The 54,866-nt window shown below is 53.7% G+C and carries 62 protein-coding genes and 2 pseudogenes (1 of these 64 running past the window's edge); 22 read left to right on the top strand and 42 right to left on the bottom strand.

The features are described 5' to 3' along the window. The 3 genes from crl to gpt all read right to left on the bottom strand — a co-directional run. A protein-coding gene (gene crl, locus FEK42_RS19110) for a sigma factor-binding protein Crl (RefSeq protein ID WP_130209675.1) crosses the window boundary here: on the bottom strand, positions 1-38 show its beginning. Its footprint begins 364 nt before the window's first position; only the first 38 of its 402 coding nucleotides appear in the window; the start codon lies at positions 36-38; the stop codon falls past the left edge of the window. 57 nt (positions 39-95) lie between these two features. After that, entirely contained in the window at positions 96-1,340 is a 1,245-nt protein-coding gene (frsA, locus tag FEK42_RS19105) for an esterase FrsA (RefSeq protein ID WP_130209677.1), read from the bottom strand. A gap of 92 nt (positions 1,341-1,432) precedes the next feature. Beyond that, a complete protein-coding gene (gene gpt, locus FEK42_RS19100; RefSeq protein ID WP_001291990.1) occupies positions 1,433-1,891 on the bottom strand; it encodes a xanthine phosphoribosyltransferase in 459 nt (152 codons plus the stop codon). 260 nt (positions 1,892-2,151) lie between these two features. Here gpt and pepD point away from each other — a divergent pair, with 260 nt between their 5' ends. The 3 genes from pepD to FEK42_RS19090 all read left to right on the top strand — a co-directional run bounded on the left by pepD (position 2,152) and on the right by FEK42_RS19090 (position 4,450). Continuing rightward, entirely contained in the window at positions 2,152-3,609 is a 1,458-nt protein-coding gene (gene pepD / locus FEK42_RS19095) for a cytosol nonspecific dipeptidase (RefSeq protein WP_135409524.1), read from the top strand. A gap of 170 nt (positions 3,610-3,779) precedes the next feature. Beyond that, complete coding sequence (locus tag FEK42_RS22805; protein WP_167852511.1) at positions 3,780-3,938, top strand: hypothetical protein; 159 nt, start codon at positions 3,780-3,782, stop codon at positions 3,936-3,938. Positions 3,939-4,207: 269 nt separating this feature from the next. Next, on the top strand, positions 4,208-4,450 hold the full coding sequence (locus FEK42_RS19090) for a hypothetical protein (RefSeq protein WP_131161617.1): 243 nt from the start codon (positions 4,208-4,210) through the stop codon (positions 4,448-4,450). Between the two features lie 14 nt (positions 4,451-4,464). On the opposite strand, the pseudogene FEK42_RS19085 reads toward FEK42_RS19090, so the two are convergent. The 13 genes and pseudogenes from FEK42_RS19085 to lafA form a co-directional block, all read right to left on the bottom strand. After that, positions 4,465-4,722: pseudogene (locus tag FEK42_RS19085) on the bottom strand (metal-dependent hydrolase); the annotation flags it as partial. 61 nt (positions 4,723-4,783) lie between these two features. Further along, positions 4,784-5,197, bottom strand: coding sequence for a peptide chain release factor H (gene prfH / locus FEK42_RS19080; protein WP_276320328.1), 414 nt, complete (start codon positions 5,195-5,197; stop codon positions 4,784-4,786). Between the two features lie 12 nt (positions 5,198-5,209). Further along, positions 5,210-5,662: a GNAT family N-acetyltransferase gene (locus FEK42_RS19075; protein ID WP_135491985.1), complete on the bottom strand. Its 453-nt coding sequence runs from the start codon at positions 5,660-5,662 to the stop codon at positions 5,210-5,212. Then, the gene (gene dinB, locus FEK42_RS19070; RefSeq protein ID WP_130209685.1) at positions 5,659-6,714 is read right to left on the bottom strand and encodes a DNA polymerase IV; all 1,056 of its coding nucleotides are present in this window, start codon (positions 6,712-6,714) and stop codon (positions 5,659-5,661) included. Before dinB ends, FEK42_RS19075 begins: the two co-directional genes overlap by 4 nt. A gap of 70 nt (positions 6,715-6,784) precedes the next feature. Then, positions 6,785-7,708, bottom strand: coding sequence for a putative lateral flagellar export/assembly protein LafU (gene lafU / locus FEK42_RS19065; RefSeq protein ID WP_138211924.1), 924 nt, complete (start codon positions 7,706-7,708; stop codon positions 6,785-6,787). A gap of 2 nt (positions 7,709-7,710) precedes the next feature. Continuing rightward, entirely contained in the window at positions 7,711-8,574 is an 864-nt protein-coding gene (gene motA, locus FEK42_RS19060; protein WP_131161619.1) for a flagellar motor stator protein MotA, read from the bottom strand. A 12-nt stretch (positions 8,575-8,586) separates the two neighbouring features. Next, positions 8,587-9,303: a FliA/WhiG family RNA polymerase sigma factor gene (locus FEK42_RS19055; protein ID WP_130218408.1), complete on the bottom strand. Its 717-nt coding sequence runs from the start codon at positions 9,301-9,303 to the stop codon at positions 8,587-8,589. A gap of 19 nt (positions 9,304-9,322) precedes the next feature. Further along, positions 9,323-9,790 (bottom strand): flagellar basal body-associated FliL family protein, encoded by a 468-nt coding sequence (locus FEK42_RS19050; protein ID WP_135491981.1) that lies wholly within the window; start codon positions 9,788-9,790, stop codon positions 9,323-9,325. 7 nt (positions 9,791-9,797) lie between these two features. Beyond that, positions 9,798-10,847 (bottom strand): flagellar hook-length control protein FliK, encoded by a 1,050-nt coding sequence (locus FEK42_RS19045; protein ID WP_135491980.1) that lies wholly within the window; start codon positions 10,845-10,847, stop codon positions 9,798-9,800. Further along, a complete protein-coding gene (locus FEK42_RS19040) occupies positions 10,844-11,155 on the bottom strand; it encodes a flagellar protein FliT (protein WP_135409518.1) in 312 nt (103 codons plus the stop codon). Before FEK42_RS19040 ends, FEK42_RS19045 begins: the two co-directional genes overlap by 4 nt. Positions 11,156-11,159: 4 nt before the next feature. Further along, entirely contained in the window at positions 11,160-11,552 is a 393-nt protein-coding gene (fliS, locus tag FEK42_RS19035) for a flagellar export chaperone FliS (RefSeq protein ID WP_135491979.1), read from the bottom strand. A gap of 22 nt (positions 11,553-11,574) precedes the next feature. Continuing rightward, entirely contained in the window at positions 11,575-12,891 is a 1,317-nt protein-coding gene (fliD, locus tag FEK42_RS19030; RefSeq protein ID WP_135491978.1) for a flagellar filament capping protein FliD, read from the bottom strand. A gap of 289 nt (positions 12,892-13,180) precedes the next feature. Next, positions 13,181-14,095, bottom strand: a complete 915-nt coding sequence (lafA, locus tag FEK42_RS19020) for a lateral flagellin LafA (RefSeq protein WP_000949083.1) — start codon at positions 14,093-14,095, stop codon at positions 13,181-13,183. A 481-nt stretch (positions 14,096-14,576) separates the two neighbouring features. On the opposite strand from lafA, the gene FEK42_RS19015 reads away from it, so the two are divergent. Then, positions 14,577-15,419: a winged helix-turn-helix domain-containing protein gene (locus FEK42_RS19015; RefSeq protein WP_135491976.1), complete on the top strand. Its 843-nt coding sequence runs from the start codon at positions 14,577-14,579 to the stop codon at positions 15,417-15,419. A 54-nt stretch (positions 15,420-15,473) separates the two neighbouring features. On the opposite strand, the gene FEK42_RS19010 is transcribed toward FEK42_RS19015, so the two are convergent. The 12 genes from FEK42_RS19010 to FEK42_RS18955 form a co-directional block, all read right to left on the bottom strand. Then, entirely contained in the window at positions 15,474-16,451 is a 978-nt protein-coding gene (locus FEK42_RS19010) for a flagellar hook-associated protein (protein WP_135491975.1), read from the bottom strand. A gap of 16 nt (positions 16,452-16,467) precedes the next feature. Further along, positions 16,468-17,397 (bottom strand): flagellar hook-associated protein FlgL, encoded by a 930-nt coding sequence (flgL, locus tag FEK42_RS19005; RefSeq protein ID WP_131161627.1) that lies wholly within the window; start codon positions 17,395-17,397, stop codon positions 16,468-16,470. A 14-nt stretch (positions 17,398-17,411) separates the two neighbouring features. Then, entirely contained in the window at positions 17,412-18,788 is a 1,377-nt protein-coding gene (flgK, locus tag FEK42_RS19000) for a flagellar hook-associated protein FlgK (RefSeq protein ID WP_135491974.1), read from the bottom strand. Between the two features lie 185 nt (positions 18,789-18,973). Continuing rightward, on the bottom strand, positions 18,974-19,273 hold the full coding sequence (locus FEK42_RS18995) for a rod-binding protein (protein WP_135491973.1): 300 nt from the start codon (positions 19,271-19,273) through the stop codon (positions 18,974-18,976). Then, positions 19,273-20,373 carry a flagellar basal body P-ring protein FlgI gene (locus tag FEK42_RS18990; protein WP_138211432.1) on the bottom strand — a complete coding sequence of 367 codons (1,101 nt, stop codon included), beginning with the start codon at positions 20,371-20,373 and terminating at the stop codon, positions 19,273-19,275. Before FEK42_RS18990 ends, FEK42_RS18995 begins: the two co-directional genes overlap by 1 nt. A gap of 14 nt (positions 20,374-20,387) precedes the next feature. Continuing rightward, positions 20,388-21,053: a flagellar basal body L-ring protein FlgH gene (flgH, locus tag FEK42_RS18985; RefSeq protein WP_131161630.1), complete on the bottom strand. Its 666-nt coding sequence runs from the start codon at positions 21,051-21,053 to the stop codon at positions 20,388-20,390. An 83-nt stretch (positions 21,054-21,136) separates the two neighbouring features. Then, positions 21,137-21,922 (bottom strand): flagellar basal-body rod protein FlgG, encoded by a 786-nt coding sequence (gene flgG / locus FEK42_RS18980; RefSeq protein ID WP_000990540.1) that lies wholly within the window; start codon positions 21,920-21,922, stop codon positions 21,137-21,139. A 178-nt stretch (positions 21,923-22,100) separates the two neighbouring features. After that, entirely contained in the window at positions 22,101-22,838 is a 738-nt protein-coding gene (locus FEK42_RS18975) for a flagellar basal body rod protein FlgF (RefSeq protein ID WP_135410627.1), read from the bottom strand. Continuing rightward, positions 22,838-24,040 (bottom strand): flagellar hook protein FlgE, encoded by a 1,203-nt coding sequence (flgE, locus tag FEK42_RS18970; RefSeq protein WP_135491972.1) that lies wholly within the window; start codon positions 24,038-24,040, stop codon positions 22,838-22,840. Before flgE ends, FEK42_RS18975 begins: the two co-directional genes overlap by 1 nt. A gap of 144 nt (positions 24,041-24,184) precedes the next feature. Next, entirely contained in the window at positions 24,185-24,898 is a 714-nt protein-coding gene (locus FEK42_RS18965; RefSeq protein ID WP_001093675.1) for a flagellar hook capping FlgD N-terminal domain-containing protein, read from the bottom strand. Continuing rightward, complete coding sequence (gene flgC, locus FEK42_RS18960; RefSeq protein ID WP_000010949.1) at positions 24,898-25,329, bottom strand: flagellar basal body rod protein FlgC; 432 nt, start codon at positions 25,327-25,329, stop codon at positions 24,898-24,900. The genes FEK42_RS18965 and flgC overlap by 1 nt, the downstream gene beginning before the upstream one ends. Positions 25,330-25,331: 2 nt before the next feature. Then, the gene (locus FEK42_RS18955; RefSeq protein ID WP_000512950.1) at positions 25,332-25,667 is read right to left on the bottom strand and encodes a flagellar basal body protein; all 336 of its coding nucleotides are present in this window, start codon (positions 25,665-25,667) and stop codon (positions 25,332-25,334) included. A gap of 81 nt (positions 25,668-25,748) precedes the next feature. On the opposite strand from FEK42_RS18955, the gene flgA reads away from it, so the two are divergent. The 5 genes from flgA to FEK42_RS18930 all read left to right on the top strand — a co-directional run bounded on the left by flgA (position 25,749) and on the right by FEK42_RS18930 (position 30,860). Next, positions 25,749-26,486 carry a flagellar basal body P-ring formation chaperone FlgA gene (gene flgA, locus FEK42_RS18950; protein ID WP_135491971.1) on the top strand — a complete coding sequence of 246 codons (738 nt, stop codon included), beginning with the start codon at positions 25,749-25,751 and terminating at the stop codon, positions 26,484-26,486. 80 nt (positions 26,487-26,566) lie between these two features. Further along, positions 26,567-26,845, top strand: coding sequence for a flagellar biosynthesis anti-sigma factor FlgM (flgM, locus tag FEK42_RS18945; protein ID WP_135491970.1), 279 nt, complete (start codon positions 26,567-26,569; stop codon positions 26,843-26,845). A 12-nt stretch (positions 26,846-26,857) separates the two neighbouring features. After that, complete coding sequence (locus tag FEK42_RS18940; RefSeq protein WP_135491969.1) at positions 26,858-27,286, top strand: flagellar protein FlgN; 429 nt, start codon at positions 26,858-26,860, stop codon at positions 27,284-27,286. Positions 27,287-27,413: 127 nt separating this feature from the next. Then, positions 27,414-28,346, top strand: a complete 933-nt coding sequence (locus FEK42_RS18935) for a lysine-N-methylase (protein ID WP_135491968.1) — start codon at positions 27,414-27,416, stop codon at positions 28,344-28,346. Positions 28,347-28,394: 48 nt separating this feature from the next. After that, on the top strand, positions 28,395-30,860 hold the full coding sequence (locus FEK42_RS18930) for a glycosyltransferase (protein WP_138211922.1): 2,466 nt from the start codon (positions 28,395-28,397) through the stop codon (positions 30,858-30,860). Between the two features lie 144 nt (positions 30,861-31,004). Here the strand turns inward: FEK42_RS18930 and FEK42_RS18925 are convergent, their stop codons facing one another. From FEK42_RS18925 to FEK42_RS18890, 8 genes are read right to left on the bottom strand one after another with little or no spacing between them, the layout of a single operon-like run. Then, positions 31,005-31,409 (bottom strand): adenylyltransferase/cytidyltransferase family protein, encoded by a 405-nt coding sequence (locus tag FEK42_RS18925; protein WP_138211921.1) that lies wholly within the window; start codon positions 31,407-31,409, stop codon positions 31,005-31,007. A gap of 2 nt (positions 31,410-31,411) precedes the next feature. Next, positions 31,412-31,846: a flagellar export protein FliJ gene (fliJ, locus tag FEK42_RS18920; RefSeq protein ID WP_135491967.1), complete on the bottom strand. Its 435-nt coding sequence runs from the start codon at positions 31,844-31,846 to the stop codon at positions 31,412-31,414. Positions 31,847-31,848: 2 nt separating this feature from the next. Continuing rightward, positions 31,849-33,186: a flagellar protein export ATPase FliI gene (gene fliI / locus FEK42_RS18915; protein ID WP_135491966.1), complete on the bottom strand. Its 1,338-nt coding sequence runs from the start codon at positions 33,184-33,186 to the stop codon at positions 31,849-31,851. After that, positions 33,179-33,889: a flagellar assembly protein FliH gene (fliH, locus tag FEK42_RS18910; protein WP_135410636.1), complete on the bottom strand. Its 711-nt coding sequence runs from the start codon at positions 33,887-33,889 to the stop codon at positions 33,179-33,181. Before fliH ends, fliI begins: the two co-directional genes overlap by 8 nt. Before the next feature lie 2 nt (positions 33,890-33,891). Next, the gene (locus tag FEK42_RS18905; protein WP_135491965.1) at positions 33,892-34,902 is read right to left on the bottom strand and encodes a flagellar motor switch protein FliG; all 1,011 of its coding nucleotides are present in this window, start codon (positions 34,900-34,902) and stop codon (positions 33,892-33,894) included. Next, entirely contained in the window at positions 34,880-36,526 is a 1,647-nt protein-coding gene (gene fliF / locus FEK42_RS18900; protein ID WP_135491964.1) for a flagellar basal-body MS-ring/collar protein FliF, read from the bottom strand. Before fliF ends, FEK42_RS18905 begins: the two co-directional genes overlap by 23 nt. A 4-nt stretch (positions 36,527-36,530) precedes the next feature. Next, the gene (locus FEK42_RS18895) at positions 36,531-36,872 is read right to left on the bottom strand and encodes a flagellar hook-basal body complex protein FliE (protein WP_135491963.1); all 342 of its coding nucleotides are present in this window, start codon (positions 36,870-36,872) and stop codon (positions 36,531-36,533) included. A gap of 14 nt (positions 36,873-36,886) precedes the next feature. Further along, positions 36,887-37,873 (bottom strand): sigma-54 dependent transcriptional regulator, encoded by a 987-nt coding sequence (locus FEK42_RS18890; protein WP_135491962.1) that lies wholly within the window; start codon positions 37,871-37,873, stop codon positions 36,887-36,889. 390 nt (positions 37,874-38,263) lie between these two features. On the opposite strand from FEK42_RS18890, the gene FEK42_RS18885 reads away from it, so the two are divergent. The 9 genes from FEK42_RS18885 to FEK42_RS18845 all read left to right on the top strand — a co-directional run bounded on the left by FEK42_RS18885 (position 38,264) and on the right by FEK42_RS18845 (position 45,225). Next, positions 38,264-39,115: a FliM/FliN family flagellar motor switch protein gene (locus FEK42_RS18885; RefSeq protein WP_138211920.1), complete on the top strand. Its 852-nt coding sequence runs from the start codon at positions 38,264-38,266 to the stop codon at positions 39,113-39,115. Then, complete coding sequence (locus tag FEK42_RS18880; RefSeq protein ID WP_135491961.1) at positions 39,108-39,479, top strand: FliM/FliN family flagellar motor switch protein; 372 nt, start codon at positions 39,108-39,110, stop codon at positions 39,477-39,479. The genes FEK42_RS18885 and FEK42_RS18880 overlap by 8 nt, the downstream gene beginning before the upstream one ends. Continuing rightward, entirely contained in the window at positions 39,476-40,228 is a 753-nt protein-coding gene (gene fliP, locus FEK42_RS18875) for a flagellar type III secretion system pore protein FliP (RefSeq protein WP_135491960.1), read from the top strand. The genes FEK42_RS18880 and fliP overlap by 4 nt, the downstream gene beginning before the upstream one ends. A gap of 2 nt (positions 40,229-40,230) precedes the next feature. Next, positions 40,231-40,503: a flagellar biosynthetic protein FliQ gene (locus FEK42_RS18870; RefSeq protein WP_135491959.1), complete on the top strand. Its 273-nt coding sequence runs from the start codon at positions 40,231-40,233 to the stop codon at positions 40,501-40,503. 1 nt (position 40,504) lies between these two features. Beyond that, positions 40,505-41,287, top strand: coding sequence for a flagellar biosynthetic protein FliR (fliR, locus tag FEK42_RS18865; protein WP_001260503.1), 783 nt, complete (start codon positions 40,505-40,507; stop codon positions 41,285-41,287). Continuing rightward, positions 41,277-42,416: a flagellar type III secretion system protein FlhB gene (locus FEK42_RS18860; RefSeq protein ID WP_135491958.1), complete on the top strand. Its 1,140-nt coding sequence runs from the start codon at positions 41,277-41,279 to the stop codon at positions 42,414-42,416. Before fliR ends, FEK42_RS18860 begins: the two co-directional genes overlap by 11 nt. Then, the gene (gene flhA, locus FEK42_RS18855) at positions 42,400-44,493 is read left to right on the top strand and encodes a flagellar biosynthesis protein FlhA (protein ID WP_138211919.1); all 2,094 of its coding nucleotides are present in this window, start codon (positions 42,400-42,402) and stop codon (positions 44,491-44,493) included. The genes FEK42_RS18860 and flhA overlap by 17 nt, the downstream gene beginning before the upstream one ends. Positions 44,494-44,597: 104 nt before the next feature. After that, the gene (locus FEK42_RS18850) at positions 44,598-44,876 is read left to right on the top strand and encodes a type II toxin-antitoxin system HicA family toxin (RefSeq protein WP_130209691.1); all 279 of its coding nucleotides are present in this window, start codon (positions 44,598-44,600) and stop codon (positions 44,874-44,876) included. Further along, a complete protein-coding gene (locus tag FEK42_RS18845; protein ID WP_130209693.1) occupies positions 44,869-45,225 on the top strand; it encodes a type II toxin-antitoxin system HicB family antitoxin in 357 nt (118 codons plus the stop codon). The genes FEK42_RS18850 and FEK42_RS18845 overlap by 8 nt, the downstream gene beginning before the upstream one ends. Positions 45,226-45,281: 56 nt before the next feature. Here FEK42_RS18845 and FEK42_RS18840 read toward each other — a convergent pair whose 3' ends face one another. Beyond that, positions 45,282-46,031, bottom strand: coding sequence for a C40 family peptidase (locus FEK42_RS18840; RefSeq protein ID WP_135491957.1), 750 nt, complete (start codon positions 46,029-46,031; stop codon positions 45,282-45,284). 311 nt (positions 46,032-46,342) lie between these two features. On the opposite strand from FEK42_RS18840, the gene dpaA reads away from it, so the two are divergent. Then, a complete protein-coding gene (gene dpaA, locus FEK42_RS18835; protein ID WP_001225684.1) occupies positions 46,343-47,083 on the top strand; it encodes a peptidoglycan meso-diaminopimelic acid protein amidase in 741 nt (246 codons plus the stop codon). On the opposite strand, the gene FEK42_RS18830 is transcribed toward dpaA, so the two are convergent. Together FEK42_RS18830 and lpcA are read right to left on the bottom strand one after the other, a co-directional pair. Next, positions 47,054-47,821: a class II glutamine amidotransferase gene (locus FEK42_RS18830; protein ID WP_000333380.1), complete on the bottom strand. Its 768-nt coding sequence runs from the start codon at positions 47,819-47,821 to the stop codon at positions 47,054-47,056. The genes dpaA and FEK42_RS18830 overlap by 30 nt on opposite strands. A gap of 205 nt (positions 47,822-48,026) precedes the next feature. Next, positions 48,027-48,605, bottom strand: a complete 579-nt coding sequence (lpcA, locus tag FEK42_RS18825) for a D-sedoheptulose 7-phosphate isomerase (RefSeq protein WP_016159301.1) — start codon at positions 48,603-48,605, stop codon at positions 48,027-48,029. Positions 48,606-48,844: 239 nt separating this feature from the next. On the opposite strand from lpcA, the gene fadE reads away from it, so the two are divergent. Next, positions 48,845-51,289 (top strand): acyl-CoA dehydrogenase FadE, encoded by a 2,445-nt coding sequence (fadE, locus tag FEK42_RS18820; RefSeq protein ID WP_000973094.1) that lies wholly within the window; start codon positions 48,845-48,847, stop codon positions 51,287-51,289. Between the two features lie 42 nt (positions 51,290-51,331). On the opposite strand, the gene ivy is transcribed toward fadE, so the two are convergent. Next, positions 51,332-51,778 (bottom strand): Ivy family C-type lysozyme inhibitor, encoded by a 447-nt coding sequence (gene ivy / locus FEK42_RS18815; protein ID WP_205713114.1) that lies wholly within the window; start codon positions 51,776-51,778, stop codon positions 51,332-51,334. 180 nt (positions 51,779-51,958) lie between these two features. Here ivy and yafV point away from each other — a divergent pair, with 180 nt between their 5' ends. Together yafV and FEK42_RS18805 are read left to right on the top strand one after the other, a co-directional pair. Continuing rightward, positions 51,959-52,729: a 2-oxoglutaramate amidase gene (gene yafV, locus FEK42_RS18810; protein WP_135491955.1), complete on the top strand. Its 771-nt coding sequence runs from the start codon at positions 51,959-51,961 to the stop codon at positions 52,727-52,729. An 86-nt stretch (positions 52,730-52,815) separates the two neighbouring features. Beyond that, positions 52,816-53,076: a SymE family type I addiction module toxin gene (locus FEK42_RS18805; protein ID WP_276606388.1), complete on the top strand. Its 261-nt coding sequence runs from the start codon at positions 52,816-52,818 to the stop codon at positions 53,074-53,076. Positions 53,077-53,153: 77 nt separating this feature from the next. On the opposite strand, the gene FEK42_RS18800 is transcribed toward FEK42_RS18805, so the two are convergent. Together FEK42_RS18800 and FEK42_RS18795 are read right to left on the bottom strand one after the other, a co-directional pair. Next, a complete protein-coding gene (locus FEK42_RS18800) occupies positions 53,154-53,612 on the bottom strand; it encodes a hypothetical protein (protein ID WP_135491953.1) in 459 nt (152 codons plus the stop codon). A 330-nt stretch (positions 53,613-53,942) separates the two neighbouring features. After that, a pseudogene (locus tag FEK42_RS18795) lies at positions 53,943-54,866 on the bottom strand (RHS repeat-associated core domain-containing protein); the annotation flags it as partial.

Genomic DNA, 54,866 nt, shown 5'->3' with positions numbered 1-54,866 from the left:
ATCAATCTGCTTTTCGGGTGTCCACTCGGTAACGTCATTGCGATCTCCTGTTGTGATGCAACTGTTTTACCAAATTGACAAAATTTAGCAAATTTTTAACACAATCGCTTTTCGATCCAGTTGGTGATTTCCTGAAGCGCCTTGTCAAAATTCCGATACACGGGGTTAAGCGGAATCTCTAACAATTTACCATCCGCAGATGACGACGTGATTAAGCGTGAATCCTCTTCCGGGCTGAACGGATCGTTCTTCCAGTACCCTGATAACATTGGCGTTGGGCAACGACGTCCCAGCAATCCTTGCACTTTTAATGAATAGCGATTCAGCTCAACACGCAACGCTTCATCAGAAGCATCATGCATTCCCAGTCGGCTCGCCAGAACGTCAAGATACATTTCCGGCACTTGTTGCTGGCACTTAAAATCACTCAGCAAGGTGTGAACCACCGGGCCAAGACAGGCCACCGCTTTCAAACGTGATGCCTCGAGATAAGCCAGGCGTACAGCAACGTTAGCACCGAAACGAAAACCAAAGGCGGCAACGCGAGTGTGATCTACCCATGGAACGTTAGGCAGCGCCTTTAAGACATGTTGGTGCAGCAGGCTGGAATCCTGGGTGAGTTTCCATTTTGAGGAAAAACCGACTGAAGGCATATCAATAGTCAGCATCGCAATGCCGCGCGGTGCAAAATAGCGCTCATAAAGGGAGTAATAGTCGGTTTGCATCGCATCCAGACCACCACACATTAATACTGTCGGGAATGGACCATCACCTTTTGGCATATGCAAAAAGCCAGTGATGGGCGCGCCCCCCGGAACGGTAAACTCCATTTGCCGCATTGTTCCAGGCAGACGTTGCGCAGCTTCTTCATACGCGCGATTTGACAACGCCTGTACCTGTTCAGCCAGATCATCGCCCTTCAAGTGCGGATAGGCGGCAATATTGTACAACGTAGCTGCGTGCAGCCAGTGACGCCCGCTGAGTTGCGGATCTTCTTCCGCACAGGCTTTCTGTTGCCACACCATCGCCTGGGTGGCCCACTCGTAAATCCAGTTGCCGCCACGGTAGCCAATCACCGTATCGTATAAATCATTGTCGGTGCGTTCAGCATCGCTCATCACAATGCGCGCCTGAACGTCGAGGATTTCACGCGGATCAACACCGCGCCAGATCCACATCAGGCGGTTAATCATGCGATACCAATGAGGAATATTTTTGCCATCGAGGGCCGACTGCACCGACGGTTGCGCACCGTGGTTAAAACGGCGGACTAGCGTCGAGGTTTCAGGATGTTTAAAGCGGGGTTTGAACAGGGTTTCGCTCAGGTTAGCCTGTGTCATGGATGCAACCTCCAGGAATACTTACTGGAAGCTATTGTAACCTGCCTGACGTTAAAAAGAACAACGCCCGGCAGTGCCAGGCGTTGAAAAGATTAGCGACCGGAGATTGGCGGGACGAATACGACGCCCATATCCCACGGTTGCTCAATCCAGGTATCTTGTGGGATATCAACCACATAATCATCAACCAGCGGGCGACCAGCCGGTTTCGCGAAGATAGTCACAAAGTGTGCTTTAGGATACATTTCACGAATCGCAACCGCAGTACCACCGGTATCTACCAGGTCATCAATGACGATAAAGCCTTCACCGTCACCTTCTGCGCGTTTCAGCACTTTCAGTTCGCGCTGGTTGTCGTGATCGTAGCTGGAAATACATACGGTATCGACATGACGAATACCCAGTTCACGCGCCAGTAACGCACCCGGTACCAGACCGCCACGGCTTACGGCAATAATGCCTTTCCATTGTTCAGAAGGCATCAGTCGGCTTGCGAGTTTACGTGCATGGATCTGCAACATGTCCCAGGTGACGATGTATTTTTCGCTCATGTGAAGTGTCCCAGCCTGTTTATCTACGGCTTAAAAAGTGTTCGAGGGGAAAATAGGTTGCGCGAGATTATAGAGATCTGGCGCACTAAAAACCAGTATTTCACATAAGTCCGCGTCTTTTTACGCACTGCTACTACCTGTCGCTAGATAAAGTGGTATTCTCAAACATATCTCGCAAGCCTGACTTGTGCTGACAACATTTTCTGCTAACCCTGTGACCTGCAATACTGTTTTGCGGGTGATCGACAAGGAGACTTAACGTGTCTGAACTGTCTCAATTATCTCCACAGCCGCTGTGGGATATTTTTGCCAAAATCTGTTCTATTCCTCACCCGTCCTATCATGAAGAGCAACTCGCTGAATACATTGTAGGTTGGGCAAAAGAAAAAGGTTTCCACGTCGAACGCGATCAAGTGGGGAATATCCTGATTCGTAAACCTGCCACCGCAGGTATGGAAAACCGTAAACCGGTTGTCCTGCAGGCTCACCTCGATATGGTGCCGCAAAAAAACAACGACACCGTGCACGACTTCACCAAAGATCCTATCCAGCCTTATATTGATGGCGAATGGGTTAAAGCGCGCGGCACCACGCTGGGTGCAGATAACGGCATTGGTATGGCGTCTGCGCTGGCGGTTCTGGCTGACGAAAACGTGGTTCACGGCCCGCTGGAAGTGCTGCTGACTATGACCGAAGAAGCCGGTATGGACGGCGCATTCGGTTTACAAAGCAACTGGTTGCAGGCTGACATTCTGATTAACACCGACTCCGAAGAAGAAGGTGAAATCTACATGGGATGTGCGGGGGGTATCGACTTCACCTCCAACCTGCATTTAGATCGTGAAGCGGTTCCAGCTGGCTTTGAAACCTTCAAGTTAACCTTAAAAGGTCTGAAAGGCGGTCACTCCGGCGGTGAAATCCACGTTGGCCTGGGTAACGCGAACAAACTGCTGGTTCGCTTCCTGGCGGGTCATGCAGAAGAACTGGATCTGCGTCTTATCGATTTCAACGGCGGCACACTGCGTAACGCCATCCCGCGTGAAGCCTTTGCGACCATTGCTGTCGCAGCTGATAAAGTCGACGCACTGAAATCTCTGGTGAATACCTATCAGGACATCCTGAAAAACGAACTGGCAGAAAAAGAGAAGAATCTGGCCTTGTTGCTGGACTCTGTAGCGAACGATAAAGCTGCCCTGATTGCGAAATCTCGCGATACCTTTATTCGTCTGCTGAACGCCACCCCGAACGGTGTGATTCGTAACTCCGATGTAGCCAAAGGCGTGGTTGAAACCTCCCTGAACGTCGGTGTGGTGACCATGACCGACAACAACGTAGAAATTCACTGCCTGATCCGTTCTCTGATCGACAGCGGTAAAGACTACGTGGTGAGCATGCTGGATTCGCTGGGTAAACTGGCAGGCGCGAAAACCGAAGCGAAAGGCGCATATCCTGGCTGGCAGCCGGACGCTAATTCTCCGGTAATGCATCTGGTACGTGAAACCTATCAGCGTCTGTTCAACAAGACGCCGAACATCCAGATTATCCATGCGGGCCTGGAATGTGGTCTGTTCAAAAAACCGTATCCGGAAATGGACATGGTTTCTATCGGGCCAACAATCACCGGTCCACACTCTCCGGATGAGCAAGTCCACATCGAAAGCGTAGGTCACTACTGGCGGCTTCTGACTGAACTGCTGAAAGAAATTCCGGCGAAGTAATAACGATAGCGTCCACGCCTGCGGGCGTGGACCGTTCAAGGATGAACAATGATCCCTAAAAATTACACCGTATCTGGTATCCACCTCTCGAAACCTTTTCCTGTTCAACGCCATATTCCATCGATGAAGCCCGTCGGAAACTAACCAGCGCTATTGATGACGACGATGAAATGAAAGGTAAGATTGGTCATGAGCAATTTACTATCTCGCATACGACCTGGTTTTGGGGAAGAAGCCATACAACGACGTTCCGTGGTTCCTGGCAAGAAACACCTTCGGGGGTATTACTTGAAGGCGTATATACCAACCTGGCGTTTATGTCGTTATAGTTCACAGTAGTTCTGATAATAGGCACATTTTCTGTCATAGCAGGTGTCTTCTCTCTGATATCAGCCTTAATAACATCCCCCCTGCAACAGTCAGCCATCCAGGAAGCTCTGATTTTCATGTTTGCGCCGCCGGGTATGCTCGCACTGGGAACCCTTCTGATGCCCTTCATAACCGCTCATCAGAATCACTTTAATCCAACGTTCGAAAAACTCATTCGGCAGGCATTAAAATAACGACCATTCACCTCAGGAAAGAAGGGCTGAATCGTATGGCGATTTACATTGAAATAACAAAGCATTATGAAACCCATGAAAAGGTCGCATATTTATATAGCTGCGACCATATTTCATGGGGAGAATTTTTGATCAGCAAAGATACTTTCGCGCTGGAATCCGTGAAAGAACTTAAGGGTGAAAAGCAGAATTTTTATATGTTCAGAGCCTGGGGAAAAGTCAGAAGAACATATTTAACCACGGGAGAATTTCCCCAGGAAACATGTTACGCCGCCTGAAGTCAGAAGAATTTTTTATTCTTCGCGATACCTGCCCATACCAATGTCGCCGCCAGCAGAGCAAACCATAATAATGGCCAATGTGTAGGGTAAAGATGATGATGTCGTTGCCCGTTATCAACCAGATAGCACCAGAAAAGAGCAAAATCGGGCGCAACGACCCCAACTAAGCCAATAACCATCGCCCTGCACGCATGACGAACAATCAGCGGTAGGCGTTTCATTAAAGTACAAGTTATTATATAACCAGCCGGAAGATGACCGATAAACATGACTATTCCTTTCGTTTTGCCCGCCGCTTTCATGTAGAAAACGGCGGGAGACATTCCTCAATTACACAGCGATAAAAGCCATCCCTGTAAACGTTCGTCGCGGGTTGCCACGTTCAATCTGGTGATGGAACATTCGCCGCTGCGATTTCAGCGCCGCGCTATTTTCCTGTTGCTGTTGTTCCAGCTTCCAGGCAATCAGCAATCGCGCCAGCCGTTTGTTCGCATGCTGGCTGCGCTCTGACTGAACCTTCACGCTAATTCCAGATGCCAGATGCGTGGCGCGTACCGCCGAGTCGGTTTTATTGACATGTTGACCGCCCGGCCCCGACGAACGCAGCGTCTCATACCGGATCGCATCCGATTGTTCCTGCTCATCAGCGGTAAAACGCCCAATGCCCAGAAACCAGTTTTTACGCCCGTGATGTGGGCGATACGGGCTCGGGCAAATCCACTGAATGGCGGGCATTATTTTCATTGCAAGCTGGATTTAATGTTGCGGTTTATATCGCATATAAAAATTAGTAAACCACGCTCCCCGGCATTCAACTCGCTGCTGCTTAACTGTCTGAAAACCATAACGTTCAAAAAAGGGTTTTGCGGTTATGCTGGCATCCACCGTAAGTTCGGATTCAGACTTAATCAAAGGTTTTAACAAGGCGCTGGCGACACCGCGGCGGGTGTATTCCGGGTCAACAAATAACATATCGATATAATGTTCAATGCGGGAAATAAAACCAACCGGTTGTGCATTAATGACTGCAACCCGCACTTGTGATTGTGCGAGTTTCTCTTTCCAGTGAGATTCGTCAATCTGCGCCCAGGCGGCAATTTGTTGTGGAGAATAATGCTGACTGGCGGTCATCGTAACCGCTCTAATGAAAATAGCGCATAGTTGCTGAAAATCGCCAGGCTGATAGTTTCTTATTTGTATGTTATTCATAATCCCAACACCAGTTGTCTTTCCATTTGCGGGTCAAGCAACGTCACATGCAGCCCCACCAGTCGCACACCGCGCCCGCCGCGACGTTCATCCCAGGTTTTACGCGCGGTGGCGATTAAGTCAGCTTTATTCAGCCGCGGCCAGACGTGCTCCTGAGTTGTTTGCTGAAAATCGTCGAACTTTAATTTCACCCCCTGGCGAGCAATCAGTAAATCAGGTTTTACCTTTGCCAGACGGCGTTCAAGTTCCGGATACAGCCGCTCGATAATCGCTTCACATTCAGACCAGTGATGAATATCTTCCGCCATCGTGCGTTCCACGCCGACGGATTTTCGCAACCGTTCGCTGTTAACGTCGCGCTCGTCAATCCCCTGACTACGCTCCCACAAAATGCGGCCAAATTTGCCAAAGCGTTTAAGCAACGTCACCAAATCACACTTTTGCACATCACCGCAGGTTCGTAGCCCCATCGCTTCCAGCTTTGCTGCCGAGACTTTGCCAACACCGGGAATTTTTGCCAACGGTAAGGTTTGTAAAAATGCCGAAACTTCTGCCGGAGTAATCACAAACTGGCCGTTGGGTTTATTCATGTCGGAGGCGATTTTGGCGAGAAACTTAACTGGCGCAACGCCCGCAGACGCCGTCAGGTGCAGCTCGTTGAAAATCGTCTGGCGGATTTCCTGGGCGATGAGGGTCGCAGAACCGTGGCAATGGACACTATCGGTGACGTCGAGATAGGCTTCATCCAGCGACAGTGGTTCAATGCGCGAAGTGTAACGCGAGAAAATTTCGCGGATATGATTCGAGGCTTCTTTGTAGGCGTCAAAGCGCCCCGGAAGCAAGGTGAGATGCGGGCATAATTTGAGCGCCATCCCTGTCGGCATAGCGCTGCGTACGCCGAATTTACGCGCGGGATAATTGGCGGTGCTGATCACCCCCCGACGTTCGCGGCTGCCGCCAATAGCAATAGGGATATCGCGCAGGGCGGGATTGTCGCGCATCTCCACCGCTGCGAAAAAGCAGTCCATATCCACATGAATGATTTTACGCATTGCTCACCTCTCAACACTGGTAAAGTATACAGTGATTTTAAGGTTTGAGAAATGCGTAAAGATTCAGCATTTAACGCGTTCGCTGCGAAAGCACCTGCTGCTTATCCAGCTTTTGCACCAGCGGCTGCACCACTTTATCCCCATGCTGACCAAAGTATTGATACAGCGTATCGGACGCGCTTTTAGTCAGCACCATAATCTCGATGCGCCGATTACCCGCGCTTTGCGGATTTTTGGCGTCCAGCAGCATCTGGTCCGCCATTGCGCTCACCTGCATCACTTTATCTTCCGGCATTCCGGCCTCTTCCAGCACCCGACGAGCCGAAAGCGCGCGATCGCCCGAAAGGTTCCAGTTGTTGTAGATATTGTTTTTGTAGGCCATCGCATCGGTATGCCCGGTAATAATAATTTTGTTATCGAGCGAGTCGAACACTGGCGCGAGTTCCACCAGCAGCGTTTTAAAGAACGGCATAATCTTCGCGCTGCCACGTTCAAACATATTGCGGTTCTGGTCGTCTTTAATCAGCACGCGTAATCCCTGGGGAACAATCTCCATCTCCAGATTCGCTTCCATATGCGCATCACGGGCGATGGTGTTAATACTGGTTGCCAGCTCGCCAAGCTCAGTGGCGGATTTCTTCTTCAGCAGCGCCGTTTTCTCGTTAACGTCGCGCACTTTTTTCTCCGTCTCTTCCGGCACCGCCACGGTGGCAGGTTTTGGCGGATGAGACGGGCTAATTTTATTTAACGGCGACAGCCCGCCGCCATTGAAAATCGACTGCCCGTGCAGCGCGGCGATAATGCTTTCACGCTCGGATTTACTGACGCTGTTGACAATCCACAGCGTCATAAATAGCGCCATCATTGCCAAAGTAAAGTCGGCGAACGCCACCTTCCACGCCCCGCCGTGGTGCCCGGCATGATTCTTTTTGATCTGCCGCCGAACGATGGTGGTTTTTGCCCCACGATCGCGGCGGTTGCCCGTCTTTCTCATGCTTATTCTTGCTCCAGCATCGCATTCACCCACGCGTCGAGGTTGGCGAAGGTCGGTTTGGACGCCAGATGCAGCAGCTTACGCCCGGCGTCCACCGCCAGCAGCGTCGGTTTTCCGCCTGCCTGCGCCACCAGCACGGTACGCACGCATTCCAGCAAAGAATGTTCCGCCCGCGCCTGTTGTTCCATCGCGTTGGCAAGCGGGTCCATCAGGCAGTAGCAGATAAACACGCCTAAAAACGTCCCCACCAGCGCCGCCGCCACTTTCAGGCCGATCAGGGCGATAGATCCGTCAATTGACTGCATGGTAATGATGATGCCCAGCACCGCCGCGCAAATGCCAAATCCCGGCATCGCTTCGGCGGTACGTTGCAGTGAGCGTGATGGCGTTAACAGCGCCTCTTCAGCGGTGTCCAGCTCCTGATCGAGAATGCCTTCCAGTTCGTGGGCGTCAATTTTACCCATCGCCATCAGGCGAAAGTTATCGGCAATAAAGGTCACCAGCCGTTTCTGAGTTAACACCAGCGGGTATTTCTGGAAAACGGTGCTCTCTTCCGGCTGCTCAATATGCTGATCCAACATCCGCAGGCCACCGTTTTGTACCATTTCGAGCAACTCATACAGGCACATTAATAGCTGGCGCTGAAACTCCGGTCCGAGCTGTTTTTTACTGATTACGCCTTTAATTTGATGGGCGATCTCTTTCAGCACATGCTTCGGGTTACCAATAATCATCGCCCCGAAACCAGCACCTAAAATAATAACTATCTCTGCAGGCTGCCAGATAGCAATTAATTGGCCGCCCGCTTCAAAATACCCGCCGAATACACAACCGAGCACCACCAGTAAACCTAATATTTTTTGCATGATTTTTTCACTTTAATTCGGATAGACAAAATCACGAATTTTCTGCGCGATCTGTTTATTCAATTGACAAATTCGGGCCTCGGTTAGCCCTAATACCAGCGCAATCTCTTTGAGATTCATCTCATGCTGGTAATACATAGAGAGGATCAGTTGCTCTTTTTCGCTTAATTGTGAAAGCGCCTGTTGCAACATTTGCTGGGTGACAAACTGATCTTCCAGCTCCCTGCCAGCAAGCGGAATGCCAGGCCCTTCACCGTTCAGTAATTCGTCGAGACTGGCGAGCGTTTCCGCCCCTTCCAGTTGCTGGTATTCGAGGTAATCTCCATGCGAGATCCCTTCCACGGCCAGTTCTGACCACTCCGGCTCGTGTCCCAGTTTTTTACGCGTTTCGCGAATCAGGTCTTTCATCTGATGATATTTCTGTCGCAGCTGGCGCGGTCGCCAGTCGAGAGCGCGCAACTCATCAAGGATCGCGCCGCGAATACGGTGCACAGCATAGCCCGCAAAACCTTCGTCCGGCAGCCCGTAGCGGCGAATGGCGTTAAGCAGCCCTATTAACGCCGTTTGTTCCATATCCTGACGATCAATAATGCAATTACACTGCGGCGCAAGATGCCGCACCACTTTACGCACCAGCGGTAAATAAGCCTGTAAATAGTGGCTCTCCTGCTGCGGGGTTAATACCGGCGCAGCAGCAAATTCTTCTGACTCGAATACGTCCTGTAGCATGTTTATATCCGCCTGGTGATTATTGGAAGACCACTTTTTTCACCAGCAAATCCTTATACGGTGCGCTCATTTTGCGACGCTGAAGATCTTTCTTTAACGCGTCAGAAATCAGTTTGCGGATGGCAGATATTTTCATGCCGCGCAAATCTTCAAATTTCATTTCCGTCAGGCATTCAACCGCAATACTTTGATACAGCGGCTCCTGATGTTTTATTTTTTCCGCTTCTTTATCACTGGCGACCACCATCACTAATTCCGCTGACAAATAATGGTCCGCGCCGTTGTTGTCATGCAGCGTGACAATGGTTTCCGGTAGCGTCACAAATACGCTTTTACTCTCATCCAGGGTTGCCACCGTTTCCGTCTGCGCGGCGGCCGTCGGTTTTCCTTTTCCGGCATAATGATGCCAGACACCCCATCCAGCTCCGGCCCCCACCACCAACGCCAGAACGGCGCTGACCACGCCCGCCACCACGATTTTCTTCATATTGCCTTTACACTTTGATCAAAACGGATTCGTTCTGTTGAAATTGAGGCGCATCATCAAGCTGTAAGGCGGCACTCACCTCTTCCTGCTGATGGCCCGACTGTTGTTGTTGCTGCGACTGCCCTTCGGAGGAAACCTGTACGTTCACCTCCATAAAATTTTGCGCCGTCAGATGCTGGCGGAGATCGTCGCTAAACTGCTGTAACGCGCGGCAAACTTCACTTTGGTTCGCGCCGATGTGCACCATCAGTTTACCGTTGTCGAGTTGTACGGCGATCTCGAGCTTGCCAAGCGACGGTGGATCGAGACGGATGGTGGAGATCTGCTGTTGTTTGTTGAGCTGAAAGTGGATCTGATCTTTCAACAGCGTCGTCAGTTTTTCGCCCAGTTCATCCATCGAAAGCGTGACAGGTTTGGCGACAATCTCCTGATGATCGCTGACCAGCTCCGGCGTCTTAACCTGCAACACCGCACGCGCAATAACCGGTTCGCTGTCCGGCACTTTTTCCGTTTTACGCTCGACCTGCGGTCGCGCGGTCACACGGGTTAGTTCAGGTTTCGGGCGAGCTGGCTGTGCCGATACGCGCGGCTGCGTCGGCGCAATGGCATGTAAATCTTCACTGGCGTAAGTCGCTAGTCTGGCCTGCTGTTCGGGTTTCGCCTGCGGCAACTGACTGATCAGTTCCTGCAGCTGCGGCGGCAACGGCGTGAGTTCCTGCTGTTGCGGCGCGTTTTGCACCACCGCTTTCGTCAATTGCTGGATAACCGGCGATGTTGCGACGTTTCGCGGCTGCGGCGTGTCCTGATGCGGTGCGGCAGGTTGCGGAAGTAACAGCGCCATTAGCGCCTGCATCGCCACCGGATCATTCTCCTGCGGGCGCGTCGCCTGTTGCTGACTGGTTTTAGCGCTATGAACGCGCTCCGCCACCGCCGCGACCGCCATTTTCGGCAGGGTAAACGCGGGCGCGTTTTCACCGCTCACCGGCGGTAAAATATTCGCTTTCAGCGACGCCGTTTCCGCAAGCGTTCCGAGCGTGGCAAGCAATGCCGGATTCATGACTTCTCCGAAAGTAAATTAACAATTGAGTAGGCCAGTACGCCTTCCTGATGCCGCTGATGCTGTTCCATACGCGCCTTCAACACTTCTGCGCGCTGCTCGCGCCGTTTAATCAGGGCATTAAACGCGCCGTACAGTTGCGCCTTCACCACACATAACTGCGCCGCGTCGGTTTCCACCGCCGCGTAATCGTGAAACTGGCGCATCAACTGCTGATGCAGTGCCGGAAGGCGTCGCCAGCGTTGCTTGTCGAGGGCTTCATTCATCGCCTCAACCAGCGCGAAAAGTTGCCTGCGTTGTTTTTCCATCGTCTTAACCCTGCTTGCCCGAAAGCCCTTCCCAGCCTTCGCGCAGGTTGCTTAAGATCAGCATCACTTCATCGATTTTCTCTGCCGACAGTTCGCCGCTGGCTTCATACAAGCGATACACACAGTGGTCATAGAGGCGCGAAAGGTTGACCACCAGCTCGCCGCCAGTTTCAAACTCAAGCGAACTGGTGAGCGCATTGAGAATGTCGATGCATTTATTGATGCTCTGGGCTTTCTTCTCGAAACGCCGCCCTTCAATATGGCTTTTGGCGCGTTCCAGCTCGTCCATCAGGCCAGAAAACAGCACCAGCACCAGTTCAAGCGGAGATGCCGCCGCAGTACGCGCCGCGAGATCGATCTCTTTGTATTGCGAATAGCCGTCCTGTACCTGGTACATCTTTAGGGATATTCCTTCTGAGTTACGCGAATGCCGCCATGCTGGCTTTCATGGTGTATACCTCGACCAACGTGTTGGTGTACTCCTCGAGATAACGGTCGTAGTTGGCGTTATAGGTATCGGTAAGCTGGTCGCCTTCGTCCTGAATTTTGCTCATCTGATCGTCAATGTTCTGCTGGCGCAGGGTGATGATGCCGTTGCTGGAGTCCGTGTAGGTGTTAATCAGGTCGTCCATCTGCGCCACCATGCTGTTATCACCAACGAAAATAGACGTCAGGCCGTCAGGATTTTTCTTCATTTCATCGTTGAACTGGTCAGAATCAATTTGTAAGTGGCCGTGAGAATCGAGGGTGATGCCATAGTCAACAATCGACACGCCGTTGTAGCTGGCATGGGCGATGTCATCGAGCTGGTTCGCCAGTGAACTGAGTCCGGCGTCGCCCGCAAATACCCCGGCGCTGGTACTGTCATCACCGTGAGTGGTCAGCGAATCAACCGTATCAATCAAGGTGTTATAGGCATCGACAAAGGTCTGTACTTTCTCCTGGCTGGCGCTGGAATCTTCGCTGATGTTAAAGGTAGTGAGATCGCTGTCAGAATCGCTGACTTCGGTGAAAGTCATGGTGACGCCGGGGATCACATCATCAAACGTATTGCTGCTGTTGGTGATCTCAGGCCCCGTGGCGCTGCCGAGATGAATAATCGCGTCCTGAGCTGAGGAAACATCCGTGGCAACGGGCGCGCTGGCGCTATCGTTGCTGGCGTCATGCCCCGTTACGCTCACCGAAAACGCGCTCTGTGCCCCTGTGCTATTGGAGGTGAGCATAATGGTGGTGGTGCCATCGGTTTTTACCAGTGCTGCCGACACGCCCGGATTGTCGTCGGAGTTGTTAATCGCGCTCACCAGTTCGCTGGCGTCGATAAAACCGTCGCCGTCACCGCTCTGGTCCGCCGCCGCCAGGTCGATATCCATGGTGCTGTCGCCCATGGTCAGTTCAAAAGTGCCCGTCGCAGAAAAGGTGTCATCGCCCATACTGAACGTGGTCTGCTGCCCCTGCGCCAGTTGCTCAACGAAAAATGAGTAGCTTCCCGCCTGTGCCTGCGAGTTAGCGGAAACAGTTGCCGAGTCATTATTGCTGGTGGCGGCAAAAGTCACCGGGCCGTCGGTATCGCTGTTCAGCGCGTCGACGGCGCTCTGGAAATCGCTCAACGCCGAGCTGAGCGAGTCCAGGCCGCTGCTTTCAGCATCCAGCTCCGTTTGCTTCTCCTGCAAATTTGCTGCCTGAGTGGCGACATCTGCATAAGCGATTTCTTGCGCAATGGTTCTTGGGTTGATCATTGATGACTCCGGATAACGATGTCAGGTTATTGGCAAAAGGCGTGCCAATATTTTTTATGTGAATAATCAATAGATTGAAAAACAGGCGGAAATAGCGTTTCCGGTCTGGCGGAAGAGTGTCTGCCGCAGAAAGCACAACACCGCCCGCAGGCGGTGTTGAGACTGATGACAAACGCAACACTGCCTGATGCGCTGCGCTTATCAGGCCTACAAGGTTTCTGCAAAATATTGAATTTGCAATATTTTGTAGGCCGGATAAGGCGTTCACGCCGCATCCGGCAATCCCGCACTACTGCAGCAGGCTGGAAACCATGCTGGACATGCTGTTGGACTGTTTCAGCATGGTGATACCAGTCTGCATCAGCACCTGCTGTTTGGTCATGTTGGACGCTTCCGTCGCGTAGTCGGTATCCATGATGTTACCGATAGCGACTTCGGTGTTGTCCTGCATGCTGGTCAGGTTGTTGGCGGTATCGTTCAGACGGTTGATAGAGGCACCCAGCTTGGACTGGATCTGCGAAACATCATCCATCGCAGTAGAAATGCTGGTGATCATCTGGTTAGCCGAGCCAGACGCAGTCAGTTCAGTACCGCCAGACACGCCTGCGGTGCCAGTGGTGTCAGCCTGATCCGCGCTAAAAGAGTTGCTGATTGCAGAAAGGTCAGTCACCAGCGTGTTCAGTTGGCTTGAAATATTCACGGTCATGGTGTCGGAAGATTCCGCGCCCACCTGGAAAGTTACTGCGCTCTGGAACAGACCGTCAGTACCGGTGTTGCTGGTACCGGAAACACCGAACAGGTTGGTGCCGCCGTAAGTGGTGTTTTGCAGCATGTCAGACATCTGCTGACCCAGTTCGTCGTATTCGTCCTGCATCGCCTGCAGATCGTCGTCGCTGTAGGTGCCGTTCGCTGCCTGAGTTGACAGGTCTTTCATACGACCCAGCACGTCAGACATTTCGTCGAACATGCTGTCGGCGGTTTGCAGCATCGCGGTGGCATCATTGATATTGCTCAGCGCCACACCCATACCGCTGGACTGTGCTGTCAGACGGTTAGCAATTTGTTTGCCCGCTGCGTCATCGGCAGAAGAGTTAATCCGGTTACCTGTCGCCAGGCGTTCCATAGATGTAGACAGAGAAGAGCTGCTTTTGCTGATTGCATTAACGGCGGCCATTGAGGCGTTATTGGTGTTAATAGATAACATGATACTGCTCCTTGGGATTAATCGTTTTCGTTTCGATATCCTGTAAAAACGACACCTCAGGAGCAAACTTAAAATCGATTTAAAAAATTTTCACGATGCTTTATCTGATGCCACTTTTAGCTAAAAAAAGCAGAAGTTAAATTCAGATAAAAAGATTATTAGCAATATCTGCCACATGGCCAGGTGTCAAAATATGTCGTTATCAATTGCTTGATATGATTAAGATTACTTTCAGTAAAATCGTTTTTTTCTCAATGTACTGATGCCAAAACTTACATTGCGTTGCAAATAGTACACATTTTACTATTGTGACGGACCCGCCATTTCGTTACATTCCACCACATAGTGATTAGGAATAATCCTATTACCATAAAATATTAATTATCACGTAAACAAATCATCTTCTCAGGGACGCATAAAACACTGTTCTATGCAGTGTGCTATCAGGAAACATTTATCCCTTGCTAAGGTAAACTCAACCATGAGTATTATTATCAACAACTGGCGAATGGACTCGTCGCTTAATGCCTTAATACATTGTGAAACGGGTGAAACACGTCGTCTCGGCGAATACCATTTTATTTTGCTGGAAACATTAGCAAAAAATGCCGAGACGGTTTTATCGCGATCTTATTTATGTGCCGAAGTATGGAAGAACCGTATTGTCGGCGGAAACAGCCTGCCGACGGCGATCCATGCGTTACGCGTTGCTATCGACGATGATGGCAAACAACAGAACATTATTAAAACAATTCCGAAAAAAGGTTACCTGTGCAATAAAGAGTATGTGTCTTTGCCGGACTCATCGCCTGCGGAAAAACTGATTATTACCGACCAGATACAGGAAACAGTACCAGAAGAGATATCTTCTACAACACCGCCGGTGCCTGTTAGAAAAAAACATAAAGGACTGATGGGGTTAGCGTTGACCGCGGCTGTTATATTTATTGGCTCGACCGTGGGGTATTCACACTTGAAAAGTACACCTGACGCCCCGCAACTGGTAAAAGAGTCAATTAACAGTCCAAGAATAAAAATATTTCATCTTAGTTCTGGAAAAGAAAATAATTCCGCACCGTTACTGTCACAAACCCTCGCACCAGGGAAAAACAAACTCGATAATTTATTGTCAGCGCATAATATGACAATGACAACCTATTATAAATATGTTCGTAACCGACTGGAGAGTGATATTGTTCTGCGCAACCAGTGCAACGGTAGCTGGCAATTAACTTTTAATGTGGATAGCTGGCAGAATAGCGATATTAATAGCGCGATGTATCAGAATTTAGAGAAGTTGTTAAATACTGTGCAGAAGTGCTGATGAGTGCCAATATATGCCGGATACGACGCTAAAGGCGTCTTATCCGGCTGATAATTACCCCAATAAACTCCTCACCGTCTGGCTGGAAATTCGCGCCTGACCGTTCACCGCCTGCAATAAAATCTGATAATTATGATTGGCGCTATCGAGTACGCCGCCGAGGTTTTCCGACGCCTGCACCGCGTTTTCCGTTTGCGGGAAGCGCGACATGCCGTCGATCAACTGCCGCGCCTTTTCCTGCTGTACCGCCATCTGCGCACGCTGCTGATTAATGCTTTCTAACGTCTGAGAAATCCCCGCTCCGCCCTGTTGCAGGCTTTGCACTAAGCGGTCCGCCTGCGACGGTTCGGCAAAGGTTTTAAGTGGCATAAACGCTGATTTATCACCATCGGTGCGCACGCTTAAGGTGCTTTCAATGTTGGGCCACTGTTTTTCAGTGGTGGAGAAACTTATACCATCGGCGTTTTGATGCATCTGCACGCCCACGCGGCGCAGGGCGTTGGTCAGCCGCGTCTGGTACTGCCCGACGTTGTCATCCTCAGACAGCATTACCGCTGAAAGCTGAGTCTGCCGCCCGTCAGAGACGCTGAACATACGCGTTCCCGGCGTGGGATTGTTTACCAGATTCGCCAGATCCGGCGAGTGAAAGCTCACCCGCGCTTCGCCCTGCAACACTGGCTGCAGCTGGCGGTCCACCGCACCGCCAGAAAGAGTCGTGCGCTTGTCCAGCATCTGCATCAGCGCCGAACTCTGCGCCTGCCCGCCTTTGCGCTGGCTGTGTCGATAATCGAGCAACTGCTGCTCCAGTTGCCCGAGATAATGATCCGCCTGCTGCAACGTGGTGAGCTGGTCATTAAGCTGCACGCTGTAACGCTGCGGGCGAGTGGTAATCAGCGGCGAGGCCGGATATTCACTCGCCGTCGCCGGGAGTTTTTGCCGCACCGCCTGAGTGGGCGCAACGGTTGACGACGATACCGCAGCGCTGTGCGCGCCGCCGGTGGCGAGTGACGAAGAAGTAAGTCCGACCTGCATACTGTTCCTGAAAGAGTTAGAGAACGCTGAACAAATTCAACTCACTCACTTTCGAGTAAGTCTTGAGGGTAGCTTCCATTGCCACTTCCAGTCCGGTAAAGGTGATTGACGCCGGGCCGTAATCGAGATCCTGCAATGAACCAATCAGCTCATCATTAGAGGTAGAGATATCGGTCTGTGCATCGCTCAGCATCGACATGGTGTTCTGCGTCTCGCCGAGCGACGCAATCGAGGCATTGAGGTCGTCCGAGGCGGTGTCCACCACATCGACGGCGTTCTGAATATCGCTCTGCACCTGCGGATCGGCCGGGTCAACGTCCGGGTTTTGCAGCTCCTGGGAGAGCGAATTAAGCGTGTTGAGCACGTCTAAATTGCTGCCGAAGAAATCGCTCGCCGCCACGTTGGTATCCACTTCCACGCCGTTCGACACCGTGGTCTGGCGGTGGTCGCTGTTACCCTGATAGCTGTAGCTGTCGGTAACGCCGTCGCCGTCATCGTCCACTGCCACAATCGGCGGCTGATCGTTGATAGTGCCGCCAAACACGTAGTGCCCGTCTTCGTCCTGATAGTTCAGCGCCGCGACCATCGATTCGGTGAGCGACTCAATATCCTGGCCGAGGCTTGCGAGCGAATCAGCAGTATTGGTGCCGTTCGCCGCTTCCAGCAGGTCGTCACGCACCGCCAGCAGGCTGTTGTTGACGCCATCGAGAATCGACTCCTGCTGGCTTAACCCCGCCGACGCGGAGTCGATATTGCTCTGATACTGCTCAATCGCCGACTGCTGGCGGTTCAACTGGGTGATGCGCGTGGCGGCGATGGGATCGTCCGACGGCTGCAAAATCTGCTTGCCGGTTGCCATCTGCTCGACCACATGCGCCAGATCGCCGGAGAGATCATTAAAACTTTGCGTCATCGAGACGTAGGTTTGTTGGGTGGTTACTCGCATTTTCGCGCTCCCGCTTAGCTGCACATTTCCAGCACCGAATCGAAAATCTCGGCCCCGGCGGAAATGACTTTCAGATTGGCTTCATAAATTTGTTGATAGGTGATGAGGTTCACCGCTTCTTCGTCCATGCTGACGCCGCTGACGCTACTCTGCTGATTTTGCGCTTCTGAATAGACATTGGACGCGGCATCGACTTCCGTCTGGTTTTGCTGACTGTAAATGCCGATATTGCTGATGATTGACGAGCACGCCTGCCCTACCGTCACGCTGCCGAGGTTGGCGATCTCCAGCGGTTCGGTGGAGATATTGATCAGCGCCTGCAGGTTGTCGCTGTTCCCGCTTTCGTCCGGCGAACTGGAGAACGCCAGCTCATCGGCGGTGATATCCGGGTTAACGGTCAGCGGGCCATCGGCATTACTGGCATCGTAAATAAACAGCGGCTCGCCGGGGTTACCGTTGAGATCGTAGCCCTGCGCCAGCTGGTTGTTGACCGCATCGGCAAACTGCGACGCCATGCTGTTGATGGTGTCGGTCAGCGGCGTCAGTACATCGTTTTGATAATCAAACAGTGCGCCTAATGAACCGCCGGTGTCGGTGGTCATCGTCGAGGTCGTTCCGGCGAAGGTCAGCGACATGGTCGGCGTGCCATCGGCGTTGGTTTCCAGCGCGATGGTCGAGCTTTGTTGCCCGCTCACCAGCGGCTGACCGTTTTGCAGGGTAACGTTGTAGTTGCCCTGGTCGTCGATATTGACCTGCACATCCATCATCCCGCTGAGTTCTTCCACCATCTGATCGCGAGCGTCGTAAAGCGCGGAGGCGTTATCACCGTTGGCTTCGGCCTGGGCGATTTGCTGGTTATAGCTGGCGATGCCGCTGGTGAGCGTGTTGATTTGCGACACCATCGCCTGCTGCTGGCTGATGATTTCCGTACTTTGCGAGTCGACGTAATCGAGCGTGTTATCAATACGCAACGACAGCGCCCCGGCTTCGCTGATCACCTGCTCGCGCAGGGCCGAGTCATCAGGACTGGTGGTCGCTTCGTTAAGGGCGGCGAAAAAGTTATCGAACCCGCCGCTCAGGCTGCTGTTATCGTCGCTCAATACGGCTTCCAGCTGGCTGAGATACCCCTGCTGGGTGCTGTAATAGCCGTAATCGCTGGCGGCATACCACACCTGATTCACCTGATACTGGTTAGAGACGCGGCGAATGCTGTCGACCTGCACGCCGTTACCAGCGCTGTTTGGCGAACCGCCGCTGGCACCGATGGTGCTGATCTCCGCCACCTGACGGGTGTAGCCCGTGGTCATGGCGTTGGCGGTGTTTTGCGCCGTGACGTTCAGCTCCACCTGCGCGGTTGATGCGCCGCTGTAGCCGATGTTAATCATGTCCATGTTGGATCCTTACCGGTAAATCGTGCCGGTTAAAAGCGGCGTGAAGATGGGGATTCTTAAGTTCCGTAAACCGGGTGCCAAATGCCGGATGCGGCGTACATACGGGCGCAAACATAAAAATATGCGCGGACTCGTAGGCCTGATAAGACGCGACAGCGTCGCATCAGGCACCGAACGCCGGAGCCTCATTTATGCTTCGGCGACAGCTGCTTCACAATCATCGCCGCAATGCCAATCCCATGCTGCTGCGCCAGGGTGTTACACAACTCATCGTCATAAAACCCCTGCATCATGCGCACCGAATCGCTGTTAAACGGGTTATCTTTCGAATCAAACAACTCGTTGGTTTTACGTATCTCTTTCAGCATGTTGCGTAAAAAAATCGCCTCAAACTGCTCCGCGGCCTGCTTGATATCATTGGCCTGAACCTTCGGCCCCATTAACGCATCGCTGCCGTCAATCCCACCGCTGGCGTTCACTTTCATCAGATCACCTCCAGGTCGGCATCCAGCGCGCCCGCCTCATGCAGCGCCTGCAAAATCGACATAATGTCATCCGGCGTCGCGCCTAAACTGTTCAACGCATTAACCAGCGTTTTCAGGCTGCTCGACTCCGGCAAACTCACCACGCCAGGGCGCGCATGATTCACCGCGATATTGCTCTGCGGCGTTACCGCCGTGCGCCCGCCCGCAAAGGCATTCGGCTGGCTGACGTTGCTGGTTTCGTTAATCGAGACGGTCAAACTGCCGTGCGACACCGCCGCCGCATGCAGCGCGATGCCATCGCCCATCACCACCGTGCCGGTGCGCGAGTTAAACACCACGCGGGCGCGGATTTTCTCTGCCTGCACCTGCACATCGTCCAGTTGCGACATAAACGCCACCCGCGCGCCGGGGCTGGTGGGCGCGCGCACGGTAACGTTGGTGGAACTCTGCGCCGTGGCGATGCCGCCAAACGAGGCGTTGATCGCCGCCGCAATATTGTTGGCATCTTTAAACGACGGACGTTTCAGGTTGAGGGTGATGGTGTCGCCCATCTGAAAATCGCTGGGGATCTCGCGCTCCACCGTCGCGCCGTTGGGAATTAACCCAGCGGTCGGCGTGTTAACCGTCACGCTGGAACCGCTGGCCCCGGTGGCATTCATCCCGCCCACCACCACGCTGCCCTGCGCCAGGGCATAAACTTCGCCATCTGCACCGTGCAACTGCGTCAACAACAAAGTGCCGCCACGAATACTTTTGGCATCGCCAATCGACGAAACGGTGACATCAATGGTCTGCCCGCGCGAGTACATCGGCGGCAATGTGGCGCTCACCGCCACCGCCGCGACGTTTTTCACCTTCGGGTCGATTTTATTCGGCAGCTGCACGCCAAACTGGCGCAGCATATTGGTAATGGTCTGGTTGGTGAATTTGACCTGGTTTTTATCGCCCGTGCCGTCGAGGCCGACCACCAGGCTGTAGCCGACCAGTTGGTTTTCGCGCACGCCCTGTACGTTGACTAGCGACTCCAGCGATTGCGCCAGCGCCACGCCGGGCAGCGTCAGGCTTACGGCTACGACCACCGTTTTTATCCAGTTTTGCATTGCACTCTCCGGCATTAAATCGGGAACAGAGGATGGTTAAACAGCCGCGTCAGCCAGCCTGCGGCGTTGGCGTCGCTTAACGCGCCGCGTCCGGCATAGGAGATGCGGGCATCGGCAATCCGCTGGGAGGAAACCGAGTTGTCGTTCTGGATGTCGTCGGCGCGCACCAGGCCGCTTAAACGGATGTACTCATCGCCCTGGTTGAGGGTCAGCCATTTCTCGCCGCGAATTTCCAGGATGCCGTTGGGCTGCACACCATGTACAGAAACAGTGATCTCCCCGCGCAAGCTGTTCTGCTGCTGGGAAGTGGCGCTGCCGTCAAAGTCGCGGTTGGCGTCGATAGAGCCGGAAAGCTTATCTTTGGTGTGTCCAAAAATCGTCGGCGCGCCGATATCGACGGTGTTGCTTTTGCCGAAGTTGGTTTTCGCCTGTTTGCTCGACTGGGTGGATTCTTCGAGGATCACCGTCAGGATATCGCCCACGCGGTAAGCCCGCCGGTCGGCGGTGAGCGACCAGTTGTAGCCGGTTTCAAACACGCCCCCGGCACGTCCGTCTGCCGGAGGCGGCGCTTCGGTGGTTGGTGGCGCAAAGTATGCGTCGTCTTTTTTGACCAGAATGGCCTGCGATTCACACCCGCTAAGCAGGGGAAGCAGTGCCACCAGCCAGAGATAATTTTTCACGTTCTGCCTGTTTTAAATACAGTGAGTTATGTGCTCTTGTAGGTCGGATAAGACGCGTCAGCGTCGCATCCGACATTTCGGCCTTACAGCGTCTGGCTGATGTACTGCAACATATCGTCCGCTGCCGACACCATTTTGGCGTTCATCTCGTAAGCGCGTTGCACCGTAATCATCGCCACCATTTCGTTGACGATATCCACGTTCGATCCTTCCAGCGCGTTGTCCTGCAAGGTGCCAAGCCCATCTTCGCCCGGTACGCCTTCGGTCGGCTGACCGCTGGCGGCAGTTTCCAGATAGAGGTTGTCACCCTCGGCGGAAAGCCCCGCCGGGTTAGCGAAGTTAACCAGCGTCAGTTGCCCTAACTCGGTCACGTCGCTGTCACCAGGAAGAATCGCCGTCACCGTACCATCTTCGCCAAACGCAACATTGGTCGCCCCCGCCGGAACATCGATTTCCGGCTGCAACGGCAAGCCCTGCGAGTTGGTCAGTACGCCATCGGCGTTCACCTGCAAATTGCCGTCGCGGGTATAAGCGATATCGCCATTGGCCTTTTGCACCTGCAAAAATCCCTGCCCCATAATGGCGACATTCATGGCGTTATCGGTGGTTTCGACGTTGCCTTCGGTAAAGGTTTTCTGAGTGCCGACAATGCGCACGCCGCTACCGAATTGCAGCCCGGTCGGCATGATGTTGTTCTGGTCGAGCATCGCGCCCGGTGCTTCCTGGGTCTGGTAAAACAGATCCTGAAACATCACCCGGTCGCGCTTAAAGCCGGTGGTGTTAACGTTGGCGATGTTGTTGGCAATCGCGCTCATTTCAGCATCCTGCGCCGAGAGGCCGGTTTTGCTGATCCATAATGCTGCGTTCATGGTGGTAAATTCCGTGTTATTTTTGGGCCGCGGTTGCCGGATGCGGCGTAAACGCCTTATCCGGCCTACGGTTTGGGCACAGGCTTGTAGGCCTGATAAGACGCAAAGCGTCGCATCAGGCACCGCCGCATAACTGCCGGATGCGGCGTAAACGCCTTATCCGGCCTACGATGTGCGGTTACGAGCCGCGCAATAAGCGGTTGCCCGCGTCGCTGATATCTTCGGCGGTTTTCATCATTTTGATCTGCGCTTCAAACTGGCGGTTCATGGCGATGGACGACATCATTTCGCTCACCGCCGAGACGTTGCTGCCCTCCAGAAAGCCGCCGCTGACCTTGATATTTTCATCGCGCTGGGCCGGAACGCCGTCTGCCGTTATCAGCATCCCTTCGCCGTTTTTCGCCAGGTCAGCAACCGGAATATCCACCAGCTTCAGGCGATCGATATCCATCGTCGCGGTCACGTCGCCGTCATCGGGCGTCACCGAGAGCGTGCCGTCGCTGCCAAACGAGGCGATGGCGTTCGGCGGCAGAATGATCGGCCCGTTATCCCCCAGTACCCGATTGCCGTCGATGGTCAGCTGCCCCTGGTCGTCCTGCTGAATGTTGCCGTTGCGGGTATAGACTTCGTTGCCGTTTTTATCCTGCACCGCAATGTAACCCGCGCCCTGAATCGCCACGTCCAGCGGGCGTTCAGTTTTCTCCGCCACGCCCGTGCTATCGTTCACGCCGCTGGCCCCTTCCTGCGCCATATAGCGCGTGTCGAAGCCGCCGCCTTTCACCTTGTCGTTGGTCGCCATCGCCATGTCGGCGCGAAAACCGTTGGTGTTGACGTTCGCCAGGTTGTTGGCGCTAATCTGCTGCTCGTACAGAGTCTGAGAAGCACCGCTCAGGGCGGTATAAATCAAGCGATCCATTACATTGCCTGGAACAGCGCGTCATCGAGCTGCGTGCTGGTGGCGATAACTTTGGTGTTGGCCTGATAGTTACGCTGGGCGGTCATCAGGTTGACCAGTTCGCTGGTGATATCGACGTTGGAGCTTTCAAGCGCACCTGACGTGAGCGTGCCGCAAGTGCCGGAGCCGGGAACGCCAATCAGCGGCGTACCAGATTCCCCGGTTTGTACCCACGCGGTGCCGCTCACCGCTTGCAGGCCGTCATCGTTGGGGAACGTCGCCAGCACCACCTGGCCCTGCAACATGCGTTCGCCGTTGCTGTAGGTGGCGTAAACTTTGCCATCGTCATCAACCTGCACACCGTTCTGAGTCGCGGAGGCGTAGCCGTTGGCGGCGTTGGTGGTGACAGAAAATTCAGAGCCGTATTGCGTACAGGTGGAGTAATCAACGGTTAAGTCGATGGGCGCGGCGGCGTCGGTCTGAAACTCAATGGTCTGCGGCGAGGTTGGCGAGGTCAGCTTCCCGGTGTTCGGGTCGAAGGTTAAGGTGGTCGCCGGAACACCAGTCTGCTGCTGACCGTCGAAGGTGTACTGCACTTCCCAGGTGTTATCGCTGGTTTTGGTGAAGTACTGGCATACCGAGTGTTCGTTGCCTAATGAGTCATATACCGTGGTGGTGTAACTGTCGGTATAGGAGCTGCTGTTGGTCGCGTCGAACGGTACGGTTGTACGGTCTATAGCCGCGTCGCTGGCATCGAAGTTGGCGGTAAAAGTCAGGCTGCTGCTGGCCTGCGCCGGAATATTGCCGGTTTTGATCTGGATATCTGTGACTGTACCGGTTTGCAGGGTGCCGCTGTCATCGACCGGATAGCCCTGCAAATAAGCGCCTGAGGCGTTAACGATATAGCCGTTTTTGTCGGTTTCAAACGATCCGGCGCGGGTATAAGAAATGTTGCCCGCGCTGTCGCAGGTAACAAAAAAGCCGTCGTCGTTAATCGCCAGATCCAGCGCGTTGCCGGTCGATACCAGAGAACCGCCGCGAGAGATACTTTGCGCGGTACCCGCCACGCTGACGCCCATCGCCTGACTTCCGGCATACATGGCGGAAAACTGGGTGGTCATCGACTTATAGCCCACCGTTCCGGCGTTGGCGATGTTGTTACTGATCCCGTCCAGCTGTTCGTTAACGGCATTCAGCCCCGTTGCGGCAATTTCATAACTCATTGTTTCGTCCTGTTAATTCAAATTTTTGACAGCGTGCCCGTTGTTTTGCCGGATGCGGCGTGAACGCCTTATCCGGCCTACAAAACCATGCAGATTCATGTAGGCCTGATAAGCGAAGCGCATCAGGCAATTTGGCACCGGACATCACGCCACATCACTGTCGGCATCGGGTACGCCAAACTGGCTAATCATGGTGAACGGTACTTCGCCCACGCCTGCAACGTTGAGCACCGGAGAGCTGCCGTCGAGCGGGATGCGCACATCTTCCACTTCGCCGGAGACTTCAATCGGCACCTCCTCTTCCCCGGTGTTAGTGACCACCGAAACGTCGTAATCCCCCGGCGGGATACCGTAATCGGCAGGGTTCACCGAGAAATCGACCTGCCCTGGCCCGACGGACGAACTCCCTTGCGGGATCAGCGAGACGGTGTAGTCATCGCCTGCGGCATCGGTAAAGTGGAGATCGGCGGTAGTACAGGCGTCGTCAAGCGTGGCGCGACCGTTAATGGTCTGGTCGCTCACCTGCAGGGCGGTGGTCTGCACCATAATGTCGTCGCCCACCAGGTTACCGAGCGCCATCACCTGAATGTTGCTCATCAGCACCGCGTTGGTGTTGGCCTGCACGCTCATCTCTTCCATCATCGCCACCTGCGCCATCGACGAAAGCTGGTCGATATATTCGGTGGCGTCGGTCGGGTCGGTCGGGTCCTGGTTTTGGATCTCGGCGACAAACAGCGTCAGGAAAGTATCGACGGGCGAGCTATCGCTGCTGCTTTGCGTGTCGCTGGCCGCCACATTGTTGCTTTCCGCCGTGGCGGTCGGCTGCGGCGATTGCGCATTCAGCGCCAGGGTATTCATCAGGCTTCTCCCAGTTTCAGCAGGCTTTGCTGCATACTTTTCACGTTGTTGAGCACATCGACGTTGGTTTCGAAATCGCGCGAGGCCGACATCATGTCCGCCATCTGTTCCACCACGTTGACGTCGGGATACCAGACATCACCGTTGGCATCCGCCAGCGGAGAATGCGGTTCATAGCGTTTCACCGCCCCGCCGGTTTGCAGCACGTCCTGCACCTGCACGCTGGCGCCGTCGATCGCATGACGATGCGTTCCCGCCAGCAAGCTGTGGTGATACACCGCCGCAAACACCGGGCTGCGCGCTTTATACGCCTGCGCCTCACTGCTGGCGGGCGCATTGGCATTCGCCAGGTTACTGGCAACGGTATTCAGACGTAGCGTTTGCGCCGTCATCGCCGAGCCGGAAATCTGATAGATATCAGTAAAAGACATGCTTATTTCCCTTCAATGGCCTCTCTGATGCCGCTGATTTGCAGATTCAGAAAGGTCAGACTGCTTTGATAATCCATACTATTTTGTGAAAACCGCGCCTGTTCGCTGTTCAGTTCCACGGTGTTGCCATCTTCCGACGGCTGCATTGGCACGCGATACTGGACATCCACCGCCGCGTTATTTGCCCGTTGCATCTCCCTGGCAAAATCAATATCTTTAGCCTTGAAATTTGGCGTATCGACATTCGCCAGATTCGCAGTCAGTAGCTCGGTCCTCTCAAGACGTAACTTCACTGCCTGCGGATGCACTCCCAATGCCTGCTGAAAACTGATCCCCATTTCTTGCGTCACTCCTGCTTCAATCCGCATACGCTAGGCAATTACCGTGCCATTTTTTAAGTCACTGAAGAGAAAGGGTTTATGAGTTTTCAATTTTGCGGGCGGAAGATGTTCTTCCTCCTGGCGCTGGCCTTACCGGGCTACGCCGCCGTCCATCCCGTGCAACACAGCGCGCGGGAACAAGTCAACGCCCAGGTGCTGAATGCCGCGAGCCAGGAAATTGAATCGCTGGCGCAGCAGCGGCATTGGCATGACTATCGCTACACTTTTAACGTCTACATTCCCTCGCAGATTGCGACCGCCGCGCCCTGTGCTACAGCACCCGCCGTAACACTGACGTCGCCTGCGGAAATCGCCCTCAACCGGATGAACTTCACCGCCAGTTGCCCGCAAAGCTGGCAGATGAACGTGGCGGTGCGCCCGGATGTTCTGGTGCCGGTGGTAATGGCGAAGTCACTGGTTGCCCGCGATACGCCGCTCACGGCGAATGATGTGGAGTTGAAGCCCTACAACGTCAGCGCCCAGCGCCGCGATGTGTTGATGGATCTCGATGATGCGATTGGTTTAAGCAGTAAGCACGCGCTGCAACCGGGCAGGCCGCTCACCAAAGAAGAGCTGGTTTCGCCTGTGCTGGTCGAACGCGATCAGCCGGTGATGATTGTTTACCAGAACGCGGGGATCACCGCCTCGATGCCCGGCGTGGCGCTGAAAAATGGCCGCAAAGGCGAGATGGTGAAAGTGCGCAATGCCAGTAGCCAGCGGGTCATCAGCGCAATGGTGGCAGAAAGCGGCGTGGTGACGACGGTAAGCGCGGAGTAATTTGCGCTGGCGATTAAAGTTTTTCCGCCTGGTAACCGCTTTACCGGAGTAACCCACCCCAATACCGAGACGAGGTTGCGATGAAAATCACCCCGACTATGCCAGGCAATCGCCCGACAGCCACAACGGCAGGCTCCAGCCAGTCGCGTAAAAGCACGGCGGCCACCACCACGACGCTGAGCGCCGACGACATTACTCAGGCGGGATTACAGTCCGCCCAGCAAACGCTGAACGACCAGCAAGAGAGCGATATCAACAGCGACAACGTGGCGAAAATGCAGGCGATGCTGGCCTCCGGCAGCCTGCAAGTGGACACCGAACAGTTAGCCAGCGACATGCTGAGCTTTTTCCAGAACTAAGAGGCCGATGAAGTGAGTATCCGGTTACAACAGGTGAAGGCGCTGCTGCAGGGAATTCGTGACGATGACACGCTGTATGATTGCCTGCGCGAACGTCTCCAGCGCCAGCGGATCTGCATGATTCGCCGCGCCAGCGAGGAGCTGCTGGCAGTAAACGAGGAGATAACGCATCACTATGAGCAGTTGCATAGACATAGCCATCAACGGCACAGCCTGCTGAAAATGCTCAACGTTAGCGTCAATCGTGACGGTCTGGCGCAGGTTTTTACATGGCTTCCGGCAGTCCAAAAAGCGGCAGCACAACAGTTGTGGCAACGCCTTGAGCAAAAGGCGGAACGATGCAAAGCCTACAACGATAAAAACGGCGAGCTGTTGATTCGCCAGTATGAATTTATTCAGTCGTTTTTAGGCAGCGAAGCAGATTTTCTCTATCAGGAATAACGACAATTCCTTCCCCCATCGCGGAAACGGATTTTCCGCCTGATTCTCAATCCTTTGTTTTTGATTACAAAAATTCCCGGCACACTTATTGCACATTCCGCGAAGTAATAAAGACTGGAAGCCACCTATGAGTTTTATTGAATGTTACGAGCCGGAATTTGTACGCAATTTTTTGGCGCAGCACCCCGGTTCGCCTTTATACGTCCGTAAGGTCTGGAAGAATGAGATTCGTCAGAGCCTGATGCTGACAGAGCCAGAAAGCTGCGAAGCGGTGCTCAACGATGCCAGAGCCTTTGATTTACAGCTTACCTATCGCCCTGTGGAAGAAAATGCCGCAGCACTATCCGCGCGCGATGCGATAGTAAACCAGATAATTTTGAGCACCCTTACGCTCCCCGATTTAACACCAGAAATGTCATTGTATGCCGTCGGTATCCTGCTCTCCCGCGCCAGTAAAATGCCAGGCAGGGATGGCGACACTCTGGCCCGTTTGACGACGCTGCCACAGGCGCTGGGCAATCATGCGAAAAAAGGCACGCTGCAGGCACAGTTCGCCCAGCTGCCGCCCGTACCACAGCTGGCACGGCAGCTGGTGACGCTGCTCGGCAGTTGTGCATTTGACTGGTCGATTCTGCCGGAAAGCCCACGCAAAGCCTCGCTGCCGTTGCAGGTGACTTTGCTGACGCTGCATGACGCCAATAGCGAAGCCCTGTTGCAACAGCAGCTTCAGACGCAGTGGCAAACCACGTGGCAACAGCATTTTGCCGCCGCACCGTGGATGATGCGCAACTGGCTGATTTACCGGGTTTACCACGATGTGATTGGCCAGGCTGACGGGGCGGATTTTTTCCTGCTGGTGTGCGATTTTTATCTCATCCGCACGTTAATCAGTTTGTGGACGCTGGATGATTCACCGCTACGACAGGAGGATATTTTCGCCCTCTTCGCAGTGTTTGAACGCTGGCGAGAGAGTGAAAATGCGCTGCTGATTCGCCAACAAATTCAGGCTGAATGTTGTGCAGAGCCGCTGCTTTATGCGTTTTCGCTGCTACCTTGCTAACGCTTTCAGGCCGGTTTTTCCCGGCCTTATCTACTTCGTAAACATATCATGCAAACCATCATCAAAACGCTCGCCACTCACCGCGAAAAACCGTTTGTCAGCGTCGTTACACCAACCTGGAATCGCGGCGCATTTCTGCCGTACCTGCTTTACATGTACCGCTATCAGGATTACCCGGCAGACCGCCGCGAACTGGTCATCCTCGACGACTCGCCACAAAGCCATCAACACATCATCGACCGTTTGACCGATGGCACGCCGGAAACCTTTAACATCCGCTACATCCATCACCCGGAAAAACTGCCGCTGGGCAAAAAACGTAACATGCTCAACGAACTGGCGTGCGGCGAATACATCCTCTGCATGGATGACGACGACTACTACCCGGCAGATAAAATCTCCTGGACTATCGCCATGATGCAAAAACACCGGGCGCTCATCTCCGGCTCCGACCAGATCCCCATCTGGTACAGCCATATCAACCGCATCTTTCAAAGCCGCAGTTTTGGCCCGCGTAACATCCTCAACGGCACCTTTTGTTATCACCGTAACTACCTGAAAAAACACCGCTACGACGACGATTGCAATTTAGGCGAAGAGAAAAGTTTCACCGATAATTTCAGCGTTAACACGCTACAACTGCCCGGCGAGCGCACCATTCTGTGTATCTCGCACAGCCACAACACCTTTGATAAAGACTTTATTCTCGGGGCCAGCACGCCAGTAAACGCGGCGCTTGCAGATATCGTCCGCGATCCGCTGCTGCGCAATGCTTATCTGAGTCTGCATAACGCCACTCATCACCAGGCGATCAATCATCAGGCTGTCGATCAGATCGTTCTACTGAATCTGGATAAACGCCCGGATCGCTTACAACAGATCCGTGAAGAACTGGCACTGCTGCATATTCCGCCTGAAAAGATCACCCGCCTTGCCGCCAGTGAAGATGAAAACGGTCAACGGGGCCGCCGCCAGTCACACTTGCAGGCGCTGCACCTGGCGCAACAGCACGGCTGGCAAAACTACCTGTTGCTGGAAGATGATGCGGTCATTCTCAAGCAGGAGAAACATATTCAGGTATTGAACAGGCTGCTCGCGAGCCTGGCGAAAATTCCCTGGCAGGTGATGATCCTCGGTGGGGAAATTTCGCAGGGAACGATGCTAAAAAGTTTGCCGGGGCTAGTACACGCGCGGGACTGCCGCAAAGTGTGCGCTTATCTGGTGAACAGCCGCTACTACCCGCAACTGGCGCAGCAGATGAGCAACGATAACCTCTCGCTGGAAGAGTGCTGGCAGCCGCTGCTGCGCACCGACAAATGGCTGGCCTGTTATCCGAGCCTTTGTTACCAGCGACCGGGCTTTAGTGATATCGAGCAAAAAACGACCGACAACATTAGTCACTACTTCAATAAGTTACCTGTAGCCACCAAGCCATCTACATTACCCGTCGCCGACACCATCGGCTTTTTTATGGAAACCTCCTTCCATTACGCGCTGTACCGCCCAATCATCACCGCCCTACAGGCGCAGGGGCAGAGCTGCACGCTGGTGATCAACGACCGCGTGTTTAAACCGTTTCTTGATGAAATGCTGGCGACGCTAAAAAACATCGACGATCAGCAGCTTAAAGGAATGCGCTTATCTGAAATGCAGGCATATGGTCAGCGGGTAAAATGCCTGGTCAGCCCCTACCACACGCCCGCGCTCAATGGCCTGGCGGCGGTGAACGTCCGCTCTATGTACGGCTTAGCCAAAGAGACGTGGAACCACGCCGACTGGAACCGTTTTTATCAGCGTATTTTGTGTTACAGCCACTACAGCCAGCGGGCGCTGGAACATTTCGGCAGCGCGAAAATGGTCGGCAACCCGCGCTTCGACGCCTGGCATAACGGCACGTTCGACCGCGCGTTGCCGGAAAATATCCAACCCGATTCCCGTAAACCCACGGTGCTCTACGCCCCCACGTTTGGCGCATTAAGCTCCCTGCCCCACTGGGCAGAAAAATTGGGACGCTTAAGCGGTGATGTGAATCTGATTTGCAAACTGCACCACGGTACCTGCTCGCGCCCGGAAGAAGCTGCATCGCTGGCCCTGGCGCGCAGGCATTTAAAACAGCGCACCGACTCTGCCCGCTACACGCTGGCGCTACTGGCAAAGGCCGATTATGTGCTCACCGATAACAGCGGTTTTATTTTCGATGCTATCCACGTTGATAAGCGGGTGATCCTGCTCGATTTTCCGGGCATGACGGAACTGCTCGATGGTGAGAAAAGCTACTCCACACCGGAGAGTGCAGACCAGCGAATCCGCGAAATATTGCCGGTGGCTCATGATGTTGCGGAACTGCGTTATTTGTTGTCAGAGGCGTTTGACTGGGGGGCGGTGCAGGCGAAGCTGGCGGAAATTCGCCATCATTATTGTGATGCGTTTATGGATGGCAAGGCGGGTGAACGGGCGGCGTTGGTGATTGTGGAGGCGCTGGCGGGCAAGGAACCGTCAGGAATATGTCGATAAAATTCGATTTTTTAAACATGTCGTTGGAATACGTTTATGCCATCGACATGTTTTGGCGATATGTCGAAAAAACGCGATTTTTTAAACATATTTAACATAGCCAAACGGCAGACGGCATCATCTTCTCTCACTGCGGGAATTAAATCAGTAGGTGGCTGATTTACCCCTAATCACCTCAATAATCCCCGTCGTCGACACCGACGGCGTGCGGGGGAAATAGACCACCTCGCAAATATACGCAAAGCTATCAAACTTCCCGGTCCAGTCATCGCCCATCACCAAAATATCCGCACTGTACCCCCGCAGATATTCTGCTTTCTGCTCCAGCGACTCCTCCAGAAATACGCCATCCACGCACGCCAGCCCGGCGATAATCGCCATGCGGTCATCCTGATGGTAAACCGGTGCTCTGCCCTTTTTGGCAATATTTAAGGAGTCGGACGATACGCCGACCAGCAGTCGCCCGCCCAGTGCGCGGGCACGTTGTAAAAGGCGCAGATGACCCACGTGAAACACATCGAAGGTGCCGAAGGTGATGACCGTTTTCATGGCTACTCCGCTAATTTATGCCGCAGCCAGCACTGAACGGCGATGTCGTCTACCGCTTTTTGCGCTTTCGCGGTGGCGCTTTCTTGTTGCTCGCGGCGTTTGTCGTCCAGCGTCAGGGCCACTACTTTCTCTTCGCACGCCGCCGCCGTCAGGTTTTTCTGCATTCGCGCGGCTTTGATGTTGGCCAGCGTTTTTTCCTGTTCCTGCCAGGCGATTACCTTACGCAGGGTGCCTTTGTAGCCGCTGACGTTTTTCAGCGATTCCACCGACGCCGCCGCGCCCGCAGACGTTTTTTCGACAAGGTAGCCTAATGCTTTGATATTGTTGTCATAGCCCGCGCAAATCTGTTTTTGCTTTGCCAGCTCGACTGTTTTGTCTTTGACCGATTTATCCCGCAGGCGCTGCAATTGCGCCAGGGTGTCAATGATTTGTCGCATAGTTACTGTTCTGCCTTTTTGGCACCAGGAAAGAGAATTTGCAGGCGGCTTTGCACCAGTTCGAGGGAGGCGGGTTCGCGCATCTCCTGGCGCAAAAATCGCTCGATTGCCGGGAACATTTTTACCGCTTTGTCGACGCTGGCATCCGCGCCTGCCACGTAGCCGCCGAGCGGGATCAGCGGTTTGATCTCCATATAGGCGGCGTAGTTTTGCTTTAATGCGCGGGCGGATTGCTGATGTTCCGGGCGGGTGACCTGATTCATGCAGCGGCTGATCGACTGGCCGATATCAATGGCCGGATAATGCCCCGCTTCCGCCAGTTTGCGGGTTAATACGATATGCCCGTCCAGCACCGCACGGGCGCAGTCGACGATCGGATCTTGCTGGTCGTCGCCTTCCGCCAGCACGGTGTAGATGGCGGTCATCGATCCCGCGCTTTCGCTGTTGCCTGCGCTCTCTACCAGTTTGGGGATCATGCCGAATGCCGATGGCGGATAGCGTTTGGTGGCGGGCGGTTCGCCGAGCGAGAGGGCAATTTCCCGCTGGGCCATCGCGTAGCGCGTGAGGGAATCAACCAGCAGTAAAACGTGATGCCCGCGGTCACGAAACCAGGCAGCGATGGAGTGACACAGTTCGGTGGCTTTCAGGCGCATCAGCGGTGATTCATCGGCAGGCGCGACAACGACGATAGACTTTGCCAGCCCGTCCTCGCCCAGCGAGTGGTCGATAAACTCTTTCACTTCGCGCCCGCGTTCGCCAATCAGCCCGACCACCACGATGTCGGCTTTGGTCTGGCGAGTGATCATCCCCAGCAGCACGCTTTTCCCGACGCCGCTGCCCGCCATTAGCCCGACGCGCTGGCCTTTGCCGATGGTCAGCAGGCCGTTGATCGCTTTCACGCCCACGTCTAACGGTTCGTCCACCGAACGGCGGGTTAAGGGGTTGACCGAGGGCGGCAACGGCGGCAGGAGGTCGTTGCCGTTCAGGCGGCCTTTGCCATCCAGCGGCTCGCCGAGGCCATTCACCACGCGGCCTAACCAGCTTTCACCAACCAGGATGTCGTGGGCTTTTTCTTCCGGGAAGACGCGTGCGCCTGCCATCAGGCCGACCGGCTGTTTAAACGGCATTAAATAGGTGATGTCACGATTAAAGCCCACGGCCTGCGCGTCAATCAGCGTATGATTGGCGCTTTCGATGCGGCACAGTTGTCCGGTCATTAGCGGGCAGCCGACGCTCTCCAGCAGGATGCCGTTAAGGCGCACCAGCCGCCCGGCGACGCGGGCTAATGGGATCGACTCCAGCGAGCGCAGGGCGTTATCGAAAGCAGAAAAATCACTCACCCTGCGACTCCGGTGTGAGTGTTTCCTTCAGCGCAGTCATGCACTGCTCAAGGCGGTGCTCGCAGCCGATATCCAGTTCTGATTTATCGGTAATCACCCGGCATTCCCCCGGCGGCAAATCCGGCGAAGGCGTCAGCCCCCATTCGCTGACCTTTTCCGGCACCGCGTCGCGCAGGCGGTTAAACTCTTCCGTGCTCAGCATCACCTGTAATGTTTCCGGCATTGCCGGGAAGGCCGCCAGCGCCTCTTCCACCAGCGCCAGCAACTGCGTCGGTTGCAGCGCCAGTTCGCAGCGGATCACCTGGCGGGTGACTTTTTCCACCAGTTGCAGCAAATCTTCCCGCTGTTTACGTTCGATATGGGCGAGGAAGTCATTCACTTTTCCGGTAATGGCTTCCAGCGGCTGCGCCGCCTCAACAAACTGTTTGCGCCCTTCCTGCTGCCCGGCGAGGCTGCCTTCGGTGTAGCCCTGGCGTCGCCCCTCGGCAAAACCTTGTTGATGACCTTCGCTAAAGCCCTGCTCCTGGCCTTCGGTCATTCCCTGCGCAAACCCTTTTTGCAGCCCTTCCTGAAAACCGTCCATCAACTGGCGCTGGTAATCGGCGGCGCTGATACTGGCGGTGAGCGGTTCTCCGCTCACCGCTCGCTGGCGCGGCGGGAAACGGTGCAGGCGATAGCGCCCGCGCAGTGTTTCAATGGTCATGGTTACTCCGCCGTCTGTTCCGCAAAGAGCTGTAACTGAAACTCTCCAGCCTCTTCCAGTTCACGGGCGATACCCATGATTTCGCGGCGGATCTGTTCGATACGGCTGACCGGCACCGGCCCCAGGCGCGCGGTGATCGCTTCCAGTTGCTGCGCCTGCCGTTTTGGCATTACCGCGTAAATCGAGCGGCGCAGCAGGGCTTCGGTACCTTTCAGCGCCACCGCCCAGTCTTCCATCGGCACTTCGTCGAGCAGACGTCGACGCACCTCTTCGTTCTGGCGGCTGAGGATAAAGAAGTCGTACATCTCATCCTGGAGCTGCTCCAGCACGTCCTCGTCGCGCTCGCGCATCTGGTCGAGGATCACCTGCTGGTTACCCTGGAAACGGTTGACGATATCCGCCGCCTGTTTGATGCCTTTCACCTTTGAGCCATGTTCAGACAGCACCGACAGGCCGCGTTCGATCAGACGATCCAGTTCATCCACCACGTCGCGGTTAACGTCGTTGAGTTTCGCCACCCGATAGAGAATTTCGTTTTGCACCGATTCGTTGAGATACGAGAGCACCGCCGCCGAGATTTCCGGCGTCAGAAACGCGAGGAACACCGCCTGCAATTGCAGATGTTCTTCGGAGATCAGCATCGCCAACTGGCGTGGTTCCACCCATTGCAGGCGCGCCATCCGCGAGCGGATCTCATCGCCGTAGATGCCGTTAATCACGCTGCTGGCGATCTCGGTGCCAAGGGCTTTGTTAAGAATGCCCTGCAACATGGATCGTGATGCACCGTTGATCCCGCTCTGTTCGCGGAATTCATCAAAGAAGTTATTGATCACTTTGCGCGCCATGCTGGTTTTGACGCCGGAAAGCCGTGCCATGTTTTCGCTCAGGCGCACCACTTCTTCGCGGCTGAGTTTTTGCATCACCGTCGCCGCCGCCTCTTCGCCCAGACACAGCAGCAGGATCGCCGCCTGTTCCAGGTAGCTGTTGCTCTTATTTATTGTCAATTCGCTCATTGCTGGTAATCCATTGTCTGAGAACTTCGGCAACGCGATCGGTGTCGCTCATGGCCAGTTTTTGCAGGAACTCGAGTTTCACTTCGAGGCCGGAACTCTGGGACGGCAGGCTGTCATCGCCGGGCAGCGACGGCAGATCGACGTTTTTACGCTCCTCTTCCGGCATGGCGATCCACGGTTCGCTGACGGCTTCCGGTTCTGGTGTCATAACCGATGCTCGTACCGCCGTCAGGCGTTTCATTACCGGGCGTACCACGAAGAACAGCAACAACAGCGCCAGCAGGCCGCAGCCAATCAGCCGCACCCAGGCCAGCACGCTGTCATCTTTCCACAGCGGGATCACCGGTTCGACCGGAGCCACCTGCGGCACAAAGTTGAGTAACGATAAGGTGAGATTGTCGCCGCGCTGGGCGTCGATACCGGCGGCATTGTTCAGCAACGCGGTCAGTTGCGTGGTCTGCTCCGGCTTCCAGTTTTTCAGCGCCGGGGCGTTTTGATTGAGCACCACCGCCACGTTGAGGCGTTTCACCGTAAAGCCGGGATGCTGAATATGCTGGACGCTGCGGTCGTAAGAGTAATCGCGCTTGCTTTCGCTGTGTTTGGATAACGCTTCTGGCGAGCGATTTTCTTCCGTGCCGTTGGTCATTTGATTCGCCGCAACGGGCGGACGGTTGCTGAGAGAACCGGGCACGCCCATCGCCACCTGATTGGTGTCGCTGTCCAGCACGCTCTCTTCGCGGTTGATTTTCGGCGCGTCGCCGTAGTGTTCCTGGGTTTCGTCGATGGTGCTGAGATCGAGATCCGGCATCACGCTGACGCGGTAATTCCCGCTGCCGACCAGCGAATCCAGCACGTTCGCCACGCTGGCGCGGGTTTTGTCCTGAATGTCTTTAAGGATCTGATCGCGTTTACGGGTAGCGGCAGAAACCGCTTCGCCCGCGCCAATGCCGTCGGTCAGCAGATTTCCCGCCTGATCGACGACGCTAACTTTGCTGGTGTGCAGCCCCGGAATACTGCCGGAAACCAGATGCACAATAGCGTTCACCTGGTCCATATTCAGCTTCGCGCCATAGTGCAGGCGCACCACTACCGAGGCGCTATTTTGTGGAACATCGCTGACCACAAACGAGCTTTCTTCGTTGAGCGCCAGATGCACCCGCGCACTCTCCACCGCGTCCAGCGACATAATGCTCTGCGCCAGCTCCCCTTCGAGGCTGCGTTTATAGCGCACGTTCTGCACGAACTGGCTGCTGCCGAGCACTTCGTCTTTGTCCATCAGCTCGTAGCCGCTGGGCAATATCGCCTGCACGCCTTTCGCGGCAAGGGCCATACGCGTTTTCGACAGTGCATCTTCCGGCACCAGAATTTGCCCGCTTTGCGGGTCAATGCGGTAGGTGAGCTTTTCGCCGTCCAGCACGGTGACAATCTGCGACACGGGCAGATTTTCCTGGCGTCCGTAGAGCGAGACATAGCCGCGATTACCGGTCCACAGCACGCTGACGATAATCGCCGTCGCCGCAACGGCAAGCCCCACACCCGCCATCAGCGCCCAGCGTTTGTTATCTGCAAGACGCAGTCGAAACGCCGGAAACGCCTGGGTCAACTTTTTGATCAGTTCATTCATAGTGTTAGATCGACATGCTCATCAGATCGTTAAATCCGGTGGCGATTTTGTTGCGCACCTGCACCAGCGCGGAAAAAGAGAGCGACGCCTGCTGGCTGGCGATCATCGCACCTGCCAAATCATCACTTTTGCCCGTGTCGACAGCCGTTTGCTGCTGCTCCGCCACCTGCTGGAACTGATCAACGTGACCAAGCGCGCCGTACATAATGCGGTTAAATGAAACGTCCGGGTCGGTGGAACTGAAGGTCATAGCGGGCAGCACCGGCGCCTGGGCGTTGGCCTGCATCTGCTGCACGTCCTGCATGATTTGCGCCTGCATGGTGCTGTTGATTGTGGTAATGCTCATTTTTAACTTCCGGGTCAGGAGAAAACTTCGATACCTTGCTTGCGCATGGAGGCCAGTCGATAGCGCAGTGCGCGCGGGGTAATGCCTAACAGGTCGGCGATTTTGCTGCGGTTGCCCTGATATTTACGCATCAGGTCGGCGATATATTGATATTGCGCGCTTCGTCCGTGCTGGCCTAAATCGCCGGTTTCGGCAATGTGGACGGCGGGCTGAACAGGCCATTGCAGTTCGCTGCGGTCGGCAACGTCCGTTTCCGGCAGGCCTAAGGCGTCCGGGAAAATCACGCCGTCGCGGTTCAAGATCATTCCCCGCTGAATGGCGTTCTCCAACTGGCGCACGTTGCCGGGCCAGCGATAATTGAGCAGCGCCCGGCGGGTAGATTCTGAAAGGGTGATATTTTTCACCAGCACCGTGGAGTATTTTTTAATAAATGACTCTGCCAGCGGAATAATATCGTTCAGACGTTCGCGCAGCGGCGGCATGGTAATAGGAATAACCGCCAGACGATAATAGAGATCTTCACGAAAACGCCCGGCAGCCACTTCCTGTTCAAGGTTTTTATTGGTGCAGGCAATCAGGCGAAAATTGAGTTTAATTTGTCGGTTGCTGCCTAATCGCTCAACCTGCTGTTCCTGCAATACGCGTAATATTTTGGCCTGTAATGCCAGCGGCATATCGCCAATTTCATCGAGCAATAAGGTGCCGTTATTCGCCAGTTCCATTTTTCCTGGCACGCTGGCAATTGCGCCGGTAAATGCGCCTTTGTCGTAGCCAAATAAGGTCGCTTCCAGCATATTTTCCGGGATCGCCGCACAGTTCACGCCGATATAGGGCGCATTATCATTTTCACCAAAGGCAACGGTGTGAATATATTTTGCCACGCACTCTTTGCCCGCGCCGGTTTCGCCCTGAATGAGCACCGGCACGTTAAATGCGGCGACACGCTTTGCCAGAGTAAAAGCGTTAATGCTGGAAGCGGCAGTTGCAATAAGTTCAGACATAGGGTGAACGATATCAGTAGCGACAGAAAACAGGATGTTCTGAAGCGTATCACCGGCGGGATTAACAAGTTCGAATTAAACGATAATAAAAATATTATTTGTTGAGAAACAATGAGTTAGAACCGTAGGCCGGATAAGGCGTTCATTACGCCGCCATCCGGCAATTGTGCACCGATGCCTGATGCGACGCTGCGCGTCTTATCAGACCTACAGTTTGTGCAATGTTTTATGACGATGCCTGATACCTCGCCCTTTAATAATTTAATTATTTTTTCACCCTATTAATAATTTGCCCCTTTCACGCCCCCTCTATTTAATACCTCACCTTGTGTCACTGCCGGAATTGCGTGCACAAAAACGCCCATACCATTACAGCAGAGAAAGTAAGCCATGCTGAAGTACAGTAAAACGCCAGGCATCTTTAAATTAGAAGGTAATCGGCTCGGACGCCCCTACCATCGCCTGCCGACCCTATTTACGGGGAATTTTGACGTGATTGATTCGCATCTTGGCAGTTACTTTCTCAAAAAGCATCGCAGCAATATCACCTTAAAAAAGATTGGCTGCGAAATGGATATTATCAATAAAAACGCCGAACTGATGGTTTCCCAGGTCGGGCATCTGGCGTTTGATATTGAACGCTCCTTATTGTTAATGCTACTGGGCAATTTTTATGGTCTGGAGTCGTCTCTGGAAGAGGCGAAAGCACATAATGGACTGCCGACCAAAACCGAAACGCGATTAAAGAACCGACTCGCGCTGGATATCTGCACGCTGATTTTTAATCTGCAAACCTCCGGTATTGCGCTGAAATTAAAGCTGGACAGCAGCACGGTGATGACCCACTGGGCGTATCAATTAACCTTTACCCTCGCGGGCGATGAAGAGAGCAGTTTTCGTATTTTGCTCGACGACGCCCATACCGATTTTATTTTGAATCTGATCCGCCACAGCGAGCACAGTAAACCGCAGCAGGTGGCGAAATCCGTTAATAAACCGGCCCTGATTAAAGAGATCATCCGCTCCCTGCCGCTGACCCTGAACGTCAAAATCGCCGAGCTATCGATGAATGTCGCGGATCTGGCGCAGATAAAAGCCGGGGATATTTTACCCATATCACTGGGAGAAACGTTCCCGGTGGCGATTGGGCAATCTGAATTATTTAGCGCCCTGATTGTGGAAGACAAAGACAAACTGTTTTTGTCGGAGCTGGCGGGCAAAAATGAGAATAACCATGAGTAAGCAAGAAGATATTTTAGCTGAGGATTTTGGCCTGACCGATGACGTTGCGCCTGTCGCGAAATCCGCCGATGCCGCAACGCTGGTCACCCGCCTGGAAGACCGCTTTTCCGACTCGATGACGCTGCTGAAACGCATTCCGGTGACCTTAACGCTGGAGGTGTCATCAGTAGAGATCATGTTAGCCGACCTCCTTAATATCGACGACGACACGGTGATTGAGCTGGATAAACTCGCCGGGGAGCCGCTGGATATTAAAGTGAACAATATCCTGCTGGGCAAAGCGGAAGTGGTGGTGGTCAACGAGAAATACGGCCTGCGCGTGCTGGAATTTAACACCCGCGATATCAACGATCTGGCGCCATGAAACGCCGCACTCAACTGACGCTGGGCCTGGCGCTGCTGGCGCTTGCGCCGCTGGCAATCGCCCATGGCGGCGATATTGCGCTGCTTAACGTGGTGACCCACGGCAACACTCAGGAGTACAGCGTCAAAATCCAGGTACTGATTCTGATGACCCTCGTCGGTTTGCTGCCGACGATGGTGCTGATGATGACCTGTTTCACACGCTTTATTATCGTGCTGTCGCTGCTGCGCCAGGCGCTGGGGCTGCAACAAACGCCGCCGAACCGCATCCTGATTGGCATTGCGCTCTCCCTCACCATGCTGGTGATGCGCCCTATTTGGCTCAATATTTACGACCACGCGGTGGTGCCGTTTGAAAACGATCAGATTACCCTAACCGATGCGTTAAACACCGCCGCGACGCCGCTGAAACGCTTTATGCTGGCGCAGACCGATAAAAAAGCGATGGCGCAAATCATGACCATCGGAGGCGCGAAGGGCAATGCCGCCGACCAGGATCTCACGATTGTGGTGCCTGCCTATGTGTTGAGCGAACTGAAAACCGCTTTCCAGATTGGCTTTATGATTTACATCCCGTTTCTGGTTATCGACCTGATTGTCGCAAGCGTATTGATGGCGATGGGGATGATGATGCTGTCGCCGCTGATTGTTTCGCTACCCTTTAAACTGATGCTGTTTGTGCTGATCGACGGCTGGTCGCTGACCATCGGCACGCTCACCACCAGCATTCGCGGGCTGGGGCTGGGCTGATTATGCTGACCGTAGACGTAGCCGCCGACATTGTCGCCAGCGGCATAAAAGTGGTGATTTTGCTGGTTTCGGTACTGGTGGTGCCAAGCCTGCTGCTCGGCCTGCTGGTGAGCGTGTTCCAGGCGGTAACGCAGATTAACGAACAGACCCTGAGCTTTTTGCCAAGGCTGATTGTCACGCTGGTGGTACTGGGCGTGTGCGGCAAATGGATGATTATCCAGTTGCATGATCTCTGCATTCACCTGTTTACCCAGGCCGCGTTGCTGGTTCATTGAGATGCGCACAAGCGACGTTACGCAACTGATGGATCTGGCGCTGGGGCTGTGGTTTCCCTTCGTGCGCATTATGGCGTTTCTGCGCTATGTGCCGGTGCTGGATAACAGCGCCCTGACCGTGCGCGTGCGGATTATTTTGTCGCTGGCGCTGGCGATCATCATCACGCCGTTGATCCCCCATCCCATTCCCCATGATCTGCTATCGCTCAACAGCCTGATCCTGACGGTGGAGCAAATTTTATGGGGGATGTTGTTCGGGCTGATGTTTCAGTTTCTTTTTCTCGCGCTGCAACTCGCCGGGCAAATTCTCTCGTTCAATATGGGGATGAGCATGGCGGTGATGAATGACCCGAGCAGCGGCGCATCAACCACCGTGCTGGCGGAGTTAATTAACGTCTATGCGATCCTGCTGTTTTTTGCCATGGACGGGCATCTGCTGCTGGTAAGCGTGCTGTACAAGGGTTTCACCTACTGGCCGATCGGCAACGCGCTGCATCCGCAAACCCTGCGCACCATCGCGCTGGCCTTTAGCTGGGTGCTGGCATCCGCATCGCTGCTGGCGCTGCCGACCACTTTTATCATGCTGATTGTGCAGGGCTGTTTTGGCCTGCTTAACCGCATTGCGCCGCCGCTGAACCTTTTTTCGCTCGGCTTTCCTATCAACATGCTGGCGGGGCTGGTCTGCTTTGCCACCCTGCTCTACAACCTGCCGGATCACTATCTACATCTGGCGAATTTTGTCCTGCAACAGCTCGACGCGCTGAAAGGTCACTATGGCGGATAGCAGCAGCGAAGAAAAAACAGAGAAACCCTCGGCGCAAAAGCTGCGTAAAGCGCGTGAAGAGGGGCAACTGCCGCGCTCGAAGGATATGGGGCTGGCGGCGAGTCTGTTTGCGGCGTTTGTGGTGATCTCCAGCAGTTTCCCGTGGTATGCCGATTTTGTGCGCGAGAGTTTTATCAGCGTGCATCAGTACGCGCAGGAGATTAATAACCCGGAGGTGATCGGCCAGTTTCTGCGCCATCACCTGTTAATTCTCGGCAAGTTTATTCTCACCTTGCTGCCGATGCCCGCCGCCGCACTGCTCTCTTCGCTGGTGCCGGGCGGCTGGCTGTTTCTGCCGAAAAAAATCCTCCCGGATTTCAGCAAAATCAGCCCGTTAAAAGGCATTGGGCGGCTGTTTTCCAGTGAACACCTGGCGGAAACGGGAAAGATGACGGTGAAGTCGGTGGTGGTACTGGTAATGCTGTGGATTAGCCTGCGCAATAACTTTACCGCCTTTCTCGGCCTGCAGGCGCTGCCGTTCAAACTGGCGATGAATGAGGGGTTGTCGCTCTACGCCAGCGTGATGCGCAACTTTGTCATCCTGTTTATCTTCTTTGCGTTAATCGACGTGCCGCTGGCGAAAGCCCTGTTCACCAAAGGGCTGAAGATGACCAAACAGGAGCTGAAAGAAGAGTACAAAAATCAAGAAGGCAAGCCGGAAGTGAAAGCGCGTGTACGGCGGCTGCAACGGCAACTGGCGATGGGGCAAATTCGCAAAGTAGTGCCGAAAGCCAACGTGGTGATCACCAACCCGACCCACTACGCCGTGGCGTTGCAGTATGACCAGTCGCGCGCCGCCGCGCCGTTTGTGGTAGCGAAAGGCACTGATGAAATCGCCCTCTATATTCGCCAGGTCGCCACGGAGAATCAGGTAGAAGTGGTCGAGTTCCCGCGGCTGGCGCGCTCGGTTTACTACACCACCCAAGTGAACCAGCAAATTCCGTTTCAGCTTTACCGGGCCATCGCCCACGTTCTGACCTACGTCCTGCAAATGAAACACTGGCGCGAGGGCGCACAGCCGCGCCCGGCCCTGAACAGACATATTTCCATTCCCAAAGAGGTGCTTAAACTGGATGGCGAAAACAACTAAATCGTTCCTCGCGCTGCTGCGCGGCGGCAATCTCGGCGTGCCGCTGGTGATCCTGTGTATTCTGGCGATGGTTATTTTGCCGCTGCCGCCTGCGCTGCTGGATATTCTGTTCACCTTCAACATTGTGCTGGCGGTGATGGTGCTGCTGGTGGCGGTGTCGGCGAAAAGGCCGCTGGAATTCAGCCTGTTCCCGACCATTTTGCTGATCACCACTTTAATGCGCCTGACGCTCAACGTCGCCTCTACGCGCGTGGTGCTGCTGCACGGGCATCTCGGCGCGGGCGCGGCGGGTAAGGTGATTGAGTCGTTTGGTCAGGTGGTGATTGGCGGCAACTTTGTCGTCGGCTTCGTGGTGTTTATCATCCTGATGATCATCAACTTTATCGTCGTCACCAAAGGGGCCGAGCGTATTTCCGAGGTTTCTGCCCGCTTTACTCTGGACGCGATGCCCGGCAAACAGATGGCGATTGACGCCGATCTTAACGCCGGATTGATCAACCAGGCGCAGGCGCAAACCCGGCGTAAAGATGTTGCCAGCGAGGCCGATTTCTACGGCGCGATGGACGGGGCGTCGAAGTTTGTGCGCGGGGATGCCATCGCCGGGATGATGATTCTGGCGATCAACCTGATCGGCGGCGTCTGTATCGGGATCTTTAAATACAACCTGAGCGCCGATGCCGCCTTCCAGCAATATGTGCTGATGACCATCGGGGACGGCCTGGTGGCGCAGATCCCTTCCCTGCTGCTCTCCACCGCGGCGGCGATAATCGTCACCCGCGTCAGCGACAACGGCGATATCGCCCATGACGTGCGCCACCAGCTGCTGGCAAGCCCGTCTGTGCTCTTCACCGCTACCGGAATTATGTTCGTGCTGGCAGTGGTGCCGGGGATGCCGCACCTGCCGTTTATGCTGTTCAGCGCCCTGCTGGGCTTTACCGGCTGGCGAATGAGCAAACGCCCGCAGGCGGCGGAGGCGGAAGAGAAAAGCCTCGAAACGCTGACCCGCACCATCACCGAAACCAGCGAGCAACAGGTCAGTTGGGAAACCATTCCGCTGATCGAGCCCATCAGCTTAAGCCTCGGCTACAAGCTGGTGGCGCTGGTGGATAAAGCGCAGGGTAACCCGCTCACCCAGCGGATTCGCGGCGTGCGGCAGGTGATTTCCGACGGCAACGGCGTGCTGCTGCCGGAGATCCGCATTCGGGAAAATTTCCGCCTCAAGCCCAGTCAGTACGCCATTTTCATCAACGGCATAAAGGCCGATGAAGCGGATATTCCGGCGGATAAACTGATGGCCCTGCCCTCCAGCGAAACCTACGGCGAGATAGACGGCGTGCTGGGGAACGACCCGGCGTACGGGATGCCGGTCACCTGGATCCAGCCCGCGCAGAAAGCGAAGGCGCTGAATATGGGGTATCAGGTGATCGACAGCGCCAGTGTGATTGCTACCCATGTGAACAAGATTGTGCGCAGCTATATTCCTGATTTATTTAACTATGACGATATTACGCAGTTGCATAACCGTTTGTCGTCGATGGCACCGCGCCTGGCAGAAGATTTAAGCGCAGCGCTCAATTACAGCCAGTTGCTGAAAGTGTACCGGGCGCTGCTGACCGAAGGCGTTTCCCTGCGTGATATCGTCACCATCGCCACCGTGCTGGTCGCCAGTAGCACGGTGACCAAAGATCATATTCTGCTGGCTGCTGATGTGCGCCTGGCGCTGCGGCGTAGCATCACCCATCCATTCGTTCGCAAGCAGGAGCTGACGGTGTATACGCTGAATAATGAGCTGGAAAATCTGCTGACCAACGTGGTGAATCAGGCGCAACAGGGCGGCAAAGTGATGCTCGACAGCGTGCCGGTCGACCCGAATATGCTCAACCAGTTCCAGAGCACGATGCCGCAGGTAAAAGAGCAGATGAAAGCGGCGGGGAAAGACCCGGTGCTGCTGGTGCCGCCGCAGCTGCGCCCTTTGCTGGCGCGTTATGCAAGGTTGTTTGCGCCGGGGCTGCATGTGCTGTCGTATAACGAAGTGCCGGATGAGCTGGAGTTGAAGATTATGGGAGCGTTGAGTTGATTGGGGATTCTTTTCCATGCTTTGCACCATCTGACACCATTGATTGACGTCACACTGCAAACAGACTACGATGACACCATACAATGACGTCATGGATTGATAGTATGATTAAGGTCAGCGCGCTAGGCTCTCGTCATAGAAAAACATTCGACGATGTAATGACGGAGCCGCCAAAATCTGGAATTAAATGGGATGATGTTGTTGCACTCATTAAAGCGGTGGGTGGAACAATAAAAAATAACAATGGTTCCAGAAGGAAATTTCAGATTGGTACGACCAAATTCAGTACTCATGAGCCACATCCAAAGAATGTGATGGATAAAGGCGCAGTAACAGGTCTTAAGGAGTGGTTTGTTAACTGTGTAGGGGTAGATTATGAATAAAGCATCAAACATTATCACCATTAAAGGTCAACCGGCTGCAGTAACATTTGAAGCTGATATCAACGCATTTCGCGGCAAATTCCTCAATGTAAATGGTTATTGCGACTTTGTAGCGACAAGCATTGAGGCATTGTACCGGGAAGGTGAAAGTGCGCTGGATGAGTGGATGGCGGATTGTGAAGAGGACGGCATTGCCCCTTTTCGTGAAGAAGAAGAGCAAAAACGCCTGACGCTTCGTGTTCCTCATCACATCGATTCACGGCTGACCATTGTCGCCAGACAACATTCCATTTCAAAAAATCAGCTTATTGTTGATGTATTAGAACGTGAGTTTTCATCCCAGATGTAAACAGGTCGGATGCCATATGGCATCCGATTTTTTGCCTGATCGTCAGTATTCTCCATTTACAAAATCGTCTCTTCCGTCAAAATCCGCCGCGCGCCCAAAAAATGGTTCTGCCAGAAAGGTTCGGCTAACCGGCTTACCCGAATGGTTTCGCCGGTACGTGGCGACTCGATAAATTGCCCATCGCCCAGATACACGCCCATATGATCGGCTATCTCGCGGCTGTGGATATGGAAAAACAGCAAATCTCCCCGGCGCAAATCGTTGTTCGCCACAATCGTTGCCCGATGGTAGTGATACATCTCATTGGCCGTTCGCGGGAGCTTCGCATCGAGGATCTTGTTGTAGGCATAAAAAACCAACCCGCTACAGTCGAAGCCTTGATCGGGCCGCGTACCGCCCCAGACGTAAGGCTTGCCAATCTGCTGCTCCAGGCGGTGAATCGCCACTTCGGTAATATTGTGCAGATGGTCGCTGTTTAAGAAGTGGTTGTTTTCCGCCAGCGCCTGCCAGCGTCGGTCGCTCAGCTTCAGTGGGCCTGGGAACCACTCCGGGTGCTGTTTTATCTGTTCACGGTTGTGCTGGCGCAGCGCCCTTCTGCTTTCGGCATTGCCTTCCACAATGTAGCTGGCCTGTTTTTTCAGATGTGCCTGGTACAGTTTGAGTACCCGCGCACGGTTTTGCATCCGCAGGCGGGCGGCGTAGCTGAAAGAGATATGTGATGTGGTGGCGCTGGCAAGTAAAGGAAGCAAAAGGGACAAAGAAAACACGCCCAGGCGCAGCAATCTGTCGTGAGAGAACAAATACATGGAGGATATAAACCGGCTGAATGAAGATGAGAATATTAGAGGAAAGGAAGGAGAGGCGGGATTATTAATTGCTTATTTGCATATTACTATCGAGGTTTCATAACCTTAGGAAATAAGAAATAAACCGCTTTACATGCGCTTTTCGGACTTTTGAAAATCGTCACTTATGCTAAATTTGTAAACCCAACGCCGACAGGCTTGCGTAAAACTCTTTTGGTGATAATGTGAGCCTTCCAAATCCAGACTATTCCGATTTGGGATCTATTTTGCCGTCCTGGCGTGTGTAACCGTTTTATCAAGGAATAAGCAGTATGCGTAAAATCGCATTAATTCTTGCGATGTTGTTGATCCCGTGCGTTTCATTCGCCGGTTTGCTGGGCAGCAGTAGCTCTACCACGCCAGTGAGCAAAGAGTATAAGCAGCAGTTGATGGGATCCCCTGTCTACATCCAGATCTTCAAGGAAGAACGTACGCTCGATCTCTACGTCAAAATGGGCGAGCAATATCAACTGCTCGACAGTTATAAAATCTGTAAATATTCCGGCGGGTTAGGACCCAAACAGCGTCAGGGCGATTTTAAAAGTCCGGAAGGGTTTTATAGCGTTCAGCGTAATCAGTTAAAACCAGACAGCCGTTACTACAAAGCGATTAATATTGGTTTCCCCAATGCCTATGACCGTGCGCATGGTTATGAAGGGAAATACCTGATGATCCACGGCGATTGTGTTTCCATCGGCTGCTACGCAATGACCAATCAGGGTATTGATGAGATCTTCCAGTTCGTTACTGGTGCGCTGGTGTTTGGTCAGTCAAGTGTGCAGGTGAGCATTTACCCATTCCGCATGACCGACGCCAACATGCAGCGTCATAAGTATTCCAACTTTAAGGACTTCTGGGAGCAACTGAAGCCAGGCTATGACTACTTTGAACAGACCCGTAAGCCACCGACCGTTTCTGTGGTCAATGGGCGTTACGTGGTCAGCAAGCCGTTGAGCCACGAAGTGGTGCAACCACAGCTGGCATCAAACTACACGCTCCCCGAGGCAAAATAAGCGCCATTCGCCTGGCATAATCTTTTGCCAGGTTTCATTGCCCGTCAGCGGCTGTGTCGCAATCACCGTGACCACATCATTCGGTGTGGTCTGCGAGCTGAAGTCGATTTCCACATCCTGATCCAGCAACGTTGCCACGCCAAACGGCGCGCGGCGGGTGATCCAGTGTAAATTAGTCGAGCAATACGCCATTACATAGCGCCCATCCGAAAGCAGCATGTTGAAAACGCCCTTCTGCCGCAGTTCGTCCGCCAGTGAAGCGATATATTTAAACACTGCTGCCATGTTGCCCGGCGTGCGCGGGTAACGCTGCGTTAATTTATGCAGCAGCCAGCAGAAGGCTTTTTCGCTGTCGGTTTCACCTACTGGGCGGAAGTTGCCGGTTTCCAGTGATTTGTAGCCCGTCAGTTGCCCGTTATGGGCATAAGTCCAGTTGCGTCCCCATAACTCGCGGGTAAACGGGTGAGTATTTTCCAGTGCCACCTCGCCCCGATTGGCCTGGCGAATATGAGCCACCACCGAACAGGATTTTATCGGATAGTCCTGGACCAGTTTGGCGATGGGGGAATTAAAGCTGGGTTGTGGATCTTTAAATGTGCGACAGCCTTTACCTTCGTAAAAGGTGATGCCCCAGCCATCTTTATGTGGCCCGGTTCCACCACCACGCTGCACAAGCCCGGTGAAACTAAAGCAGATATCGGTAGGGACGTTGGCGCTCATCCCGAGCAATTCGCACATCGGTAACCTCCACAACAGCGGGAGCACATGGCCCCCGGCGAAGATTGATTTAAGAATTTTCAGGTCGGATGCGGCGTAAACGCATTATTCGGCCTACGGTTCGGGTACAGATTTGTAGGCATGATAAGACGCACCAGCATCGCATCAGACATCAGCGTACAAATGCCGGATGCGGCGTAAACGCCTTATCCGACCTACGCCAGACTTACTTAACCATCTCTTTTTCAATCAACTGGATCAGGATATGGATCACTTTAATGTGAATCTCCTGAATGCGGTCGGCATAACCAAAGTGCGGAACGCGAATTTCGATATCCGCCGTGCCAGCCATTTTACCGCCGTCTTTACCGGTCAGGGTGATCACTTTCATCCCCTTCTCACGCGCCGCCGCAATCGCTTTGATCACGTTTGCTGAGTTACCGGAGGTGGAGATCCCCAGCAGCACATCGCCTTCGCGTCCTACGGCTTCAACGTAGCGGGAGAAAATATCGTTGAAACCAAAATCGTTGCCAACACAGGTGATGTGGCTGACATCTGAAATGGCAATCGCCGGATAGCCCGGACGGTTTTCACGGTAGCGACCGGTCAGTTCTTCTGCAAAGTGCATGGCGTCGCAATGGGAGCCGCCGTTGCCACAGGAAAGCACCTTGCCACCGGCTTTAAAGCTGTCTGCTAACAGGACCGCCGCGCGCTGAATGGCGTGAATATTGGCGTCATCTTTTAAAAAGTTAGCCAGCGTTTCCGCCGCTTCGTTCAGTTCGTTACGAATAAGATCCTGGTACATGAGGATATCCTTCAGCATAAATGAATTAGACAAAATGCAGTGTACCGGATACCACCAAAAGCGAGAAGACCAGCGCGGTGGAATGACCAGGACTTTTTGACCCAAAGTGCGGATAAAAACAGCAACAATGTGAGCTTCGTTGTAATTATATTGTAAACACATTGCTAAATGTTTTTACATCCACTACAACCATATCATCACAAGTGGTCGGACCTCCTACAAGTAAGGGGCTTTTCGTTATGATGATTTTGAGTATTCTCGCTACGGTTGTCCTGCTCGGCGCGTTGTTCTATCACCGCGTGAGCTTATTTATCAGCAGTCTGATTTTGCTCGCCTGGACAGCCGCCCTCGGCGTTGCTGGTCTGTGGTCGGCGTGGGTACTGGTGCCTCTGGCCATTATCCTTGTGCCGTTTAACTTTGCACCTATGCGTAAGTCGATGATTTCCGCGCCGGTATTTCGCGGTTTCCGTAAGGTGATGCCGCCGATGTCGCGCACTGAGAAAGAAGCGATCGACGCAGGCACCACCTGGTGGGAAGGCGATTTGTTCCAGGGTAAGCCAGACTGGAAAAAGCTGCATAACTATCCGCAGCCACGCCTGACTGCCGAAGAGCAAGCGTTTCTCGACGGCCCGGTAGAAGAAGCCTGCCGGATGGCGAATGATTTCCAGATTACTCATGAGCTGGCGGATCTGCCGCCGGAGTTGTGGGCGTATCTGAAAGAGCATCGTTTCTTCGCGATGATCATCAAAAAAGAGTACGGCGGACTGGAGTTCTCAGCTTATGCCCAGTCTCGCGTGCTGCAAAAACTCTCCGGCGTGAGCGGGATCCTGGCGATTACCGTCGGCGTGCCGAACTCATTAGGCCCGGGCGAGCTGCTGCAACATTACGGCACTGACGAGCAGAAAAATCACTATCTGCCGCGTCTGGCGCGTGGTCAGGAGATCCCTTGCTTTGCACTGACCAGCCCGGAAGCGGGTTCCGATGCGGGCGCGATTCCGGACACCGGGATTGTCTGCATGGGCGAGTGGCAGGGCCAGCAGGTGCTGGGGATGCGTCTGACCTGGAACAAACGCTACATTACGCTGGCACCGATTGCGACCGTGCTTGGGCTGGCGTTTAAACTCTCCGACCCGGAAAAGCTGCTGGGTGGCGCAGAAGATTTAGGTATTACCTGTGCGCTGATCCCGACCACCACGCCGGGCGTGGAAATTGGTCGTCGCCACTTCCCGCTGAACGTACCGTTCCAGAACGGACCGACGCGCGGTAAAGATGTCTTCGTGCCGATCGACTACATTATCGGCGGGCCGAAAATGGCCGGGCAAGGCTGGCGGATGCTGGTGGAGTGTCTCTCGGTAGGCCGCGGCATCACCCTGCCTTCCAACTCAACCGGCGGCGTGAAATCGGTAGCGCTGGCAACGGGCGCGTATGCGCACATTCGCCGTCAGTTCAAAATCTCTATCGGTAAGATGGAAGGGATTGAAGAGCCGCTGGCGCGTATTGCCGGTAATGCTTACGTGATGGATGCTGCGGCATCGCTGATTACCTACGGCATTATGCTCGGTGAAAAACCTGCCGTGCTGTCGGCTATCGTCAAGTATCACTGTACCCACCGCGGGCAGCAGTCGATTATTGATGCGATGGATATTACCGGCGGTAAAGGCATTATGCTCGGGCAGAGCAACTTCCTGGCGCGAGCTTACCAGGGTGCACCGATTGCCATCACCGTTGAAGGGGCTAACATTCTGACCCGCAGCATGATGATCTTCGGTCAGGGGGCGATTCGTTGCCATCCGTACGTGCTGGAAGAGATGGAAGCAGCGAAGAACAATGACGTTAACGCGTTCGATAAACTGCTGTTCAAACATATCGGTCACGTCGGTAGCAACAAAGTTCGCAGCTTCTGGCTGGGCCTGACGCGCGGTTTAACCAGCAGCACGCCAACCGGCGATGCCACTAAACGCTACTATCAACACCTGAACCGCCTGAGCGCCAACCTCGCCCTGCTTTCTGATGTCTCGATGGCCGTGCTGGGTGGCAGCCTGAAACGTCGCGAGCGCATCTCGGCACGTCTGGGGGATATTTTAAGCCAGCTTTACCTCGCCTCTGCCGTTCTGAAGCGTTATGACGACGAAGGCCGTAATGAAGCCGACCTGCCGCTGGTGCACTGGGGCGTACAGGATGCGCTGTATCAGGCTGAACAGGCGATGGATGATTTACTGCAAAACTTCCCGAACCGCGTGGTTGCCGGGCTGCTGAATGTGGTGATCTTCCCGACCGGACGTCATTATCTGGCACCTTCTGACAAGCTGGATCATAAGGTGGCGAAGATTTTACAAGTGCCGAACGCCACCCGTTCCCGCATTGGGCGCGGTCAGTACCTGACGCCGAGCGAGCATAACCCGGTTGGCTTGCTGGAAGAAGCGCTGGTGGATGTGATTGCCGCCGACCCAATTCATCAGCGGATCTGTAAAGAGCTGGGTAAAAATCTGCCGTTTACCCGTCTGGATGAACTGGCGCACAACGCGCTGGCGAAGGGGCTGATTGATAAAGATGAAGCCGCTATTCTGGTGAAAGCTGAAGAAAGCCGTCTGCGTAGTATTAACGTTGATGACTTTGATCCGGAAGAGCTGGCGACGAAGCCGGTAAAGTTGCCGGAGAAAGTGCGGAAAGTTGAAGCCGCGTAATTGAATAACGGAGCCGAAAGGCTCCGTTTCTTTATCCGCTAATTATTTAAAATTAAAGCCATCCGGATGGTTTTCCAGGCTGCCGGTCAACGCCGCGAACAGCACCGTTTTACCATCAATCGAAAGCGCATCGTTCACATTCAGCCAGGTGAGTTTCTCTTGCGACGTTTTCTCATCAATAGTCGAGAACAGCCCCGTCATCTGATTAGATTTCTCGGACCACATCACAGCGATACGTTGCGAGCCACAGTCATGTGGTTTGCACGCGCTCATCACCTGATACGTCTCATCTCCCAATGTCACGGTTTGTGCGGGAGTATAAGTACCGCCTTTCACCACCCAGGCAGGCAGCTTATGCCCTTGCACCATCTGATTAAAAGCAGCTTTGGTGGTTTCGCCCTTTGCCAGGCTGCTAATAGTTAAATCATCCTGCGCCATTGCACTGGTGGCGATGACCAGAGCGGCGATTGTCGTTATTGCCTTAAACATCATTCCTCCCGAGCTTATCCTGCCCATGTTATTAACCTCCTAAAGCCTGGCGATAACACGATAATTTGCAAATCAGATATTTCCAATATCAGCATTTGTTATCAATTTATTCCGCAGTAAGGTAATAGCCTGATAAGGTGTTAAAGTTATAAAACCCTTCGCATAAAGGAGTTGTACACTGTGCCTGGTTTGAAGATTACGCTTTTGCAGCAACCGTTGGTGTGGATGGATGGTCCTGCCAACCTGCGTCATTTTGATCGTCAACTGGAAGGTATTACCGGGCGCGATGTGATCGTTCTACCGGAGATGTTTACCAGCGGCTTTGCCATGGAAGCGGCAGCTTCGCCGCTAGCACAAGATGACGTAGTGAACTGGATGACAGCCAAAGCGCAGCAGTGCAATGCGCTGATTGCAGGCAGTGTTGCATTACAAACGGAGTCTGGTTCGGTTAATCGATTTTTGCTGGTTGAGCCTGACGGCAAGGTGCATTTTTATGACAAGCGTCATCTGTTCCGAATGGCAGATGAGCATCTGCATTATAAAGCGGGCAATGCGCGAGTGATTGTGGAATGGCGCGGCTGGCGTATTTTACCGCTGGTGTGCTACGACTTACGTTTTCCGGTGTGGTCGCGCAATCTCAACGATTATGACCTCGCCATCTACGTTGCCAACTGGCCTGCACCGCGCTCTCTGCACTGGCAGGCATTGCTGACGGCCCGCGCGATTGAGAATCAGACGTATGTGGCGGGATGCAATCGCGTCGGCAGCGATGGTAACGGCTGTCATTATCGCGGTGACAGCCGGGTGATTAATCCACAGGGCGAGATTATCGCTACTGCCGACGCACATCAGGCTACGCGCATTGATGCGGAGCTGTCGATGGCTGTGTTAAGGGAATATAGAGAAAAGTTTCCGGCATGGCGGGATGCGGATGAGTTTAGGTTGTGGTGAGTGGGTGTTGTGTTTAAGACCGGGGAGGGTCGGGGTAAGACTACGAAAGCCCCTAACTTAAACACGATATTACGCCAGAAGTCACCATTTCCAAAACACAACGCCGTTGTACCGTGGGATATCTGCCCAACAGCAGCGACACGCCGGTGATCAAAATCAGCGCCAAATGGCTGAGAGAAGCGGGATTTGAGATCGGCACGGGCGTTACCGTGAAGATCCCGGAAGGTTGCCTGATCCTGCTTGCGGATAACAACGAAGTACAGGAACTGCGCCAGGAACTTTATCAGGTTAAACAGGCGGTTAAGGGGATGCGTGACGGGATGTTTAGTGTGCTGAACGAACGTTAAATAATAAAAAAGCCGGGAAGATTTAATCTACCTTTCCCGGCGATTAAGAAAGAGAAATATACTCCTCACTTTATTAATTATCTTACACAGAAACTATATAAAAAATCAGGATGTTCCATGCCGTAAAATATTTCGTGATCTATAAAATAAAAACCGAAGCTACACATTTCTACATCAAAACATTCAGGATAAATCTTCAAATGCTCTTTTATTAAGAAATCTAATAGCTGAGATGATTCCAGTATAACACCATAATTCCCTTTCTTTGTTCTATCAAACGGGTAAAAAAACAACAATTCGCCTGATGGAATACCATCTTTAAATAATTCATGGTATAACGTTTCCAACGCTTCAGTTAAAGAAGAAAACCCCTCCCAGTCAACGTTGCAACGGATATAGTTAACATCAATACCACTTTTATAAGCTTCTGCATGAATACAAACAGCTTCGCTTATAGGATTAATATGTAAGAATGGTAAAGCATTGTTAATAATCCCGGAGAATTCTGAATTATTTAACTCTCTAATATTTTTCATTTATTTGCCCGTAATTCTATATATATCATCTTCCAAAAAATATTTGGCGTTATGTATCACCTTGTTATCAGCGTCTTTTATTTGAATTTTAATATGTGGAGGCTCAAAACCACCGCTTGAAGATTTATGTCCTGTATTCGCCACCTCAATAACGACTTTATTTCCTTTTGCATCTACACCATCGAAATAATGGCTAATATTACCAAAACCATCCGGATTATTTTTTCTCAATGTAGCTTTATATCTTGAGATGTTATATCTGGCAACATAATCAAAGTCACGTTTATTCTTTAATAACCGAGAAAACATTCCCGGAGAACGCTCAAAATTACGATATTCAACGTTACCAACCTTTCCACAAGATAGCCCAAGAGGATCAATGTGGTTTACTGGATTCGGTGCATAAGCATAGAGGTTTATTCCCCCCGCCAGTCCTATCGGATCCTGGCTGATAAACCGCCCGCACTCCGGCGCATAATATCTGAACAGATTGTAATGCAGTCCTGTTTCTTCGTCAAAGTACTGCCCCGGCAGTCGCAGCGGCTGTTCAAAGTACGCCCCGCTGTTGCTGATGTCGCCCCGGTTTTCACCAAATCCCGCCTGGTAGCCTGCCCACACCAGCGTCCCGTCCGCTGTGGTCACCTCCTGCACCGTTCCCGTCAGGTCCGTGTGGTAATACCAGATTTTCCGGCTCTCTCCGCGCCCGGTGATGGCCGCCACCGGCGTGTACGGCTGTTCCGCGTCGTACAGGTATGTCCGCTTCCCCTGCCACGTTGTCTCCTGCAACAGCCGGAACCCTTCCCACACAAACGACGTCCGGCTTCGTTCTCCCCGGTCCGTATGGCGGCCATATGTCGCCTTGCTGATGCGCCTGCCCAGCGCATCGTACTGATACCACGTCTCGCTGTTGCTGCTGATGACTCGCGTTAACTGGCCCTGTGCGTTCCACTCCAGTTGCTGGTCCCTGCGTTCTGTCAGTTCGCCCCATTCGTTATAGCGGTAACGGTCACGCCCGTAGCCCGGCAGGCGGTTATCCGGCACCGCTCCCTGATACTCGTCCGTCAGCAGGTTGCCCGCTTTGTCGTAATAATAATGGTCATGGTCATACATCTGACCCGTGCGGCTAGTCAGCCAGCCGCTGCGGTCATAGCTGAACACCAGGCAACCGCGCAGTTTGTCATTGATGCCGCCAACTTCACCGTCCGCATTCCAGATATAATCCCGCGCCGTCACGCTGTCGTTCTGCGCCGGGGG

This window comes from Escherichia sp. E2748 (assembly GCF_005781125.1).
Lineage (GTDB): Bacteria > Pseudomonadota > Gammaproteobacteria > Enterobacterales > Enterobacteriaceae > Escherichia.
Note: the sequence above shows the minus strand (reverse complement) of the source record. Positions and strands in the feature narration are given on the sequence as shown.

Excerpts from the sequence above, each read along its gene's own strand:
- frsA (WP_130209677.1), bottom strand. The coding sequence starts at position 1,340 with ATGACACAGGCTAACCTGAGCGAAACCCTGTTCAAACCCCGCTTTAAA.
- gpt (WP_001291990.1), bottom strand. The coding sequence starts at position 1,891 with ATGAGCGAAAAATACATCGTCACCTGGGACATGTTGCAGATCCATGCA.
- FEK42_RS22805 (WP_167852511.1), top strand. The coding sequence starts at position 3,780 with ATGAAAGGTAAGATTGGTCATGAGCAATTTACTATCTCGCATACGACC.
- FEK42_RS19090 (WP_131161617.1), top strand. The coding sequence starts at position 4,208 with ATGGCGATTTACATTGAAATAACAAAGCATTATGAAACCCATGAAAAG.
- prfH (WP_276320328.1), bottom strand. The coding sequence starts at position 5,197 with ATGAAAATAATGCCCGCCATTCAGTGGATTTGCCCGAGCCCGTATCGC.
- FEK42_RS19075 (WP_135491985.1), bottom strand. The coding sequence starts at position 5,662 with ATGAATAACATACAAATAAGAAACTATCAGCCTGGCGATTTTCAGCAA.
- dinB (WP_130209685.1), bottom strand. The coding sequence starts at position 6,714 with ATGCGTAAAATCATTCATGTGGATATGGACTGCTTTTTCGCAGCGGTG.
- lafU (WP_138211924.1), bottom strand. The coding sequence starts at position 7,708 with ATGAGAAAGACGGGCAACCGCCGCGATCGTGGGGCAAAAACCACCATC.
- motA (WP_131161619.1), bottom strand. The coding sequence starts at position 8,574 with ATGCAAAAAATATTAGGTTTACTGGTGGTGCTCGGTTGTGTATTCGGC.
- FEK42_RS19055 (WP_130218408.1), bottom strand. The coding sequence starts at position 9,303 with ATGCTACAGGACGTATTCGAGTCAGAAGAATTTGCTGCTGCGCCGGTA.
- FEK42_RS19050 (WP_135491981.1), bottom strand. The coding sequence starts at position 9,790 with ATGAAGAAAATCGTGGTGGCGGGCGTGGTCAGCGCCGTTCTGGCGTTG.
- FEK42_RS19045 (WP_135491980.1), bottom strand. The coding sequence starts at position 10,847 with ATGAATCCGGCATTGCTTGCCACGCTCGGAACGCTTGCGGAAACGGCG.
- FEK42_RS19040 (WP_135409518.1), bottom strand. The coding sequence starts at position 11,155 with ATGGAAAAACAACGCAGGCAACTTTTCGCGCTGGTTGAGGCGATGAAT.
- fliS (WP_135491979.1), bottom strand. The coding sequence starts at position 11,552 with ATGTACCAGGTACAGGACGGCTATTCGCAATACAAAGAGATCGATCTC.
- fliD (WP_135491978.1), bottom strand. The coding sequence starts at position 12,891 with ATGATCAACCCAAGAACCATTGCGCAAGAAATCGCTTATGCAGATGTC.
- lafA (WP_000949083.1), bottom strand. The coding sequence starts at position 14,095 with ATGTTATCTATTAACACCAATAACGCCTCAATGGCCGCCGTTAATGCA.
- FEK42_RS19015 (WP_135491976.1), top strand. The coding sequence starts at position 14,577 with ATGAGTATTATTATCAACAACTGGCGAATGGACTCGTCGCTTAATGCC.
- FEK42_RS19010 (WP_135491975.1), bottom strand. The coding sequence starts at position 16,451 with ATGCAGGTCGGACTTACTTCTTCGTCACTCGCCACCGGCGGCGCGCAC.
- flgL (WP_131161627.1), bottom strand. The coding sequence starts at position 17,397 with ATGCGAGTAACCACCCAACAAACCTACGTCTCGATGACGCAAAGTTTT.
- flgK (WP_135491974.1), bottom strand. The coding sequence starts at position 18,788 with ATGGACATGATTAACATCGGCTACAGCGGCGCATCAACCGCGCAGGTG.
- FEK42_RS18995 (WP_135491973.1), bottom strand. The coding sequence starts at position 19,273 with ATGAAAGTGAACGCCAGCGGTGGGATTGACGGCAGCGATGCGTTAATG.
- FEK42_RS18990 (WP_138211432.1), bottom strand. The coding sequence starts at position 20,373 with ATGCAAAACTGGATAAAAACGGTGGTCGTAGCCGTAAGCCTGACGCTG.
- flgG (WP_000990540.1), bottom strand. The coding sequence starts at position 21,922 with ATGAACGCAGCATTATGGATCAGCAAAACCGGCCTCTCGGCGCAGGAT.
- FEK42_RS18975 (WP_135410627.1), bottom strand. The coding sequence starts at position 22,838 with ATGGATCGCTTGATTTATACCGCCCTGAGCGGTGCTTCTCAGACTCTG.
- flgE (WP_135491972.1), bottom strand. The coding sequence starts at position 24,040 with ATGAGTTATGAAATTGCCGCAACGGGGCTGAATGCCGTTAACGAACAG.
- FEK42_RS18965 (WP_001093675.1), bottom strand. The coding sequence starts at position 24,898 with ATGAATACCCTGGCGCTGAATGCGCAATCGCCGCAGCCGACCGCCACG.
- flgC (WP_000010949.1), bottom strand. The coding sequence starts at position 25,329 with ATGTCTTTTACTGATATCTATCAGATTTCCGGCTCGGCGATGACGGCG.
- FEK42_RS18955 (WP_000512950.1), bottom strand. The coding sequence starts at position 25,667 with ATGGGGATCAGTTTTCAGCAGGCATTGGGAGTGCATCCGCAGGCAGTG.
- flgA (WP_135491971.1), top strand. The coding sequence starts at position 25,749 with ATGAGTTTTCAATTTTGCGGGCGGAAGATGTTCTTCCTCCTGGCGCTG.
- flgM (WP_135491970.1), top strand. The coding sequence starts at position 26,567 with ATGAAAATCACCCCGACTATGCCAGGCAATCGCCCGACAGCCACAACG.
- FEK42_RS18935 (WP_135491968.1), top strand. The coding sequence starts at position 27,414 with ATGAGTTTTATTGAATGTTACGAGCCGGAATTTGTACGCAATTTTTTG.
- FEK42_RS18930 (WP_138211922.1), top strand. The coding sequence starts at position 28,395 with ATGCAAACCATCATCAAAACGCTCGCCACTCACCGCGAAAAACCGTTT.
- FEK42_RS18925 (WP_138211921.1), bottom strand. The coding sequence starts at position 31,409 with ATGAAAACGGTCATCACCTTCGGCACCTTCGATGTGTTTCACGTGGGT.
- fliJ (WP_135491967.1), bottom strand. The coding sequence starts at position 31,846 with ATGCGACAAATCATTGACACCCTGGCGCAATTGCAGCGCCTGCGGGAT.
- fliH (WP_135410636.1), bottom strand. The coding sequence starts at position 33,889 with ATGACCATTGAAACACTGCGCGGGCGCTATCGCCTGCACCGTTTCCCG.
- FEK42_RS18905 (WP_135491965.1), bottom strand. The coding sequence starts at position 34,902 with ATGAGCGAATTGACAATAAATAAGAGCAACAGCTACCTGGAACAGGCG.
- fliF (WP_135491964.1), bottom strand. The coding sequence starts at position 36,526 with ATGAATGAACTGATCAAAAAGTTGACCCAGGCGTTTCCGGCGTTTCGA.
- FEK42_RS18895 (WP_135491963.1), bottom strand. The coding sequence starts at position 36,872 with ATGAGCATTACCACAATCAACAGCACCATGCAGGCGCAAATCATGCAG.
- FEK42_RS18890 (WP_135491962.1), bottom strand. The coding sequence starts at position 37,873 with ATGTCTGAACTTATTGCAACTGCCGCTTCCAGCATTAACGCTTTTACT.
- FEK42_RS18885 (WP_138211920.1), top strand. The coding sequence starts at position 38,264 with ATGCTGAAGTACAGTAAAACGCCAGGCATCTTTAAATTAGAAGGTAAT.
- FEK42_RS18880 (WP_135491961.1), top strand. The coding sequence starts at position 39,108 with ATGAGTAAGCAAGAAGATATTTTAGCTGAGGATTTTGGCCTGACCGAT.
- fliP (WP_135491960.1), top strand. The coding sequence starts at position 39,476 with ATGAAACGCCGCACTCAACTGACGCTGGGCCTGGCGCTGCTGGCGCTT.
- FEK42_RS18870 (WP_135491959.1), top strand. The coding sequence starts at position 40,231 with ATGCTGACCGTAGACGTAGCCGCCGACATTGTCGCCAGCGGCATAAAA.
- fliR (WP_001260503.1), top strand. The coding sequence starts at position 40,505 with ATGCGCACAAGCGACGTTACGCAACTGATGGATCTGGCGCTGGGGCTG.
- FEK42_RS18860 (WP_135491958.1), top strand. The coding sequence starts at position 41,277 with ATGGCGGATAGCAGCAGCGAAGAAAAAACAGAGAAACCCTCGGCGCAA.
- flhA (WP_138211919.1), top strand. The coding sequence starts at position 42,400 with ATGGCGAAAACAACTAAATCGTTCCTCGCGCTGCTGCGCGGCGGCAAT.
- FEK42_RS18850 (WP_130209691.1), top strand. The coding sequence starts at position 44,598 with ATGATTAAGGTCAGCGCGCTAGGCTCTCGTCATAGAAAAACATTCGAC.
- FEK42_RS18845 (WP_130209693.1), top strand. The coding sequence starts at position 44,869 with ATGAATAAAGCATCAAACATTATCACCATTAAAGGTCAACCGGCTGCA.
- FEK42_RS18840 (WP_135491957.1), bottom strand. The coding sequence starts at position 46,031 with ATGTATTTGTTCTCTCACGACAGATTGCTGCGCCTGGGCGTGTTTTCT.
- dpaA (WP_001225684.1), top strand. The coding sequence starts at position 46,343 with ATGCGTAAAATCGCATTAATTCTTGCGATGTTGTTGATCCCGTGCGTT.
- FEK42_RS18830 (WP_000333380.1), bottom strand. The coding sequence starts at position 47,821 with ATGTGCGAATTGCTCGGGATGAGCGCCAACGTCCCTACCGATATCTGC.
- lpcA (WP_016159301.1), bottom strand. The coding sequence starts at position 48,605 with ATGTACCAGGATCTTATTCGTAACGAACTGAACGAAGCGGCGGAAACG.
- fadE (WP_000973094.1), top strand. The coding sequence starts at position 48,845 with ATGATGATTTTGAGTATTCTCGCTACGGTTGTCCTGCTCGGCGCGTTG.
- ivy (WP_205713114.1), bottom strand. The coding sequence starts at position 51,778 with ATGTTTAAGGCAATAACGACAATCGCCGCTCTGGTCATCGCCACCAGT.
- FEK42_RS18800 (WP_135491953.1), bottom strand. The coding sequence starts at position 53,612 with ATGAAAAATATTAGAGAGTTAAATAATTCAGAATTCTCCGGGATTATT.